This is a genomic window from Hymenobacter coalescens, from assembly GCF_054783195.1.
The window spans coordinates 1-57334 of the sequence record NZ_BAAGRA010000016.1 but is presented as its reverse complement, the minus strand read 5'-3'; the positions used below and the strand labels follow the sequence as shown (position 1 = coordinate 57334).

Sequence of the window (57334 nt, the reverse complement as noted above, 5' to 3'; positions counted from 1 at the left end):
ATACCCCACCACTGCCAAGACCAACAACAGCACGATGCCTTGGAGCACGCCCCCGGCGAACCGGCGCTGGCCGCGCACCAACTGCACCACGATGATCAAGGCGTTGGCGGCGGGAAATGCCCACAGCCACTGGACGTCGACGCCAGGCCGGTCTATCAGCAAGAACAGCAGCGCGTTGACAACCATGCCTGTGGCAATGCCACCGGCTTTGCCGTTCCAATCGTATCCCGTGCCGGTTTTGGGCTGCTCCATGCGGCGAAAATAGGCTTTATCGGGCAAGGGCTGGCTGGTTGCCCCTTCCCCTACTAGGTCGGCTATCTTTGCCGCGCCACTGCAGCTGCTTTCCGTGAAACCGTCAACTTCCTCCTTAGCCTACGATGAACGCCTCATGCGCCAGGCCCTGCGCGAAGCCGAGCTGGCCTACGCGGCCGGCGAAATTCCCATCGGGGCGGTGGTGGCCTTCAACGGCACCGGCCAGGTTATCGGGCGCGGCCACAACCAGACCGAGCAACTGCGCGACGTGACGGCCCACGCCGAAATGCTGGCCCTGACGGCGGCCGCCAACTTCCTCGGCAACAAGTATCTGCACGACTGCACGCTGTACGTGACCGTGGAGCCCTGCGTGATGTGCGCCGGGGCCGCGGCCTGGGCGCAGGTGCCACGGGTGGTGTACGGCGCGCCCGAGCCTAAAGTGGGTTATTCGCGCCACGGACAGCTGCTGCACCCGCGCTGCCAGGTGCTGACGGGCGTGCTGGCCACGGAGTGCGCGGCCCTGCTGCAGCGCTTCTTTGCCGAGCGCCGGAAATAGCTACTTTTGGCCGCCGCGCCGGATTTTTTGTAACCCGCGGCCCGCCTCGGCGGTTAGCTTTGCTAACACCCCTTACCCCGCCGCGGGCCGGTACCGGTGGCCCGCCGGTCTTTCCTTCCATCCAATCACCCTCCTTACCCAAACCGCTATGGCCTTCGAACTGCCCCAGCTGCCCTACGCTTACGATGCCCTGGAACCCCACATCGACGCCAAGACGATGGAAATCCACCACACCAAGCATCACCAGGCTTACGTCACCAACCTGAACAACGCCATTGCCGGCACGGACATGGAAAATCAGTCGTTGGAGGCCATCATGCACAACATCGCCAAGGCCCCGGCCGCGGTGCGTAACAACGGCGGCGGCCACTGGAACCACTCGCTGTTCTGGACCATCATGGGCCCCAACGGCGGCGGTGAGCCCACCGGCCCCATCGCCGAAGCCATCCAGAAGACCTTCGGCGGCTACGACAAGTTCAAGGAGGAATTCACCAAGGCCGCCACCACCCGCTTCGGCTCCGGCTGGGCCTGGCTCTGCCGCATGTCCGACGGCAACCTGCAGATCTGCTCCACCCCCAACCAGGACAACCCGCTGATGCCCGACGCGGGCTGCAAGGGCATCCCGGTGCTCGGCCTCGACGTGTGGGAGCACGCCTACTACCTGAACTACCAGAACCGCCGCCCCGACTACATTCAGGCGTTCTACAACGTGATTAACTGGGACGAGGTGAACCGCCGCTACCAGGAGGCCGCGCAGGCCTAGGCCCCCGCTATTATCCCCTTCTAGCTTCAGTAAAAGCCCCGTACGGCACCGTGCGGGGCTTTTTGTTGGCCCCGGAGGCGGCACGGGGCCGACGTTTGCCACTGCGGAAAACTTGTATCTTTATGGGCTTAATCATTCCCATTCCCCTCCCAACAACACCCGCATGAGTACTAAGCTTCGCCTCACCATCCTGAGCTTTCTCCAGTTTTTCATCTGGGGCTCGTGGCTGATAACCATCGGGGCGTACTGGTTTCAAACCAAGGAGTGGTCGGGGGCCCAGTTCGGGGCCATCTTCTCCACCATGGGCATTGCGTCCATTTTCATGCCCTCGCTCATGGGCATCGTGGCCGATAAATGGGTGAATGCCGAGAAGCTCTACGGCGTGCTGCACATCCTGGGCGGCCTGGTGCTGGTGACCATTCCCTTGGTCAATGACCCAGGCATGTTCTTCTGGGTGATTCTGCTGAACATGATTTTTTACATGCCCACGCTGGCGCTGAGCATTGCCGTATCGTACTCGGTGCTCAAGCGCGAGGGCCTCGACGTGGTGAAGGACTACCCGCCCATCCGCGTGTGGGGCACCGTGGGCTTCGTGGTGGCCATGTGGACGGTGAGCCTGCTGGGCTTCGAGAAGTCGGCCAACCAATTCTACGTCGCCGCCGGCGCGGCCCTGCTGCTGGGCGTGTACTCCTTTACCCTGCCCAAGTGCCCGCCGCCCTCCAAGGATACGCCGAGCCGCTCCCTGGTCGACGTGCTGGGCCTGAAGTCCTTCGCCCTGCTGCGCGACACGAAGATGCTCACGTTCTTCCTGTTCGCCATGCTGCTGGGTGCGGCCTTGCAGCTCACCAACGCCTACGGCGACACCTTCCTCCACGATTTTGACAAGGTGCCGGCTTACCAAGACACGTTCGCGGTGAAGTACCCGGCCATCATCATGTCCATCTCGCAGATTTCCGAAACGCTGTTCATCCTCGCCATTCCCTTTTTCCTGCGCCGCTTCGGCATCAAGCAGGTGATGCTGTTCAGCATGATTGCCTGGGTGCTGCGCTTCGGCCTGCTGGCCTACGGCACGCCCGACAGCCCCGGCATCTGGCTGATCATCCTCTCGTGCATCGTGTACGGCATGGCCTTCGACTTCTTCAACATCTCCGGCTCCCTGTTCGTGGAGACGCAGACGGCCCCGTCCATCCGCGCCTCGGCCCAGGGCCTGTTCATGATGATGACCAACGGCTTCGGCGCGGTGCTCGGCAGCCTGGTCAGCGGTATCGTCATCGAGCGGTACTTCACCCTGGCCGACCAGAGCAAGGACTGGCAGGGCATCTGGCTGGCCTTCGCGGGCTACGCGCTGGTTATTGCCGTGCTGTTCGTGGTGCTCTTCAAGCACAAGCACGACCCGCAGGCCGCGCGCGAAGACGCGCCGGCCGAGCCGCTGCTCAGCGTGGAACAAGCCTAGCAGCACGGCCCTTGGCCGCTTCCGCACCGCACCGCGCCGCCGGTCCCGCCAAAAAAGCGAGGGCCGGCGGCGCGACCGTTTTTTCTGGCTTACTTTATCGTCTATGCCCGACGCTCTACCCGCTGCTGCCCTGGCCGTGCCGCCCGCTCCTCCCGTGGCGGCCACCTTTGATCTGATGCACTACTTCGTGCCGGTGGCCTGGTTTTTCCAGACATTTGGCCGGCAGCCGCGCAAGCTGATGATTCAGCTCTCGGGCGCCGAGGCCCGCCAGCAGGTGCTCACCGCCCTGGCCGAACGCTACGACCTGGAAGCCGCCACGGTGGCCCACGCGGTGTACATCGAAAAGCCCGACCAGGAGCCCGAAATCAACGTGCTGGCCCTGTTGCTGGCCCCGCACCTGCTGCTGGTGTTTCAGGACCGCGGCCCCTACGGTGACCGGGGTGCCAACGTGTACTACTCCGCTCAGACCGACGCCACGGCCCTGGCGCAGGTGCGCGAGTTGCTGACCACCCACCTCGAAACCGGCACCCAGGAGCGGCAGCGCCTCCACGTGCTGCGCCTCGCCAGCAGCGACCTGGAATTCACCCCGCTCACCATCAAGGTTCCGACGCTGAACCTGGCCACGCATTACAACGACGACCTGCTGCCCGTGCACGACACCATCGTGCGCCGCCTGCAGCAGACCCAGGACAAGGGCATCGTCATCCTGCACGGCCCGCCCGGCACGGGCAAAACCAGCTACATCCGCCACCTCTGCGGCCTCACCGACAAGCCCAAGCTGTTTATCCCGCCCAACCTGGCGGCCCGCATCGCCGATCCGGAGTTTATCAACCTGCTCCACGACAACACCAACTCCATCCTCATCATTGAGGACGCGGAAGCGCTGCTGCTTAAGCGCGACGGCGGCCACGGTGGCCCCAGCGCCGTCAGCAACCTGCTGAATCTATCCGATGGGCTGCTGGCCGATTGCTTCCACATCCAGATTGTGTGTACCTTCAACACGGACCTCTCGCGCATCGACAGCGCGCTGCTGCGCAAGGGGCGCTTGATTGCGGCCTACCAGTTTCAGCCGCTCGCCGTGGCCAAAGCCCAAGCCTTAGCCGGCAGCCTCGGCCAAGCAAGCCCGCTGACCGAACCAACCTCTTTGGCCGACATCTACAACCGAGAGGAGTTGGCGTTTGAAGTAGGTGGAACCGGCAAACGGATCGGTTTCGGCGCCCACAGCTAAGCTCGTCGGTATAAAATCAGTATACATCAGGTATAAAATCAGCATAAACAAAAGCCGCTCTGCAGCATGCAGAGCGGCTTTTTAAATAATCCGGGGGATTCAGCAGCCTGCTTTTTGGCTATTGACCGCTTCGGGCTAGAACTGCTCGTCCGGGCCGAAAAAGAAATTGCCTTCGATCTGAGCGTTTTCATCGGAGTCCGAGCCGTGCACGGCGTTGGCTTCGATGCTCTTCGCGTACTTCTTGCGGATGGTGCCTTCCTCGGCCTGGGCCGGGTTGGTAGCACCGATCAGCGTGCGGAAATCCGCCACGGCGTTGTCCTTCTCCAGGATGGCCGCCACGATCGGGCCCGACGACATGTATTTCACCAGGTCGCCGTAGAAGGGGCGCTCCTTGTGCACGGCGTAGAATTCGCCGGCGCGCTCGGCCGTCAGCAGGGTTTTCTTCAGCGCGACGATGCGGAAGCCACCAGCCTCGATCATGCTCAGGATGCCACCGATGTGGTTTTCCTGGGTGGCGTCGGGCTTAATCATCGTGAACGTGCGGTTCGTTGCCATGTCTTTGCGGGGTGTAGTTAGCGCCCTTGGCCAGCGGGGCCAAACGGCGGCGAAGAATTTCTTTTTGCGGGCGCAAAAGTAGGAGTTTATGCGTGATTCGGAGTGGAAAAAGCCGGCGCGTGAGCGGGTGGGCCGGACGGCTGGTCCCGACCCGACCCGCCGTCGATCCGGGCAAATGCCGCTCCTCGGGGCCGCAGCCCGGCGCCGAACCGGCTTTGCCGGGCAAGCAGATGCGCTTTCCGGAAGGCCACCTGGCGCAGGTCCGATTCCTGAATCGACTACCTTCGAACCGAAAAGCCCCCGCTCAATGTTGGGGCCGAGAACAAGTTTGGGAATTGTTCCCGAAATTCGCCCCCTTGCAAGCCCTGTAAGGGCCGCAAAGTCAGTCACCTATCAGCCGGCAATGCACGACGTCACGGCGCTGAAAGAGCTTCTGCGGGAGCCTCGGCGCATTTTCATTACCACCCACCACAAACCCGACGCCGACGCCCTCGGCTCGTCGCTGGGTCTGGCGGGCTACCTGCGCAAAAAGGGCCACCACGTGACGGTGGTCACTCCATCCGACTACCCCGACTTCCTGAGCTGGATGCCCGGCAACGACACGGTAGTGGTGCACGAGCCCGGCCGCAACGACCGGCGCGTGCAGGAAATCATTCAACAGGCCGATGTGCTCTTCTGCCTGGATTTTTCGGCCCTGAGCCGCATTCACGAGTTGGGCGAGTACGTGCGCCGCTCCCCGGCCACCAAGGTGCTCATCGACCACCACGAGCAACCGGAGCCCTTCGCCGACCTGGCCTTTTCCTTTCCCTCGGCGGCGGCCACGGCCGAGCTGGTGTTTGAAATCATCCGCGACCTGGGCGACCAGGCGCTGATTACCCCGGAAATCGGCGAGTGCCTCTACGCGGGCATCATGACGGACACGGGCTCCTTCCGCCACCCCAGCACCTCGCGCAACGTGCACATGATCATTGCCGAGCTGCTCGACGCGGGCATCAACCTCTCGGCGGTGCACCGGCGCATCTACGACTCGCACTCCGAGGAGCGGTTGCGCTTCCTGGGCTTCGTGCTCAAGGACAAGCTGACGGTGCTGCGCGAGTACAACACGGCCTACATCGCCATTACGGCCGACGAGCTGAAGCAGTACCACTCCAAAACCGGCGACACCGAAGGCCTCGTGAACTTTGCCCTCAGCATCGAGGGCATCGTGTTTGCCGCCATCCTGATCGACCGCGTGCAATCCGTCAAAATCTCGTTCCGCTCGGTGGGCGACTTCTCGGTGAGCGAGTTTTCGCGCCGGCACTTCAACGGCGGCGGCCACCACAACGCGGCCGGCGGCATTAGCTACGAGTCGCTGGAGCCCACCGTGCAGAAGTTCCTGAGCCTGCTGCCCGACTACCAGGCCCAACTGGTGACGGCCCCGCTCACCGTCTGACGCCGCCCGGCGCTCCGCGGCTTGGGGCCGCCTCGTCGGTTAGCTCCGCCCACCTGGGGTTGTCTCACTCCTGCCGCTCTCCGTTATCTTGCCCTGCATTTTCTCTCTTTTTCTCTTTCATGCTCCGCAATTCCCTTCTTCTGTGGCCGGCCTTGGTGGCCAGTGCCGTCGGTCTGAACGCCTGCAACCAGGCCAACGCCAACTTTGCCAAGACCAAGTCGGGCATCGAATACAAAGTATTTAACAAGGAAGGCAAGGCGCGCGACGTCAAGCCCGAAACGGCCGCCACCGACTACAAGAAGTACGAAGGCCAGATCATCGCCCTGCACGTGGAGTACCGCACGGCCAAGGATTCGGTGCTGTTCCAGTCGCGCAAGCAGCAGATGGGCTACCCCGTACGCGTGCCGCTGCAGGCCGTGACCCGCAAGGGCGGCCTGGAAGAGGCTATTTCGCTGCTCCAGCCCGGCGACTCGGGCGTGTTCCGCTTCAACGCCGATACGCTCTCCATCAAGACCACCGGCCAGCCGGCCCCGCCGCAGATCAAGAAGCACGGCAACACGATGACGCTGTTCGTGAAGGTAGCCGCCATCCAGAGCCAGGCCGAAGCCCAGGCCGCCCAGCAGGCCGACCAGCAGGCTGCCATGGCCAAAATGAAGCAGCACGAGGACGCGCAAAAGCCCCTGGACGATAAAATCATTCAGGAGTACGTGCAGAAGAACAACCTGAAAGCGCAAAAAACGCCCACCGGCCTCTACTACGTGGTGACGCAGCCCGGCACCGGCCCCAAGCCCAAGCAGGGCGAGAGCGTGGCCGTGCAGTACCGCGGCACCACCCTCGACGGCAAGGAGTTCGACTCCTCGGCCAAGGGCAACGGCGGCAAGCCGATTGAATTCCCGCTGGGCGTAGGCGCCGTGATTCCCGGCTGGGACGAAGGCATCAGCCTGCTCAGCAAAGGCACCAAGGCCATCTTCCTGATTCCCTCGGGCATGGCCTACGGCCAGCGCGGTGCCGGCGCCGACATCAAGCCCGATGCTGTGCTGCGCTTCGACGTGGAGCTGGTCGACATCAAGCCGGCTCCCCCCGCACCGCCCGCAGGCATGATGCCGGGCGGCATGCCGCAGGGTGCGCCCCAAGGCCGCTAAACCCGTATCTTTACCTTCGGTTCTGATGCAACCCGCCGGCGGGCGGCCGGCTCTTCCAGTAGTCGGCCGCCCGCCGCTTTTTTTCTTCTTCTCTATGCGTACTGCTCCTGCCTTCGCCCGTTTTCGCCCTTTGCTGTGGGCTCTGCTGCCGCTGTTTTTGCTGCTCGGCGCCTGCAATGACGACTCTACCGACTCCCGCAAGCAGCTGGAAAAGCTCATCGCCGAGCAAAAGGTAAAGGATGATGCCGCCATCAAGGCCTACCTGCAAACCAACAACATCACGAACTTTGAGCAGAAGGAATCGGGCCTGTACATCATCCGCCTGAATACGCCCGGCACCGGCCCCATGCCCGTAGCCGGCAACCAGGTGGAGGCGCGCTACATCGGCCGCTTCCTGAGCACGGGCCTGCGCTTTGATGCGTCCATCGACAACGGTTCGCCCCGGGGCAGCGCCGTCTTCGTGGTGGGTGGCGTTATCGAGGGCTGGAACGAGGTGCTTAAGACCATGCACAAAGGCGACAAGGTGACCATTCTGGTACCCTCGCACCTGGGCTACGGCTACACCGGCACCCAGGACGGCCGCATTCCGGGCTTCACGCCGCTCATCTTCGATATCGAGCTGCTGGAAGTGCTGCCCTAGCGTCCCCAGGCTCCGCACGGGCCTTCGGATATTGCCAACGCGGGCCTTGCGCAAGGCCCGCGTTTTTTTGTGGGCCGCCATGCGGGTCTTGGGGCCCGGCCAGCCCGTTTATTTTCGCCTTGCTATGTTCGCTACCCTTCTTTTCGTTGCCCTGCTGGGCGGCCCGCCGTCCGAGGGCACCTTGTCCGTTGCAGCCGATACGCTGCGCACTGCCGGCGGCGTGCGCTACGTGCTGCGCGCGCCGGGGCAGGGGCCCGTGGCCGGGCCCAAGGGCGCCGTGCGCGTGCACTACACCGGTTTTTTGCCCAACGGCAAGTTCTTCGATTCCTCCGCCACCGATGGGCGTCCCCTGCGCGTGCGCCTGGGCCGCGGCGAGGTCATTCCGGGCTGGGAGGAGCTGCTACCGCTGCTGGCGCAGGGCGCCCGGGTGTGGGCGCGGGTGCCGGCGCAGCTGGCCTACGGCGCCAAGGGCGTGACTGACCCCATGGACGACACTAAGTACCGCATTCCGCCCGACACGGACCTGGTCTTCGAATTGGAAATGGTGAAGGTGAATTGATCGGCCGGCCGAAGCGTTAATAATCAGCGGCTTCGGCCGGTTTTCTTTCGGGGTAACGCTGCCTTCCGGGGCTAGGACTGAGGCACCGGCTTGAAAAAACCGCCCCCGGCGGCGTAACTTCGGATTTCTTATCTGCCCGCTTTTTCGCCTGCGCATGTTTATTGAACCCCGTGTCGGCAATGGCCGCGAGTTGCCCCGCCGGGGCTGGATTGAGGTGGTGGTCGGCTCGATGTTCTCGGGCAAAACCGAGGAGCTGATCCGGCGCCTGAACCGGGCCAAAATTGCCCGCCAGCGGGTCGAAATCTTCAAGCCGGCGCTCGATACGCGCTACCACGCCGAGGATGTGGTGTCGCACAACGCCACCAGCATCCGCTCCACGCCCATTGCCTTTCCCCAGGAAATGCTGCTGCCCGCCAGCAGCTGCGACGTGGTGGGCATCGACGAAGCCCAGTTCTTCGACGCCTCCCTGGTGGAGGTGTGCAACCAACTGGCCAACCACGGCGTGCGCGTCATCGTGGCCGGGCTCGACATGGATTACCTGGGCCAGCCCTTTGGCCCGATGCCGCAGCTGCTGGCCGTGGCCGAGTACGTGACCAAGGTGCACGCCGTGTGCGTGTGCTGCGGCGACATTGCCACGTACTCCTTCCGCAAGGCCGCCTCGGCCGAGCAGGTGCTGCTGGGCGAGACCGACTCGTACGAGGCCCGCTGCCGCCACTGCTTCCTCGAAGGCCAGCAGGAAAAGGCTATCCACGACGTGGCCCTGCCCCAGGCCGCCAAGCACTAATTGCTCCCGCGGCGCGTTATCAGCGCACTCTTACCTTGTGAATTCGTTTTCGTTCGTATGAAACAAGCGCTACGCACCGCGTTGCTTTCCGGCCTGGCCCTGGCGGCCATCATCCCGTCGGCCCGGGCCCAGCGCACCGCCGGCTACGGCGACTGGCAGCTGCACCTGCCCACCAACCGCGCCCGGGTGCTGGCCGACGCCGGCGAGCGGGTGTTTGCGGCGGCCGAAGATGCCTTTTTCGTCTTCGACAAGCAAAGCGCGAGCGTACAACGCCTCTCGCGCCGCGACGGCCTCTCGGACGTGGGCGTGCGGGAGCTGGCGTACGACTCGCTCACCCAGCAGGTGGTGGTGGCCTACCGCAGCGGCCAGGTGGATATCCTGAACCCGGCGGGCCGGGTGGTGGCCTCGCTCTCGGACATCAAGCGTAAGGCCATGGCGGGCGCCAAAATCATCTACAAGGTGAACGTGGCGCGCCGGCTGGCTTTTCTGAGCACCAACTTCGGCATCGTGGTGCTCGACCTGCAGCGCCGCGAAATCCGGGACACCTACGCCAGCTTCGGGCCCGGCGGCGTCGTGCCGCAGGTGTACGCCACCACCGTGCTCGGCGACAGCCTCTACGCGGCCACCAGCGCGGGCCTGCTGCGCGGCAGCCTCCGCACCAACCTGCTCGACTTCAACAACTGGCGCAGCACGCCCGGTTTCGGCGCCCGCCCCGGCGACCCGTACCGAACGCTCGTGACGCACCAGAACAAGGTGTACGCCGGCGTCAACCAGGACAACCTGTACCGGGCCGTGGGCGCAAATTGGGTCAGCTTGGGCTTCACCTGGGCCACGGCAGCGCGGGAGTGCCGCTCCTTACGCTCCTCGGCCGCCGGCCTGCTGGTGACGGAAGCCAACCGCGTGACGGCCCTGGACACGCGCACCAATCGCGCGCGTACGCAGGTGCGCAACGCCCGCATGGAAGCCGCCCTGGACGCGGTGCGCTCCAGCAGCGGCCCGCTGTACGTAGCCGACTACCAGAACGGGCTGCTGCAGGTGAACCTGGCCAGCCAGGAGGTGACCAGCTTCGTGGCCAACGGTCCGGCCTCCGCCAACGCGTTCAACATCCTCCCCGATCCGGCTAGCAAAACCGTGACGGTGTTTCCGGGCGGCTACAGCGAAGGCTACGTGCAGGGCAACAACGAGCAGGGCTTCTCGGTATTCGACGCCGACGGCCGCTGGAGCAACGTGCGCTACAACCCCGCCGACGCCGGCCGCTTCCCCAACATCCAGGACCTGAGCCGCGGCGCGCGCACCCCCGACGGCACGCTGTACGCGGCCAGCTTCGGCTACGGCCTGCTGGAATGGAAAGGCCCGGGCGAATGGCGCAATTTCGTGGAAGGCTCGCCCGGCTCGCCCCTGCTCAGCGCCCTGCCCGGCTCCTTCAACTACACCCGCCTGACCGACGTGGCCACCGACCCCGAAGGCAACGTGTGGGTGGTGAACCGCTCCTACCCCACGCAGGGCTCCGGCGTCTACCGGTTTACGCCCGCCACGGGCCAGTGGCAAGGCATCCCGAGCTTCACCGGCTCTGAGAACCTGGAGCGCATCACCTTCGACGACCTTGGCCAGCTCTGGCTAGGCCGGGCCCGCCGCGTGATGTCGGGCATGGTGGCCTACGACCCGAAAACCAACGCGCTGCGCTCCTTCACCGAAACCGACGGCCTGCCCAGCGGAACCGTCTGGGACATTGCGAAGGACCGCAGCGGCGCCATCTGGGTAGCTACCAGCGCCGGCGCCGCCGTGTACGACTCGCCCGCCGACGCCTTTGCGCCAAATGCGCCGGGCTTCCGGCGCCCTTCCGTGACGCGCGGCCTGGGCCGGGGCATGGACGTGCTGTTCTCGGAGGTGGTACGCAGCATTGCCGTCGACGGGGCCAACCGCAAGTGGTTCGGCACCGACAACGGCCTGTGGCTGTTCAGCGAGGGCGCCGACGAGGGCCTGCTGCACTTCACCACCGACAACAGCCCGCTGCCCTCGAACCGCGTGGTGGACGTGGCCGTGGACGACCGCACCGGCGAGGTGTGGGTGGGTACCGACGCAGGTCTGGTATCGTACCGCGGCTCGGCCACGGTGACCGAAGGCAAGCCCAGTTGCGCCAAGGTGTTTCCGAACCCCGTGCGCCAGGATTTCAGCGGGCAGGTGGGCATTACCGGCCTGGCCAACAACGCCGAAGTAAAAATCACGGACGTCACCGGCACGCTAGTGTACCAGACGCGCGCCACCGGCGGGGCCGTGGTCTGGAACCTGGCCGACTACAATGGCCGGCGCGTGCAGAGCGGGGTGTACCTGGTGCTCACCGCCGACGCCGACGGGCAGAACGGCTGCATTTCGAAAGTGGCGGTACTGACTAAGTAGAACGGCTAAATTGTCAAATGGCTAAATGGCTGGTCGTTCTACCGATTCGTGAACGACCAGCCATTTAGCCATTTGGCCATTCAACAATTCACTCCATGCTGATCAAGACCCGGGGCATTGTCCTGAACTACCTGAAATACCGCGAAACGAGCATCATCGCGCGCATTTACACCGAGGAGCGCGGGGTGCAGTCCTACATCGTCAACGGGGTGCGCAAGGCCAAGCCGCCCGGCCGCATCGCGCTGTTTCAGCCCTTCACCCTGCTCGACATGGTGGCCTACGTCTCGCCGCGCGGCGGGCTGACGCGCCTTTCCGAGTACCGCTGCCCGCGTCCCTTCCGCACGCTGCCCTACGATGTGCGCAAGAGCAGCGTCGTGCTATTTCTCTCCGAAGTGGTGAGCCGCACGCTGCGCGAGGAAGAGCCCAACCCGGCGCTGTTTGAGTTTTTGTACCAGGCCATCATTGCTTTCGACGAGCAGGAAGCAGGCTTCGAGAACTTCGCGCTGGTGTTCTTGCTGCACCTCTCGCACTACCTTGGCTTCGGGCCCGAATCCGGGCAGCAGATAACCGAGCAGGTCGCCTTTGCCACCGACGCCAGCCTGCCCGGCACCACGCGCCCCACGGTGCTGCGCTTCCAGGAGTTCGAGCATTTCTTCGACGAGCTGCTGCGCGCCGACGAAACCGCACCGGCCTCGGTGCCCAACGGCCGCGTGCGCCGCGAGCTGCTCACCATCCTGCTGCGCTACTACCAGCTGCATGTGGAAGGCCTCGGCGACATCCGCTCCCTCGACGTGCTGTCGGAGGTGCTGGCGGAGCTGTAGCTCGTCGTTACCGGCTTTCCAAACAGGAAGCACCGCCCGAAACTGCCGCAGGCACATTTCGGGCGGTGCCGTTTTGCTTGGCAATGAGTGAGTTGCTGTTGCTGGCAGAGACACGCTTGGCTACGCCTTCCGGCGGTTCTTTCGCCCTGTACACAATGCCAGGCAGCGTTCTGCCGTTCCCTACGGCGTGTACTGTACGTGCGGCAGCTTGGTGGCTTCGGGCACGCGCCCGACGACTTCGCCCTCAAGCACTTGGGCCTGGCAGGTGAGGCGGGCCGTGGGGGCCAGCCGGCCGGTGGTGAGGTAGCGCAGCTCGTGCGCGGTGGGCGGGGCCAGGTGCTCGGCCCCGCGCAGCAGCTCGATGCGGCAGGTGGTGCAGCGGCCGCGGCCGCCGCAGGCGTGCATCCAGTCGTGGCCGGCCGCGTGCAGGGCCCCAAGCAACGTCTGGCCCGGCCGCACGTTGATAGAGCCGCCGGGCAGGTTTTGCACGGTCAGTGTAGGCATTTTGGTTTAACTTGCCCGCTAGAAGCAGGCTTTTTTTGAGGATGCAAGATACGTATAGCAACGACCAGCTGCAGGTCTACGGCCGCCGGCTGGCCGCTCGCCTCTGCGACCAGTATTTCGCTGCCCAACCCGTGGGCACGACCTTGGACGGCCCCGCCGTGCTGCGGCTGGCCCCGGTTCGGCAACTGAATCTGTACGTGGTACAGCAACTCCTGACGCAGTGGACGCAGGAAATGGCGCGCCTGCGCAGCCCATACTTCGACTACGAGGACGCGGCCGTGCGCCAGGCCCTGACGCAGCTCATGAACCTGCTCTCGCGGCGCATCCGCCTCACGCGCGATGCCTACGAGCCGCTGCTGGCCCAGGCCGCCGCCGATACGCTGCTCACGGCCCTCGACCCGGGGGCAGCCTTCGCCGGCAAGCTGCTGCCCGCCGAGCAACCCTCGGCCTCCGCCGCCCAGCTGCGCGACGCGCTGCGCTACGTGGACGTGAACAAGGCGCTTTTCCAGGGCTTTATCGACAGCTTGCCGGCCGAGGTGCCGCAGGAGCGCGACTTTCTGCTCAGCCGTTTCCGCCTGTACCGCGACGCGCACTACAAGGAGCAACAACCGCTCAGCGACCTGTTGGCCGAGCTCGGAGCAGTGCTGCCCATCAACGAAGCCGACCTGCGCCCGCAGGCCTCGACGGCCGCTGCAGCCCCGGCGCCTGTTATTGCGCCGACGCCCGTTGTTGCGCCAGCCCCTGAGCCGGAGCCGCAGCCTGCCGAGGAGCCCCAGGCGCAGCCGGTAGCTGTGACGCCCCCGCTTCCCGAAGCCGCCCCGGCACCAGCTGCCCCTGTGGTGGTAGCTCCGCCTGCTGCTCCGGCACCAACGCCGGCCGCAGTGCCGGAACCCGCTCCGGCGCCAGTGATGGAAGCTGCCCCCGCCGAAGTACCGGTGCCTGCGCAGCCGCTGCCCATCTTACCGACGCCCGCACCAGCGGAGCCTGTGGTGGAGCGTGCGAAGCCGCTGGCGGCCGCCGTGCCCGCCGCCGGCACCCTGGCCGACAAGCTGGCCGCCGGCGCCCGCACCAGCACCCTGGCCGATAAGCTGGCCTCCTCTGCCCCGGCGGGCAGCCCCACGCTGGCGGAGGCCCAACCCAAGGTGGAGTCGTTGCGCAGTGCTATTTCCATCAACCAGCGCTTCAGCTTTATCAACGAGCTGTTCAACGGCGAAAACATGGAATACCACGCCGCCGTGGAACACCTGGATGCGATGCCCTCGGCCGATGCGGCGCGCCGCTACGTCACCGAAGACCTGGCGCAGCGCTACCAGTGGGTGCGCAAGGAGGAACACATCAACAAGCTGCTCCGCCTGATTGACCGCAAATTTGCCTAGTCGCGCCGCCTTGGCTACCGGGCCGGGGCGCTGGCGCCGCTGGCTGCTGGTGTACGTGCTGGCCGTCGGCATCATTGCCGGCAGCGCCTACACGATGTACGTGCACTTCGATTTCTCACACTCGTCCGACACGCGCAGCTACCTCAAGATGGCGCGCGGCGAGTTTCATGGGGTGCGCATCACCCACCGCTACCGCGTGCCGGTGCCGCTGCTGGCCCGGGCAGTGGCCTGGCCTGTGCAGCAGGTGTACGCCCGCGTCTGGCCCCACCGGGCCGCCGATGAGTGGCCGCTGCGCCTGGCCTATTACCTGGTAAACACCCTGCTGCTAGCCGCGGCCGGCCTGATTATCTTCCAGACTTGCCTGCTGTACGGCGCATCGCCGGGGGCGGCCGCGCTGGCCATGGTGGCGGTGCTGGTGAGCCGCTGGGCCGTGTACATTGCCGGCCTGCCGCTGGTCGACAGCCTCTACATGCTCGTGTTTGCGCTGGCCGTGTACGCCGCCCGCAGCGGCTCGGCGGCCGCGCTGCTGACGTGCATCCTGCTCGGGCCGCACGCCAAGGAGTCGTTTGTGTTTCTGGCGCCGTGGCTGCTGCTGTTCGGCGGGCGGGCCCTGCGCTGGCCCTGGCAACTGGCGGCCCTGCTGGTGTCCGCCGGCTTGGCTTACCTGGTTCGGCATTGGATTGATGCCCAACTGGGTGCTCCGCCCCAGGAGAGCGTGCAGAACGCCCTCTCGCACCTCGAAAACCTGGGCTACTCCGTGCGGCGGATGCTGTCGCCGAAGGGCGTGGGCGAGCTGTTCAGCATTTTCGGTTTTTTCTGGCTGGCGCTGCTGGTGGCCCTGCGCCGCCCGGCCAGCGGGCCGGTGCGCTGGTGGCAGGAGCTGGGCTGGCCGGCCGTTGGGCTGGGGCTGGTCGTGCTGGTCCACATGCTGCTTTCGGGCGACATCGGCCGCATGGGTTACCTGATGGCCCCCATGTTCGCCGTGGCCCTGGCCCGCGCCCTTACCCTGCACCCGGCCTTCGGTTGGCTGGGTCTTGGGCAGCAGTCGGCTAGTCAGCCGCCGGTGGCCTGACCACGGCCTACGCCAGCCAGGCGCGGTTTACCGCAAGTCCGTGAGGTAGCGCGGGCCGAAGAAAGTGGGAAACGAGTCGCGCGGCACCCACTCCAGGCCGTGCAGCAATGCCGCCTCATCGCCCTGCTGCGTGAGCCGGGCGCGGTCGAGCAGCTGCGGGCCGCCCACCACGTCGGTGCTGACGCGGCGGCCGGCCTGCTGTTGGCGGCGGACCCAGCGCTGAAACTCGGCCGGACTCCAATGGCGCTGCCGGGCCAGCAGGGCGGGCGCGGGCAGCACGTTGGCCTGGCCGTCGTGCCCGGTGAGGTAATGCAGGCGGTTGAGCACGAGGTTGTGGTTGTCGAGCAGAAACCAGGTGGTTGGCTCCCGCTGAATGCGCGCCAGCAGCGGCGGCAGGTTGGTGTAGTCGATCAGGTGACTGGGCAGCAGGCCAAAAGCCAGGTTCCAGGCCAGCAGCGCCGTGGCGGCGGCCGTTAGCGGGCGGGCCAGGAGCGGGCGTGACGCGGCGGCCAGCACCACCGCCAGCAGCACCGGCAGCATCACCATAAACTCGGCGTTGCCGGAGGCCCAGGCCGCAAACGCGAGGTGCAGCAGCAGAATCAGGCCGTGCGTGAAGCCTGCTGCGTGGCGCCGCGCCGCCGGAACGCCGGTGGCCCCTGCTTCTTCGGTAGCCGCTCCCCGGTGCCGGCTCAGCCAGGCCCGTGTGATGCCCGCCAGGCCCAGCGCCGGCAGCAGCAGCAAGGCCGGAAAGCGGCGCAGCAGGGCCAGGGTGGAGCCGTGCACCTGCGCAAACGTGCGCACCACGTTGGCCACCGTCAGCAGCGCTGCCCGCACCAGCGAAGTAGGCGCCCCGGCCGTGCCGCTGACGAAATCGTGCAGGGCGAAGCGCAGCAGCGCGGGCAGCGTGGCCGGCAGCTGCCAATACGCCAGCGCCAGCCCGTAGGCCAGCGGCACGAGCAGGGTCGGCACCCCAAACACCAGCACGCTCCCGCGTCGGGGCCCGTAGCGCCAGCTGCCCAGCAGCAGCCCCAGCCACCACCACACGTGCAGCTGGTGCAGCAGGCAGGCGGCGGCTGCCCAGGCGCCGGCGGCCAGCTGCGGCCCCCAGCGTTTCGACTCCCAGTGGCGCAGCCAGCTACGGCTGGCCAGCATTGAGAGCAGTAGGGGCAGAATGTAGGTTTCGTTTTCGGTGGCGAAGCGCAGCAGGCCAAAGCTGCCGCCGGCCAGCAGCAGCAAGGCCAAGCGCAGCCCCGGCGGGCACTGCAGTTGGTGCAGCAGCCCGCGCAGCGTCAGCAGCACGCCGCCGTAGGCCAGGGCATTCAGCGCCAGCAGGGCCCGCAGCGCATCGGGCTGCAACGGGCTGAGCAGGCGCAGCCACAGCCAGCCGACGGCGTTGTAGAGCAGGTGGTGGGGCAGCAGCAGGTCGTGGCCGTGGCGCACGCAGGCGGCGTAGTACCACGCGTCGAGGGTGCTGTTGCGGGTGGGCAGCAGCAGCGCGAGCAGCGTCAGCAGGCCGATCAGCGCCCATTCGCGGCCGGCGGTGGAGGGACGGGGTCGTGCGGTGGTGATGGTGGTAGGGGTTGCGGGGCCGAATCAGCGCGCTAAGCTACCGTTTCACCCTTTCACTACCGCACCAGGTCCTGCTTGCGGTAGGCATCGATGGCCAGCAGGATGAACAGCAGGATGGTAAAGGACCAGAGCGAGGAGCCGCCGTACGAAAAGAAGGGCAGCGGAATGCCCACCACCGGCGCCAGCCCGATGGTCATGCCGATGTTGACGCAGAAGTGAAAGAAGATGATGCTGGCCACGCAGTAGCCGTAGGTGCGCCCAAACACCGATTTCTGGCGCTCCGCCACAAAGATGACGCGGGCCAGCAGGGCCATAAACAGCACGATGACGGTCATCGTGCCGAGCCAGCCCCACTCCTCCCCCACGGTGCAGAAGATGAAGTCGGTGCTCTGCTCGGGCACGAAGTCGAAGCGCGTCTGGGTGCCTTCCAGAAAGCCCTTGCCGGTGAGCCCGCCCGAGCCGATGGCAATCTTGCTCTGCGTCACGTTCCAGCCCACGCCCAGCGGGTCGGCCGAGGGGTTCAGCAACACCTCGATGCGCTTCTGCTGGTGGGGCTGCAGCACGTTGTTGTAGAAGAAATCCACGCCGAACACCATGCTCAGCACGATGGCGTACACGCCCACGGCCAGCGGCAGGTGGTGGCGCAGCACCCGCGGGTTCAGGGCCAGCACCGCGGCCAGAATCACCGTGAAGGCGCCCACCAGCCAGAGCTTGGGCACCAGCAGCGAGAGGAGGAGCACCAGCCCTGCGGCGGCCAGAATCAGCAGAATCAGCGGCGACATGCCCTCGCGGAAGTAGGCCAGCAGGAAGGCCCCGAAGACCAGCGCCTGCCCCGTTTCGTTGGAGGCGATGATGAGCAGCGGCGGGAGCAGCGTGAGGCCGGCCAGCACCAGCTGCTGCTTGAAGCCCTGCTGGCGCAGGTTGATGCCGGCCATGAAGCGCGAGGCGGCCAGGGCCGTGGTGAACTTGGCAAACTCGGCCGGCTGCAGGCGCATCGGCCCCAGCTCCAGCCAGGAGCGGGAGCCGGCAATGGGCCGCGCAATAACCAGCGTGACCAACAGCAGCACAATCATGCCGCCGTAGAGCACGTAGGCGAAGGTGTCGTAGGCTTTGTAATCGATGACGAGCAGCACCATGATGAGGATGACGCTCACCCCGATCCAGACCAGCTGCTTAAACCAGTTGAAGGCCATCAGCCCGCTCCAGTCGGCCGAAAACACGCGCGAAAACGGTACCTCGGCCGAGTACGAGGCGGCGTACACGTTGAGCAGCCCCAGGCCCACCATTGCCAAGTAGATCAGCAAGGTGACCCAATCGATGCTGCGGCTGTAGCGGATCTGGTTCAAGGGGATGAGTTGAAAAGCGGCGGTTACAAAAGTACTGTCATCCAGAGGCGTTAGCCGAAGGATCTGGTCACATTCGGCAGAACCTTCTGGCGCCTGTCGTGCCAGCTTGGTAAGGTCCTTCCTTCGTCAGGATGACAGGCGAAGCGATGATTGACTTAATGCCGGTTGCGTTTGCTCACGAAGCGGTCGGCGGAGCCGGGCAGCCACTCCTCCCAGCGGTGGCGCCACGGGGCAATTTTGCCGCGCAGGTACTTTTCCATCATCAGGCCGGCCATGGGCGCGGCGGAGCTGCCGCCGAAGCCGGCGTTTTCGATGAACACCGAAATGGCAATCTTCGGGTCGTTGGCCGGGGCAAAGCCGCCGAAGGTGGCGTGGTCGACGCCGTGGTAGTTTTGCACGGTGCCGGTTTTGCCCGCCACCGAAATGCCCACGTCGAGCAGCGAGGCCAGGTTGCCGGTGCCGCCGCGGCCGTCCACCACCGCCACCATGCCCGGCACGATGGCGTTGAAGTGGCTGCTGTCGATGCTGGTGTAGTGGCGCTGCCGGAAGCGTGGCAGCGGCCCCTGGTTGCCAATGGAGCGCACGAAGTGCGGGGGGTAATAGTAGCCGCGATTGGCGAAAATGGCCATCAGGTTGGCCATCTGCAACGGCGTCACCTGGATTTCGCCCTGCCCGATGCTCAGCGAGTAGATGGTCTTGTAGGTCCAGCGGTTCTGGCCGTAGCGCTTGTCGTAGAAAGCGGGCGAGGGAATCAGGCCCATCCGCTCGCCGGGCAAATCCACGTCGAGGTGCTGCGCGAGGCCAAAGCTCACTACGTGCTTGCGCCAGTCGGCCAGGCCCAGGGCCACGTCCTTGAACTTGCTGGGCGAGCGGCCGCGGCGCACCGTGGCAAACATCACCTGGTAGAAGTAAGGGTTGCAGCTGTTCTTGGTGGCAATGGTCAGGTTGCTGGGGTGTTCGTGGCGGTGGGTGCAGCGCACCAGCTTCCAGTTGCACGGAAAGCCCGTGTAGGGCGTCACCACGCCTTCTTGCAGGGCAATGGCCTCGTTAACCAGCTTGAACACCGAGCCCGGCGAGTAGGCCGCCGCCAGCGGGCGGTTGAACAGCGGCCGGGCCGTGTCGCCGAGCAGCTGCATGTAGCGGTTGCCGGAGCCCTTGCCGGTGAGCATGGCCGGGTCGAAGGACGGGGCCGACACGAACGCCAGGATTTCGCCGGTTTTCGGGTCGATGGCCACGATGGAGCCCTTCTTGCCCTGCATCAGGTACTCGCCGTACTTCTGCAGCTCCGGGTCGATGCTCAGGTGCAGGTCCTGGCCGGCCACCGAGAGCGTGTCGAACTCTCCGTCGCGGAAGGCGCCTTTCTCCACGCCGCGCACGTTCACCATGCGGTACTGCACGCCGCGCCGCCCCATCAACTCTTTCTCGTAGTACGACTCCACCCCGCTGATGCCGAGGAAGTCGCCGGGCACGTACTTGGCGTACTTGGGCTTCTCCAGCATCACCGGCGACACCGGCCCCACGTAGCCTAGGGCGTGGGCCAGGTGCTGGGTGCGGTACGAGCGGGCCATGCGCGGCTTGATGCTGAAGCCGGGGAAGTCGATGAGGTTGTCCTGAATGGCGGCCAGCTCGGGGGTGGAAAGGTTCTGCACCAGCGGCGAGGCCTTGGCGCGGGAGTAAATCTTGGCGTCGCGCAGGCCGTCGCGCAGCTCCTGTACGGGCATCTGCAGCAACTGGCAGAGGCGCGCGGTGTCGAGGCGCTTCACCTCGCGCGGGATGACCATCAGGTCGTACACCGGGGTGTTCTGCACCAGGATCTGCCCGTTGCGGTCGTAAATAATGCCCCGGTACGGCACCTGCACGATGCGCTGGAGCGTGTTTTTGTCGGCGGCGAGCTTGTAGCTGCCGTCGAGCACCTGAATGTGGAAGAGCCGCACCGCAAATACCAACGCCACCGCCAGGAAAATGCCCAGCACGACAAATTTGCGGCCTTCTAAGTACTGCAAGACGCGTTACGAACTGAAAGTGAGTTGACTGCCGCCAGTGCAATCAGCCCGCAAAGATACTGCATAGAGTTGCCAGTTGTCCTCGGCGGGGTGCTACCGCTTTTCCACGGCTCAAAACCGAACCATTGCTGCCCATCAAACGAGCGGCGGCCGGCCCAAAGTTCAGCGCCGCCGCCGCGCCGGGAAAACCAGCAGTTGCAGAATCAGCATGGTCACGCCCGTAAACAGGGTGCTGGCCAGGATCTTGAGCAGCGTCAGGCCGATGGCCGAGAACGAGCCCAGCTCCAGGAAGAAAAACGTGAAGTGGTGGATGCTCACCAGCAGCGTTAGGTACACGCCGAACCACTGCCAGCCCATCTGGTGCAGGTTTACCGCGTCCTGCGCGTCGTAGCCGTCGCGCGGGGTGAGCAGGCGCAGCACCCAGGGGCGCAGGTAGCCCAGCAGCACGGCCGCCGCCGCGTGCACGCCACCCGTGTCGTAGAACAGGTCCATGGTGAAGCCCAGCGCGAAACTCACGCTCAGCATGACCACGATGGGCGTGGCAATGGGCAGGAACAGCAGGAAGCCGAGGTAGAAGAAGCACCAGCCCACGTCGAAAAGCTGCAGGCGGCTGATGAGCAGCACGTGGACGCCCGCGTAAAGCAGAAAGCGCAGGGCGTGCAGCAGCAGTTGCAAAGCGTTTCCCATTACGGCTGCCCCCCTTCCTCATCGGCCCCGGCCACGCGCATGCGCGAGCGGACCTCCAGCGTGTCGCGCTCGGCGGCCCGCGGCTGGGCGCCCACCACGTACACGTAGGTCAGTTTCGAGAAATCCACGGCCAGCTTCACGCGCACCGTCCAGAAGTTTTTGTCGGGTTCCTTAGCAAAGTAATCCACCGTACCCACCATCACCCCGTCCGGAAACACCGCGTTGAAGCCCGACGTGACCACCGTGTCGCCGCGCACCAGCTTGTTTTGGCGCGGAATGTAGTCGAGCATAGCGTGGGTGGGGTCTTCGCCCAGCCACTTGATGGTGCCGAAAGTGCCGTCGCGCTGCAGGCGGGCCGAGAGGTTGGTTTTGGAGTGCAGCACCGAGGTGACGGTGGCGTAATGCTCGCTGACCTGCCGCACCCGGCCCACCACGCCGGCCGTGGTGAGCACGCCCATGCCGGGCAGCACGCCCTGCTGAGTGCCCACGTTCAGGGTCAGGTAGTTATCCACACGGCGCAGGGTCTGGTTGATGACGCGGGCCGGGATGAGCGGGTAATCGGAGCCGCGCGTGGGCACGGGGCGCAGGCCCAGCAGCACGGTGTCAGGGCGCAGGCGCGTGCCGGTGGAGTCGCCCGCAGCGGCCAGGCTGTCGGGCATGCGCCCGGCCAGGTCGGAGCGGTACAGCTGCCGGCGCAGCTGGGCGTTTTCGGCCACCAGCGCCCGATTCACGTCCACGAGGCGGAAGTAGTCATAAATCTGCGTGCGCACCTCCAGCACCCGGCCCACGTAGGCGTTCGAGGAATTGAAGAAGGCCGCGCGCTGGTAGGCGCTGTTGCGAATCAGCAATACCAGGCTCACGATTTCCAGCAACACGAATACCAGGACGCCCCGGTAGCGGAAGAGGAAATCGAGCAGATTACGCATAGGAAGAAAGTGTCAAATGGCTGAATGGTTAAATGGCTGGTCGTTCTCGCGCGTCGGAACAATCAGCCATTTAACCATTCAGCCATTCAGCCATTTACGTCAGCAGGACGCTACGGAATCCGGTGATGTTCTTGATGGCGGCGCCGGTGCCGCGCACTACGGCGCGCAGCGGGTCTTCGGGCACGTGCACGGGCAGCTTGGTCTTGGCGGCCAGTCGCCGATCGAGGCCGCGCAGCAGGGCGCCGCCGCCGGTCAGGTGAATGCCGTTGTCGTAGATGTCGGCCGACAGCTCCGGCGGGGCAATTTCCAGGGCCTTGAGCACGGCTTCCTCGATCTTAGCCACCGACTTGTCGAGGGCAATGGCAATTTCGGCCGACGTCACCTTGATAACCTTCGGAATGCCGGTCATCAGGTCGCGGCCGCGCACCTCGTAGTCAGGCGGAGTCATTTCCAGCTCCGTCAGGGCCGCGCCCACCTCGATTTTGATGCGCTCGGCGCTACGCTCGCCGATGAGCAGGTTGTGCTGCCGGCGCATGTAGTCGAGAATGTCCTGGTTGAACACGTCGCCGGCCGTCTTGATGGACTGGTCGCAGACGATGCCCGAGAGGGCAATTACCGCAATTTCGGTGGTGCCGCCCCCGATGTCGATGATCATCGAGCCGACGGGCTGCTCCACGTCGATGCCGATGCCGATGGCGGCGGCCATGGGCTCCTGAATCATCCACACCTCCTTGGCGCCGGAGTGCTCGGCGGAGTCGCGCACGGCGCGCTTTTCCACCTCCGTGATGCCCGACGGAATGCAGATGACCATGCGGTGCGAGGGCTGAAACAGGCGCGTACCGGTGTTGACCATCCGGATCAGGCCCTTGAGCATTTCCTCGGCGGCGTGGAAGTCGGCGATAACGCCATCCTTCAGCGGACGAATGGTTTTGATGTTGTCGTGGGTCTTCTCGTGCATCTGCTGCGCTTGCCGGCCCACGGCAATGACTTTATTGGTGGTTCGGTCCTTGGCAATAATGCTGGGCTCGTCCACGACGATTTTGTCGTTGTGGATGATCAGCGTATTGGCCGTACCCAGATCAATGGCGATGTCGCTGGTGAAATTGAAAAATCCCATGGAGTAGCGGCTGAAAGCGAAAGCGCGGAGCGCGCCTGCAAAAAGGTGCGCAAAGGTAAGCATCCTTGGCCGAAGCCCAACCGATTCATTTACAGGCTGCGGGCAAGGGCCGCCCTAAACGCCGAAGGCCCGGCGGGTATTTTCCCGCCGGGCCTTTTTTCCGCTAAGTGACTCGCTGCTTAGTGCTTAAAATGCCGCACCCCGGTCAGCACCATGGCCATGCCGAGGCGGTTGCAGGCGTCGATGCTGTCCTGATCCTTGATGGAACCGCCGGGTTGCACCACGGCGCGAATGCCGGCCGCGCCGGCAATGTCCACGCAATCGGGGAAGGGGAAAAACGCGTCGGAGGCCATCACGGCCCCCTGCAGGTCGAAGCCGAAGGACTTGGCTTTCTCAATGGCCTGCTTCAGCGCGTCGACCCGCGAGGTCTGGCCGACGCCGGACGCGAGCAGCTGCCCGGCCCGGGCCAGCACGATGGTGTTGCTCTTGGTGTGCTTGCACACTTTCAGGGCAAATTCCAGCGCTTCGACTTCCTCGGCCGTGGGCGCGGTTTGCGTCACGGTGCGGAACTCGGCACGGCCCTCCACCACGCGGTCGAAATCCTGCTCCACGAAGCCGTTGAGCAGCGTTTTTACCTGCTTCGCGGGGAAAGCTACCGGCTTCTGACGCAGCAGGATGCGGTTTTTCTTGCTCTGCAGCACGGGCAGGGCTTCGGCGGCGAAGCCCGGGGCGATGAGCACCTCGAAGAACAGCTTGTTCAGCTCCTCGGCGGTAGCCAGGTCCACTTCCTTATTCACGATGATGACGCCGCCAAAGGCCGAAATCGGGTCGCAGGCCAGGGCGTTGACGTAGGCTTCGTGCAAAGTGCCGGCCTGGGCCACGCCGCAGGCGTTGGTGTGCTTGAGAATGGCCACGGCGGGCTGCCCGGCCTGAAACTCCTGCATGAGCAGCACGGCCGCATCCACGTCCACCAGGTTGTTGTAGCTGAGCTGCTTGCCGTGCAGCTGGTCGAACAGGGCCGTCAGGTCGCCGTAGAACGTGCCTTGCTGGTGGGGGTTTTCGCCGTAGCGCAGCGGCGTGGCCGGGCCCTGGCTGATTTTGAGCGCGGTGCCGGCCACCTCCGTGCCCTGAGCGAGGTAGTTGAAGATGTGCGTGTCGTAGTGCGAGGTTTGCTGGAAGGCGGCGGCGGCGTAGTGGCGGCGCTGCTCCAGGGTGGTGGCCCCGCCCTGCGCCTCGAGCAGCTCGGTGACGGCCGCGTACTGCTCGCGCGAGCTGACGACGAGCACGTCGCGGAAGTTTTTGGCGGCCGCGCGCAGCAGCGAGATGCCGCCGATGTCGATTTTCTCGATGACGTCGGCTTCCGGCGCGCCGCTGGCGACGGTTTCCTCAAAGGGGTAAAGGTCGACGACGACCAGGTCAATGGGCGGAATTTGGTGCTCCTCGGCCTGCTGCAGGTCGCCGGGCTCGTGGCGGCGGTGCAGAATACCACCAAACACTTTGGGATGCAGCGTCTTGACGCGCCCGCCAAACACCTCCGGGAAGCCCGTCAACGACTCAACGGCCGTCACCTCGGCGCCCAGCTCCTGGATGAACTTGAGCGTGCCGCCGGTGGAGTACAGCTGCACGCCGCGGGCGGCCAGCAGGCGCACGAGCGGCTCCAGCCGGTCTTTGTAGTACACGGAAACCAGCGCGGCGCGGATGGGCAGCGGCGCGACGGCGGCGGATTCCAGCGCGGCGGGTGAGGACGGGGACGAGCTCATGGCAAACAGAAAGGTTTGGGAGTGAAACGCGGGGCGAAGGTAGCCGCTCCCGCCGGGAGCCGGGCCGCCGGCCATGTTACCGAATTGTTACCGCCGGCCCGGGCGGGGTTGCCGGCCTCCTTCTTATGGGCGGTTTGGCGCATGCGACTCCAACAGGCGGCTTACACGCTTTTACAATAACAGCCCCGAACTTCCCCAATCTACCCACCTAGCGGCCACTGGATGTAGCCCTTTGTCCGCCGCCGCCGTACTGTCGAGAATCGGGGAGCCGCTTCCCCTGCGTTGCCGCCCTTGCATGTCCGTTTCTCTTGCCTACCCCGCTGCGCCCGTCGCGGCGCCGCTGCTGCCCGCTGCTGCCGTAGCGGCGGCGGCCCGCCTTACGACCCGCCTGTTTGCCCAGGCCCCCCACACCGACCACGAAGGCGCGTTTCCGCGCGAAGAGTTCGACTGGCTGCGCGCGGCTGGACTGCTGACGGCGCCCTTGTCCGCCGCGCACGGCGGCGCGGGCCTCGGCCAGCCGCAACACCTGGCCGAGCAGCTGCAGGTGCTCAAGCACATCGGCGCCGGCAACCTGGCCGTGGGCCGCGTGTACGAAGGCCACCTCAACGCACTGCAACTCATCGAGCGGCTGGGCACCGCGGCGCAGCAGCGCCGCTGGGCGGCCGATGCGCAAGCGGGTCACCTGTTCGGCGTCTGGAATACCGAGGCGCAGGACGGCGTGCACCTGGAGCCCCTGGCCGAGGGCCGTTACCGCCTGCGGGGCAGCAAGACGTTCGGCTCCGGCGCGGGGCACCTCACCCGGCCGCTGATTACCGGGGCCTTGCCCAGTGGCGGCTGGCAGCTGTTGGTGCTGCCCGCCGATGCCCAGCCGCCCGCCCTCGACCCGAGTTTCTGGCAGCCGCTGGGCATGCGCGCCACCGCCAGCTTCCGCGTCGACCTGACCGGCCTCGAAATCGGGCCCGAAGACCTGCTGGGCCAGCCCGGCGACTACTACCGCCAACCCTGGTTCAGCGGCGGGGCCGTGCGCTTCGCCGCCGTGCAGCTGGGCGGCGCCGAAGCCGTGCTCGACGCCACCCGCAGCTTTCTGCGTGGACAGGGCCGCACCGACGACCCCTACCAGCGCCAGCGCCTCGGCGAAATGACCCTGCTGCTGGAAAGCGGGCAGCTCTGGCTGACGGGTACGGCGGCCCGCTACCCTAGCCCCGACCAAGAGGGAACCCAGGCCGAAGCCGTGGTGGCCTACGCCAACATGGTCCGTTCGGCCATCGAAGAAATCTGCCTCCGCGTGCTGCAACTGGCCGAACGCAGCGTGGGGGCCCGCGGCCTGCTGCGGCCCCACCCGCTGGAGCGCCTGCACCGCGACCTGACGCACTACCTACGCCAACCGGCCCCCGATGCGGCCCTGGCCGATGTGGGCCGCTTCGCCCTCACCCGCTCCGAACCCATCGCCGACCTGTGGTAGGTGCTGCCCCCGCCCCGATGACCGCCCGCCCCGCCGCCCTGCTCGATCTGCCGCTGCGCCCGGCCCAGTACGCCGCCGCCCTTGGCCCCACTGCCATCCTTATTCCGCATCCCGACGATGAATCCTTGGGATGCGGGGGGCTGCTGGCGCTGCTGCGGCAGGCCGGCCTGCCCGTGGCCGCTGCCCTGGTCACCGACGGCAGCATGTCGCACCCGAACTCGCGGCGGTTTCCGGCGGCCGCCCGGCAGCAGCTGCGCGAGCAGGAGCTGCGCGCGGCCCTGCAGGAGCTGGGGGTGGCCCACGACGCATTGCTGACGCTGAGCCTGCCCGACGGCCAAGCCCCCAGCCAGCCGCACGAGCCCGGCTTTGCCGCGGCAGCCGAGCGCTTGGCGCAGTGGCTGCTACTGCGGCGCCCGGCCACGCTGCTGCTGCCCTGGCGCCGCGACCCGCACCCCGACCACCGCGCCACCTACGCCCTGGCCCAGGCCGCGCTGGCGGCGCTGCCCCAACGGCCGCGCCAGGTGGAGTACGTGGTGTGGGCCTGGCAGCGGGCCGCCCCCGCCGACCTTCCGCAGGCCCACGAAGCCCAGGGCTGGCGCCTCGACATCAGTTCGGTGCTACCGCAGAAGCAGCGGGCCATTCAGGCGCATCGTTCCCAGCTCACGGCGCTGATCGACGACGATCCGACCGGATTTCAGCTCAGCCCCGCTATGCTGGCGCACTTCGCGCAGCCGTTCGAAACCTACTTCGAAGCCCGCGGCGACAAGGCGGAGCTGGCATCGTAGGCACTGCTCTTTGGCCCACCAAGCTACTTGTCCCGCCGATTTTGGTGGGTTGCTTCTTCCCCCCCCCGATTCCGGATGAACCCCAACCAGCCCCACACCCTAGGTTCTGATTACTTCGATGCGGTATACCGCGCCAACGACGACCCCTGGCAGTTTGAAACCAGCGCGTATGAGCACGCCAAGTACGCTGATACGCTGGCCGCGCTACCGCTGGCCCACTACGCCCGGGCCTTCGAGATAGGCTGCTCACTGGGGGTGCTGACGGCCCAACTGGCTCCCCGCTGCGGGCACCTGCTGGCCGTGGATGTGGCCGAAGCGGCCCTGGCGCGCGCCCGGCAGCGCTGCGCCGGCCTGCCGCAGGTAGAGCTGCGGCGCCTGACGGTTCCGCAGGAGTTTCCGGCGGGGCAGTTTGAGCTGATCCTGGTGTCGGAAGTAGGGTATTACTGGGATATACCCACCCTACAGCAAGCCGCTGAGCGCATCGTGGCGGCCCTGGCGCCGGGCGGCCACCTGCTGCTGGTGCACTGGACGCCCGACGTACACGACTACCCGCTCACGGGCGACGAAGTGCACGCACATTTTCTGGGTCTCGCCACCGGCCCCCTACGCCACTTGCACGGCCACCGGGCAGAAACGTACCGCCTCGATCTGCTGGCCCGCCGCTGAGGCTTCGGCAGCGCGTAACTGCTGCTGCAACACGGCCGCGGCAGCGGCCAGCGGCAACGTAGGCCACTGCTCCTCCAGCGCCCGTTGAATCAGCTGCTGCACCCTTGCCCACAAGGCTCCGAAGGCCTCAGCCGCCAATACCCAGCTTAGCAGCTCGGCCGGCGCTACGCGCAGGTCCTGGGCCAGGGCCGTGACCTCGGCGGCCGCAGTCAGCCAGCAGCCGCTGCGGCGCTGCAACCAGGCGGCGCGCAGTTGCCGCCGCAGAATCCACTCGGCCGCCCGGCGCTGCGGGTGGTCCACCAGCGGCTCGCGGCCGGCCGCGGCGTCGTCGGCCCAGGTGCGCAGCTGCCACGAGAGGCCCACGGCCACGCGCCCCTGCTGCCGCGCGGAGGTGTACACCCGCACCGCCGGGCTATGGCGCAGGCGCAAATCGTGCAGGTGGAGCTGCTGGCACAGGGCTTCGTCTTCCAGGTAAGGCACCACGGGCAGCCCGCCCACCCGGCGGTAGGCCGCCACCGTCAGGGCAAGGCTGCCGCCGAAGTGCTGGTGGTGCCGCGGCCAAGGGTCGGCCGCGTTCGGGTCGAGCAGGTGCTCCAGGCGGGCCAAGCCCAGGCGGTAGGCCGCGTCGCGCAGGTGCAGGCGCCGCACCGAGCACCGGCGCGTCGGCGGGGCTTCGGGCAAAATGCGCCCGCCCACGGCATCGCTGCCGTGGGCAAACTCGGCTTCCAGGGCCGCCAACCAATCGGGGGCTACGCGGGTGTCGGCATCGGTGGAGACGATGAGGCCGCCGGGCTGGCCGGCGTGCTCCAGGCGGCGGGCGGCTTCGTCCATCAGCAGGCGGCGGGCCCGGCCCACGTGGGCTTCGGCGGCGGGCAGCGTGGCCTCCAGCACGTGCAGCCGCAGCTGCGGATGCCGACGGCCCCAAGCCCGCGCCACCGGGGCGGTGGCATCGGTGCAGTTGTTGGCCAGCACGATGACTTCGAAGCGCTGCGGCGGGAAAGGCCGGCCGTGCGCGTCGAGCTGCGCGGCCAGCGCCGCCAGCGTGCCGGGCAAGGCGTCGGCCTCGTTTTTGGCCGGGATAATCACGCAGATGGCCAGCTCGCGGGCGGGCGCCACCGCCACCTGCGGCCTGGATACGACAGAATCGGATGATTCGCTGACACCGTGGAATCGGGCGGGTACGGATAGCTTCATACTGCCGAGTACGCACGGCGGGCCGGGCAGGGTGCGTCGGCGGGCCCCTAAGTTGTCAGGCATTCGCTGTCAGGTTAATCACAATAACCTGACTGACAACTGACAACAAGCAATTAAAAGCCCGTTTGCCGTTGAACGACTAATTCATGGGCGCCTAGGCTTCCGATGCGGACCCTAGAACGCCTCGTTGAAGGCGAAGTACAGCCCGCTCGACTGCCCCGAGCCCACGGCGTAATCGATGCGGATGGCCAGCCGGTCGGCGCGGTTGACGGCGATGCGCAGCCCGGCGCCGCCGGCCACGTTGAACTGCGCGGGCCGGAACTGGCGGAGCCGGTCCTGCACCTGGCCTGCGGCGCCGAATACCACGCCGCCGAGGCGCCAGAACAGCTGCTGGCGCAGCTCCAGCTGCGCCGACAGGGCCTGCCGGTCGCGGAAGCGGCCCTCGTAGATGCCGCGCATCATTCGCTCACCGCCCAGGTTGGCCAATTCCCGAAACGGCACCCGCCCGGCGTGAAACTGCCCCAGCAGCTGCCCCGCCACGATGGTGCGGGTGCTGCCCCGGCGCAGCGGCCGAAAATGGCGGGCGTCGACGAGGAAGCGCGAGAAGCCGTAGTCGCTGCCGAGGTAGCGGCCCATAAACAGCGCGCTGGTTTCCAGGTAACTGCCCCGGTACGTGCTCAGCACGTTGTCGCGGCTGTCGTAGAGCAGGGTTGGCCCCAGCCCGGATGTGATGGTGGTCTGCCGTTCACGCGGGTCGCGCAGCAGCAGCAGGTTGGGCCGGCGGCGGTCGTCGGTGGAGTCGTCGTCGAGGCGGATGTGGTGCAGGTCGGTGAGGCGGAAGCCCAGGCCCGCGAAGGTGTGGGGGCGCACCTTGCGCAGCACCCGCTGCGTGACGATGACCACCTTGTAGGAAATGTCGCTCTTTTCGGCCTTGCGGGTGTCGTTGCCCACGCCGTAGTAGTAATACGGGAAGTTGAAGTAGAACGCCTCGCCGCCCAAAATGAACTTCTCGCCGGGCGAAAAGACGGTGTAGGTGAGCGACAGGCTGGACTGCTTGCGCTGGGTGTAGTAGCCCAGCAGGCGGGCGTTGGAGCTGCGCGTGGCCGTATCCGCCCCGAAGCGCCACACCGGCAGCACGGCCGCGCCGTAGGCGATGCCCGTTTCGGGCTGCGAAAACACAATGGGCAGCGCGGCGACCTTCACCCGCCTCGGCTTGCGCGCCGATTCCGCCGGCGGCACGGCCGCTGGGGTTTCGGGCGCGGGCGGTGGGGTGGTCTGAGCTTGGGAATGCGGCGTGGCCGCCAGCAGCAGCCCGGGAAATGCAAGGAGAAGAAACCGGCTAGGCATCGGTATACGGAAGCAGCCGCCCAACTTGGACGGCTGCTAAATGTACCCGATTACGGCACAGCTTATTCTATTTGGCCGCGCCAAATGCGGAGCAAATCAGACTTTTCAGAACGCCTCGTTGACCCCGAAATACAGGCCCTGGCTGCCGCCCGAGCCCACACCGTAGTCGAAGCGGATGTTGATCCGGTCGCGACGGTTGAACTGGAAGCGCACACCGGCGCCGCCCGCCACGTTGAAGTCGGTGCCAAACTCATCCAAGTGCGAGGCAACTTGGCCCGCGCCCACGAAGGCGGCCACATTGATGCGCCAGAACAGGTGGTGGCGCACTTCCGTCTGGGCCGAAATCAGCTGCCGGTCGCGGAAGCGGCCCTCGTAGATGCCGCGCAGCAGCGAAATGCCACCCAGGTTGGCCAGCTCGCGGAAGGGCACCGTGCCGTTGTGAAACTGCCCGTACACCTGCGAAGCCCAGATGGTGCGGTTCGAGCCCAGCGGCTGGTAGTGGCGTGCGTCGAGGGTGTAGCGCGTGAACGTGTAGTCGCTGCCGATGCCCTTGGCGTTGAACAAGGCCTGCAGATCGAGGTAGTTGCCGTGGTACGTGCTCAGGATGTTGTCGCGGCTGTCGTGGACCAGCACGGGGCCTAGGCCCGAAACGGTGGTGGGCTGGCGCTGCCGCTCGTCGAGCAGCAGCAGCTGGTTCGGCCCATCGTCGTTGTTGTCGAGCGGTTTGTCGGCCTTGATGCTGCGCGCGTCGGTGAGGCGGTAGCCCAAGCCGCCGAACCAATGCTGGCGGAAGCGCTTCAGCCCGCGCTGCTGCAGGATAAACAGCCGGTAGCTAATCTCGCTTTCGTCGTCGAGGTCGGTGTCGTTGCCGATGCCGTAAAAGAAAATCGGGTAATCGAAAAACAGGAGGTCGCCGCTGATCAGGTAGCGCTCCTGCCGGGTAAAAATGGTGTGCGAGACCTGCAGGTTGAGCTGCTTTTTCTGCGAGTACCACCCCCCGATGCGCCCGTTGGATTTGCGCACGGTGGTATCGCGGCCGTGGCGCCAGGTGGGCAGGAAGGTCACACCGGCGGCCACCCCGGTTTCGGGCTCGTAGAAGAGCACCGGCGCCGGAATAAAGCTGGGCTTGTCGTTGGGGTCTTTGGCCGGGCGGGTATCGAGGGTTACCGCTTCGGCGGCGCGGCCCGACGCAGTATCCTGAATTTGGGCACGAAGGGGGGAAACCAGCAGGCCTAAGGCCAGCAGCAGTAAGTAACGAAGGCTCATGGATAGAAGGTGCGGGTGCCGCAGGCGGTATACCACCCCGGCCACGGCTGGCCGGTGGTGAGCGGCAATGCTCCGCTAACGGCCCGCCCCGCCCCGCGGTTGCCGCCGCCCTACCCAACCGGCCGACTCAGCGCCCGAGCACCAGCATCGAGAGCACGCCGGCGAGCATGACGAGCTTGCACAGCAGGCTCAGCCGTGCAAAATCGCGGCGGCGGTCGGCGCGCAGCAGCTGCCGGCCCAGCAGCAGCGCGGGCGCCAGTACGGTGCCCAGCAGCCAGAGGGCCAGCCGCCATTGGCCCTGCCGAAAACCGGCGCCTACCCCTCCCCCCACCAAAGCAATCAGGCACAGCAGAAACAGCCCGGCCACCCACTTGCTGCGCGCCACGCCCACCACGATGGGCAGCGTGCGGCAGTCGTGCTCGGCGTCGCCGCGCATATCCTCAATGTCCTTGATGATTTCGCGCACCACCGTGAGCAGGAAGGCGGCCAGCGCGTAAGCCCACACGGCCCCGCCGCCGGTGCGGCGCAGCAACTCGGGCAGGAGCACGGAAGCTGCCGTCAGCGTGGCAATGCTCAGGTTGCCGACCAGCGCCAGGCGCTTGAAGCGGGCCGAATACCCCCACAGCAGCAGGGCCGCACCCACCGTTACCAGCCCCACCATCCGGCTCAGCGCCCCGGCTATTACGATGCCCTCGAACGACAAGACCAAATGCGCCATCATGGCGGCGCGGCGCCCCACGCTGTGGCCCACCACCAGTTGACCGGGCCGGTTGATGGCGTCGATCTTGACGTCGTAATAGTCGTTGATGATATAGCCGCCCACTGCTACGCAGAGGGTGGCCAGCACCAGCAGCAGAAAGCGCACCTCGAGCAGGGCTGCCAAGGGTTGTTCGGGCGCCAGCAGGCAAGCCTGCGTCAGCACGAGCGTCAAGGCCATGATGAGTAGGTTGGGCAGGCGCACCAGCCGGGCCAGATGGCGCCAGCGGGCCGCCGCCCCGGCGGGTGTCGGCGCAGAAACACTCACGGGAGTAGGCATAAGCAACGGCAAAGCGGAACCGGCCGCCCGGCCGCCCCGGCAAAGCTACGCGGCAGCTAGGCGGGGCCGCGGCCGCGACCGAAAAAAAGCCCCTGCCACGACGCGGCAGAGGCTTTTGCAATAGGAGTAGTTGCAGAGGAAAAGTGTAATCAGACTTTCTTCACGTTTACGGCGTTAACGCCCTTGCGGCCTTCGCGCGTCTCAAACTCGACGCGGTCGTGCTGCTGCACCTGCATGCCGTTCAGGCCGGTAATGTGCACGAAGAAGTCCTCTTTGGTGGCATCTTCTGTAATGAAGCCGTAGCCCTTCGACTCATTAAAGAATTTGACGGTTCCTGTTTTCATTGGTAAGCGAAAAGGAGAAAGGTGAACAATGTTCCGGTAAATGTACCGGAATATCGCACACTTGCAAGTCTCGTTTTAGCCGGCCGGCAGGAGCAAATGCTGAAGCCGAATTTACCAGCGCCCCTGTGCTTTCAGCACCGCCTCAATTAGTTCGCGGACGGCCCCGCGGCCGCCGGGCAGCTCGGCCACGTACTGGCAAATGGCGCGCACGTCGGCGGCGGCATCGGCGGGGCAGGCGGCTAAGCCGCATTGCTGCATGACCTCCAGATCGGGCATGTCGTCGCCCATGTACGCCACGCGGGCCGCGTCGAGCTGGCAATCGGCAAACACTTTCAGCTTGTCATCGACGCCGAGGTACATTTCCGTCACGTCCAGCGACTCCAGGCGCTTGCGCACGCCCTCTTCCTGCCGGCCCGAGATGATGACCACGCGGTAGCCGCGGCGCAGCGCGTGCCGGATGGCGTAGCCGTCGCGGATGTGGAAGGTGCGGGCTTGCTCGCCGGTGCTCAAGGCCAGCAGCGTGCCGTCGGTCAGCACCCCGTCCACGTCGAACACAAATGCCTCGATGGCGGAGAAATCAGGAATCATCCAGTGGTGAGTTTGTGAAGTGGTGAAAGGATAAACGAGGCCCGATGACCTTGTTCACAACTTCACTACCTCACTGATTGTCGCGCCACTCGTATACCCACTTGGCCTGAATTTGCTCCAAGTGGCCTTCGTTGGCCTGTTCGCGGGTGCCCTGGAAGTTAGGCAGGCTCAGCACCCACTCCAGCAGATCGGTGAAGCGGATGCGGTAGATTTTGGCTTCGGTGAAGTCGTTGCCGAACTTCTCGTAGAGCGCCATGGCAATGTCCTCGTGGTCTTGCCAGTGCATGGGCGGCTCAAAGTGGGTCATCTGACTGAATTGTTAAATGGTCAAATGGCTAAATGGCCGACCAGGTGGATAGCTTCGCCGAACGGCCAGCCATTTAACAGTTCAGCCATGTAGCCATCAAAAAATTAGTGGCCCAGGAAGTCCTGCTTGGGAATCTGGATGATGAGGTTCTCGGTGGCGCTCTGCACCACGCACTGGCACGCCAGGCGCGAATTCAGGCGCGGGTCGACGGCCCGGTCGATAAAGTCTTCTTCCTTGTCGCTGATTTCGGGCAGCTCGTCGCCGCCGGCCAGTACGTACACGTGGCAGGTGCTGCAGCCGCACACGCCGCCGCAGTTGTGCTGCAGCTGAATGCCGTTGTTCAGCGCCACGTCCAGCACCGATTCGCCTTCGGCCGCCACGTGGGTTTGCTCGGGCTGCCCGTCCGAAAACTTAAAGGTGATATTGACGGCTTTCACGTGAGGGGGTTCTGCTTGCGGGGGTTGAAAACAAGGCTGCAAAGGTACGCACGCCGCTGCATAAAGCCTGAACCCCGGCCGGATGTTTACCGGACGCCTGCCAATGCGCTTTTTGCGGCCCTCGTTGCGGCCGCGCCACGGGTGCTGCGCCTTAGTTGTTTCCTTCTGCGCGGGCTACGGCCTGAATGCTGGCCGTCAGTTGCGCGTACAGCTCCTGCCAGGCCGGGTGCGCGGCCAGCGCGGCCGTGTGGGCCGCGATGGTGGCCGCATCGTGGCGGATGGCCGGGCCGGTCTGCACCCGAAACGGCGGGTTGCGCAGGGCCTTGTCCACGGTTTCGCGCACGAGCGGGTGCAGCAAATTGGCGGGCAGGTGGGCGTCGGTCAGCAGCGCATCGGCCAGGCCGAGCAGGTGGTTGGTGAAATTGCTGGCAAACACGGCGGCCACGTGCAGTTGCTGCCGGGCGGGCGTGGCCACCGGCAGCACGCGCCGGCTCAGCGAGTCGGCCACGGCCTGCAGCACGGCCATGGCGGGGGTGTCAGCGGCTTCCAAGCATAGGGGCACCGCCGACCAGTCGATTTGGCGGCCGGGGCTGAAGGTCTGCAGCGGGTAGAACACGGCCCCGCGCACGGCGGGCTGGGCGGCAAACAGGCCGAGCGGCAGCGCCCCCGACGTATGCGCCACCAGTGCCCCGGCGGGCCAGCGGCTGGCGACCAGCAAGGGCCCCACGGCGTCGTCGGGCACGGTGAGCAAGTACAGGTCGGCGGGCGGCGCGGCGCGCAGGTCGGGCGCGCGCCCGCTCAGCACCGCGGCCCCCAGCGGTTCGGCTACGGCCGCCGCCGACGACGCGCTGCGGCTCCACACGGCTACCACTTGGTGGCCGGCCTGCGCCAGCGCGGGGGCCAGTTGAGCGCCTACGCGGCCGGCACCCAGCAGAATGATTCGGAAAGAAGGAGGCACAACCCGCGAAGCTTAGAGGAGAGAACAATGGGCGTGGCAAGGTCGCACTTTGTCCGCGCACTCGGGCCGGCTTCCTTACGGGCGCAACTGATGGCCCTCGAGCACAGGCGTAAGCAAGTATGTAGAGCGGAATTTGCACGCCGGCGGCTTCCCGTAAGCCCCGCGTCCCCCCGAGCGCGCCCGTCAGCGGGTGGCCCAACCCGGGCGCCGGCCCGGCGGCGCGGGCCTGATTCAGCGGATTTGCTGCTGCCGACTAATTTCTGCAAAGGCTATTTACCTTTCCGCCCCCACTCCCAAGTGGGCGACGCGTGCCGTATCCTGTTATCTTGGGCCCGCCTTACTCCGAATACAAACAACCGTTTTTCACCCTTTTACCCCTTTCCACCCATGAACCACCTGTACTCTGTGGGACGGCCAGCAATGACTTGGCGCAAGCTGGCGCTGGCCGCGTTGCTGGCCACCTGCGCCGGCAGCGGCAGCGCGCTGGCACAAGCCCTGAATTACAACTCGGCCAGTTCTACCAACGTGGCGGGCACCTTCGCCGACTTGGGCACCACCGGCTCGGCCGTGGCCCTCGATAACCTGGACGACGCCACGTCCACGCCGCAGCCCATCGGCTTCTCGTTCAACTTCAACGGGCAGACGTTCACGCAGCTGCAGGTAAACACCAACGGCTGGCTAAAGCTCGGCACCGTCGCCCCGAGCAACGACGTAGGTTCCATCGAGTACACCTCGCAGAACATCATCACCAGCACTGATACGGATGACCAGAACATCCTGTCGGTCTTCGGGGCTGACCTGCTGGGCACCGCGGCGGCCGGCTCGGAGGTGCGCATGGTCACCACCGGCACCGCGCCCAACCGCGTGTGCACCGTGCAGTGGAAGAACATGTCGGAATACCCGGTGCTGGCCAGTGGCGCCGCGCCGCAGTACGGCAGCTTCAGCTTCCAAGCCAAGCTGTACGAAACCAGCAACAACATCGAGTTCGTGTACGGCCCGGCCACGCCGGGCACCACGGGCGCCGCCGCCAACAAAAACGCCAACGTGGGCCTGAAGGGCTCCGGCCCGTCCAACAACCAGCTGGTGCTGGCCACCAAGGCGGCCACGGCGGCTTGGTCGGCCGCCACGTTTGTCAACGCGCCGTACGCTTCCGGCCAATCCTTCGGCTTTACCCGCACCGTGGTGCCCGATCTGGGCCGCACGCTGCGCTTCGCGCCGGGGCAGGCCATTGCCAACGACGCGGGCGTGCAGATCATCTACTCGATGGCCAAAGTGGCGCGCACCGCCGGCTCGCCGCACACCGTGCAGGCCATCATCCGCAACCAGGGTTCCAACGCGCAGTCGAACCTGGGCGTGCGCCTGACGGTATCGGGCGCCACCACCTACACCAACAACAAATCCATCCTCTCGCTGCCGGTGGGCGGCAGCGCCACGGTGACGTTTGACGCGTACCCGCTCGCCAACCTGGGCACGAACACGCTTACCGTGTCGCTGTTGCTCGGCGACGACGACCCTTCGAACGACTCCAAGACGTTTAGCCAGGAAGTGACGGACAACGCGATGAGCGTGGCGCCCGGCGGCCCGCCGGCCAGCGCCGTGGGCTTTGAGTCTGGCCCAACAGCTTCGGCCTCGGCCTTCGCCGTGAAATACACTACTACGGCTACCCGTACGGTAACGGGCATTACGACCTATATCTACAGCGACCCGCAGGCCAACGCCGTGGGCAAAACGGTGTACGCGGCCGTGCTCAGCCGCACGGGCGCCGTGCTGGGTCGCACCCCCGACTACGTGGTGACGGCGGCTGATGCCAACACCCGCAAAACCTTCACCTTTGCCTCGCCCGTCACGGTGCCGGCCGGCGACTTCCTGGCGGCTTTTGTGCAGATGAACGCGGCCAACGGCGACGACTACTTCCCGGTAGGCACGCAGGAAGAGGAACCGACGCGGCCGGGTACATTCTTCACCATCAGCTCCTTCAGCCCGACCTCCGGCGGCAACCCGACCGACGCGGCTTCCGGCAACTTTGGTCAGTACATGATCGAAGCGGTGCTGAACGTGACCACCGGCGTCTCGAAAGCCCTCGACAACGCCGTGGCGCTGTACCCGAACCCTTCGTCGAACGGCGAGGTGACCCTGCAAGTGAGCGGTGCCCAAGCCGCGGGCCTGCAGGTGGAAATCACCAACACGCTGGGCCAGCGCGTGTACACCGGCACGGCCCGCGACAACTTCCGCAACCAGCTGAACCTCTCGCACCTGGCCAACGGCATGTATGTGCTGAAGCTGAAGGCGGGCGACCAGTACATGCTGCGTAACCTCTCCATTCAGCGGTAAGCCTCGGAGCTTATTCGCCCGAACGCAAAAGAGCGGCCTGCTTCGCGCGGGCCGCTCTTTTGCGTTCGGGCCAAGCCCTGCGCACTGACGCCGCAATGGTTGACAGCCGCGTGTAGCTTGCTTTGGCTGCGTCAGCAGACCGACTCTTGCGGTTTGCTCAGGCGCTTTATCCGGTCAGCCCGCGCCTGGGCCAGACGTGCTGAAACGAGAACGGGCGACCTGCTTCCGCAGGTCGCCCGTTCTCGTTGGCCGGTGTAGCCCAATGGGATTAAGCCACCTGCGGGGCCCGCTTGGCAGCGCGGGGCGTCTTGGCAGCTGCCTGGGCCGGCTTGGGCTTGCGCCCGCGCTGCACCACGGCAATGCCGAAGCCCAGGCCCATAAGCAGCGTGCCGCTCCAGAGCAGGTTGATGAATGGTTTCTCCATGGCCTTCAGGATGATGTAATCCTTTTGGGTGGTGCTTACGCCGAAGGTAAACTTGCCCTTGGCCGGGTCGATGTTGTCGAGGGTAATGCGCAGGCCGAGGTCTTCGACTTCGTCGGCTACGCGGCCCACCATGCCGTTTTTCACCACGAAGACCGGGTGCACGTGGTACTGGCGGTCTTTCTCGCCGTACACGATGATGTCGCCCTGCACGGCAATGTCGTCTTTGCTCAAACCCAGGCCGGCGGTGTTGTGCGCGGGCTCGGCGTTCTTGAACACGGCGAAGTAGTCGTTCAGGAACAACGTATCGTTCATGCCCACGGTGAACTGCTTGGCTTCCGTCCAATCCTTTTCCTTGGTCGGGTCTGGCACCGAAGACACGTGCGAGTAGATGTCGTGGTCCCAGAACAGCTTGATGTCGGGCGAGGCGAGCAGGCCGCCCATTTCCTCGTTGGCCTGGGCCCGCGGGAAGAGCACGAATTCCTCGCCGGTCTTGGGCTGCTTGTACACCACGCGGTAGTAGGTGTCCTCGGGGCGCAGCTCCAGCGTATCGCCAGCCTTGTAGTAGGTCTTCTCCCCCACCTTGATTTCGCCCCGGGCAATGGCCTTGTACTCGTCGTTGGCGACGGGGAAGAGCAGCTCCTTGTTCACGTACTCGGGCACGCCGGGCACGTCGAAGTACTGCCCGGTGTACGTCAGCTCGTACTTCCCCATCTGGGCCGCGTCGTTGCGCCACAGCAGCACGTTGTCGCGGTTGAGCTCTTCGGAGAATTCACGCGAGTAGAGCAGGCCCGAGGTGTTCTGCGAAATAATCTTGGAGTAGCCGGCCGAAGCCAGGATGCCGATCAGCATCAGCGCAATGCCGATGTGCGAGACGGCCCCGCCCGAGAGGCGCACGCCGCGGCGCACCAGCTGCACCAGCATGCTCACGTTGGCCAGCAGCCCGAACAAGCCGGTGGTCAGCAGCGCGATGTAGGGCAAGGACATCTGTTGGTCGCCGTTCTGGCGCACGAGCAGGATGACGAGGCTGGCGCCGAGCAGCGTCAGGATGGCCGGAATGGTGAAGGTGGCGCTGACCGTCTCCTTGTCGTTTTTCTGCCACCACATCAGCTGCGCGATGCCCGAGAACAGGGCCACGAACACGCCCAGCCACAGCTGAATCTTGGTGTAGTGGCCGATCTGGTCGGCGGGCAGGGCCAGGTTCGATTTCACGCCGAAGAAGCCCACAATGGCGTTGTACACCGGAATGCTGGTGGTAACCAGCACCTGGAAGGCACCCAGGCAGAGCACCGTGGCCCCGATGAACACCCACAGCTCCGGGTGGTACATGGTCAGCTCCTTATCCGATACCGGAATCTGCTGCCAGCGCCATACCAGCAGCGCAATGCTCAGCACCAGGAAAGCACCCAGGTACACCAGCAGCTGGCCCGAGAGGCCCAGGTCGGTAAAGGAGTGTACCGACGCGTTGCCGAGCACGCCCGAACGCGTGAGGAAGGTGGCGTAGAGCACCAGCAGGAAGGTGGCCACCACCAGGGAGAAGGCCGTGCGCAGGCCGGTTTTGCCGCGCTGCCAGAGCACCAGAGCATGCAGGCCGGCCACCAGCACCAGCCACGGAATGTACACGGCGTTTTCCACCGGGTCCCAGTTCCAGTAGCCGCCGAAGTTCAGCGTTTCGTAGGCCCAGTAAGCACCCATCATGATGCCCACGCCCAGCACGCCGCCGCCCACCAGGCTCCAGCGGATAGCGGGCTGCACCCACTGCGTAAGCTGGTTTTTCCAGAGGCCGGCAATGGCGTAGGCGAAGGGCACCAGCGTCAGGGCAAAGCCCAAAAACAGCGTGGGCGGGTGAATCACCATCCAGTAGTTCTGCAGCAGCGCGTTCAGGCCCTTGCCGTCCTGGGGCACCCAGTCCGGGTTGAGCTTGTACACCGGCAGGTCGGGCATGAACTCGCGCATCAGGATAAACGGCGAGGAGCCCAGCTTGAGGCTGCCCAGCGTCACGCCCAGAATCATGGAGGTGAGGAAGAGCTGCACGAAGGCAAACACGGCCATCACCGGTGCTTCCCACTGCCGCGCGGCGCGCATCAGGAAGGCGCCGATAATCACGTGCCAGAAGATCCAAAGCAAGAACGAGCCTTCCTGCCCTTCCCAGAAACAGGAAATCATGTAGTACACCGGCAAGTGGTTGCTGGAGTGCGACCAAGCGTAGTAATACTCGTAGCGGTGCCCGTGAATGATGCCGAACAGCGCCACGATGACGCCCAGCACGGCCACCGCGTGCACCACGAAAGCGCCCCGGCCCAGCTGCAGCCAAGCCGCATCGGTGTCGCCGAGCGCCCGGCCCCGCGACGCCATGAAATACCCCAACGCGGACACTACCGCCGCCACGAAGGCCACGATAACGCCCAAATGTCCCCAGTCGCCGATGTTCATTGCTGTCAATTAAAAATGGAGAATTAAAAATTAAAAATTGAAGACTGTGCTCATGTCAGCCGCTTCCCAGCGCAGCCAGAGCACATTTTTAATTCTTCATTTTTAATTTTTAATTGATTTACCGCGCAGCGGTAGCGCCTTTCACTTCTTTGTCCACGTACTTCGACGGGCACTTGAGCAGGATCTTGTCGGCCACGAACACGTCGTTGCGCATGTTGCCGGTGATGACCACCTGCTCCGATTTGTCGAAGTCCTGCGGCTTCGGGTTGAAATACACCACCTGCTGCTGCACTTTGTTGGTATCAACCAACATAAAGGTGAAGTAGTTGGGGTCGAGCGTGGGATTGTACTGCATACCCACGATGTTTTTCTGCCCGTCCTGCGGCAAACGGCCCACCACGTGCACCTTGCGCATGTCGCCCTCGGCGGCCAGTTCCTTGGCTTCCTTGAACGAGACGTACACCGAAGCGTCGCCGGCGGTGGCCATCACGATGCCGATGGCAATGGCAATAACCACGAGGGCCAGTAAATGTGTTTTTTTCATGGTGCTTAAGGCAAAAGCAGCCGGAAAATTGGACCGACTGCCCGGCAGTCAGCCCTGTGAACAACCGCAAAGGGCGGAAAAAATCCGGCCCTTTGAAATGATTTTTATTAGTCGCGCAGCTCCCGCTCCAGGCGGCTCACTTTGCGGTCGATGCTGATCAGGTAGGCCAGCAGCCCAACGAGGATGACCACGATGACGGCCACCACCACGTAGATCTTGCCGTCCTGCCGCATCTGGTCGGCCATTTCGGGACCGGCTTCAGCGGTTTGCTGGGCCAGCGCGGGCAGCAGCGGCAGCAGCACGGCGCCGAGCACGAGCAGGGCGCGGCGCGAAAGCCGGTTAAGCCAGTTGTTTTTCATACAGCTTGTGTTTGACGAAGGTCAGGCGCGCCGCCACATTCGTAATCCAGACGCCGAGCAGCGTCCAGCCGATGACGGCCGGGTAGAATACCAGGCGCATGTTGTTGTCGAGGTCGTACTTGCTGAAGCCGGGGTTGCCGCCGGCACCGGGATGCAAGGAGTCCGTCATGCGCGGCAGAATGAACAGCAGCGGAATGGCGGCGCAGAAGGCGAAGATGTTGTAGACGGCCGAAATGCGGGCCCGCTGCTGCTCATCCACGATGGAAGAGCGCAGCACCAGGTAGGCCCCGTAAATGAGCACGGCAATGGCCGCCCCGTTCAGGCGCGGGTCGGCCGTCCACCAAGTACCCCAGGTGAAGCGGGCCCACACGCTGCCCGTGGCCAGCCCGAGCACGGCCATGATAACGCCGGTCTGCGCGGTCTGATGGGCCCACACGTCGAGGCGGTCGGAGGGGCGGCGCAGGTACAGCACCGAGTACACCACCGACGCGGCCAGGATGATGGTCATGCCGAACCACATCGGCACGTGGAAGTAGAGGTTGCGGATGGTTTCGTTCAGGATGGCCAGCCGGGGCGCGTGGCCCAGCAGGCCCATCACCACAGTGTACACCAACAGCACCATCGTCAGCACTTTCCACCAGTTTTTAGACATGAGATGTTAGAAGTTAGAACTGAGACCCAGATGCAGCTCCCGCCCAGGGAGCCATTGACGCGGAGGGCTTTTCTCGGTTCTAAGCTCTCCGCTTGAGCTTTATGCGGTCAGGTTCGCCACAGGAAAGGGTACAACAAATAAGAAACCGCCACCACCAACAGGCTCAGGCCGAGCAACATGTACACGGGCTGCGGGGAGGCGTCGAGGCCGTCCAGCGCGTTCTTGGCGGCCTTGATGAGCTGCAGCAGAATCGGGATGACCACCGGAAAGCCCAGCACCGGCATGAGCGTGTTGCTATTGGCGGCCTTGGCCGCAATGCCCGAAATCAGCGTCAGCGAAGTGGCAAAGCCCACGGCGCCGAGCGCTACCACCAGCCCGAAGCGGGGCACGTCCTGCACGGGGTTGCCGAGCACCACCGCGTAGGCCCCGAAGGCCACCAGGCTCAGGCCTAGCAGCAGCAGGGTATTGTAGGCGATTTTGGCCAGAATCACGGCCTCGGGCCGCGCCAGGGTGTAGTAGTACAGCAAGCGGCCGCGGCTTTCCTGCAGGAAGCTCTTGCCCACTGCGTTGATGGCCGCAAACAGCAGAATCACCCACAGCAGCGCGTTCCAGGCCGGGGCCGGCAGCTGCCCGCCGCGCACGAAGCTCAGGTAGCACACGTACACCGTGCTGCCCACGTAGAGCAGCATCCCGTTGAGGGCGGAGCGCTGCCGCCATTCCAGGCGGAAGTCCTTCTGCATCAGGTACCAAATCTCACGTAACAGCTGCACGGCCGGGCGGGTGGGTTGCGGGACGGCAAAGATACAACCCAATGGCCGGAAAGGGGGTGTTGCTACTTGAATATGTGACGTATGCCGACTATAAAAACGCCGCGAGCCGGCCCCCGCAGGGACCGGCTCGCCCGATCATGTCAGCATTCGGTGGCTGCTTACTCGACCACCAGACGCCCGGAAGCCGTGCGGCCGCCCTGCTCGGCGCGGTACTGGTAGAGTCCCTCCGCCAGACCCTGCAGTGGCAGGGCCGCCCGGCCATCGGCCGTTGCCGTGAGGGTACGCTGCCGCACCACGCGGCCCGCCGCATCGAGCAGTGACACGGTGACGCGGCCCGGGGCCGGCGTGCGCAGCGTGACGGTAGCGTGGGCTGGGTTCGGGTATACTTCCAGGGCCAGCGGCTGGGCCGCGCGCGCCGCCAGCGGCCCAGCGGCACGGAACGGGTTGTAGTCGACGAAGCCGAAGGTGGGCGTATCGTTTTTGTGCGTGATACGCGCTTCCACGTCGGCTGCCACGGCCGAGCCCCACCAGTTGTTTTCGGCGCGGATGGTGTCGGTGGTGATGTTGTTGTTGAACAACTCGTACACCGTGCCGCCGTTGCCGTTGCCGAGGAAAGCGTTGAAGCCGCGGTCGGTGGTGTCGGCCGAGGCCAGGTTGCCGAAGCTGATGCGCGGGCCGCCGGCGGCCGTGGTGCTCGACTTCACGATGGTCACGCCCCAGAGGTTGCCGCGGATGATGTTGCGCGACACCACACCGGTCTGCGACTGGGTGCCGGTGAAGTTCAGGCCGCTACCGCCGGTGTTGGCGTTGGCGTTGGTGTTGTTGTTCTCGACGAGGTTCTGGGTGATGTAGGCGTTGAAGTTGCCTCCGGTCACCGTCAGCCCGTAGCGGTTGTTGCGGACGATGTTGGCCCGCACCACGGCCTGCGATACGCCGCCGCCGCCCAGCAGGTTGGAGAGGCCGATGCCGCCGCCCATGTTGGTAGTAGCCCCGCCGCCCACAATTAGGTTGCGCTCAATCTGAATGGGTTGCGCGGAGTTGCCCGGCCCCAGGTTGATCTGCGGGTAGTTGCCGTTTTCGGTGTTGTTGATCAAAAAGCGGCTGTCCCGAATGATGGGCGACGTAGCCCCGTTGGCCGGCGAAATAATGGCCGAGCGGGCGTTGCGCACGAATCGGCAGCCCTGCACCAGCATCCGGTTGTTGGAGGTGCTCACGGCCCCGTTGCTGATGCTGCGCACGCCGGCCGGCGTGTTCAGCGTGGCCACGTTGTACCGCAGCGTGCAATCGATGAGCTGGATATCGGCGCCGATAACGCGCAGGCCGACCCCGTACTCCACCACCGTGCGCCGCAGGCGGGAGCCGCCGGCCGTGCTCGAAAACCACATGGTGTGCCAAGGGGCGGCCGTGTTCTGGGCCGTGAATTTCACCGAGTCAGGCGGGTTGATGAGCAGCGTGCCATCAATGTTCACCATGGCCAGCGCCGCCACCCGAATGGTTTCGTTGGTGGTGATGCTCAGCGTATCGGTGGCCGCCAGCCGGATCGTATCGTTGATGCGCCACTCGGCGCCGGCCTGGCTGACGTAGCCCCCCGAGGCGGCGCTGAGCTGCGCCAGGGTAAAGCGGCGGCCGGTGCCGGGCGTTTGGTACTGCGCCCAGCCGGGCGCGGCCACTACCAGCAGCAGCAGCAGAAGTAGGAGTCGTTTCATAGCAGCAGGTGTGTTTGTGTAGGGCAAATAAACGGTAGCCCAGCCAAATCTTCGGCGGCTAGCCCTCTAAACGCCAAACGCCCTGCCGGGGGCAGGGCGTTTGAAGCGGCGGGACTTATCGGCATTAGAAGTCGTAGCCCAGCGACAGATAGAATTTAGGACCTTTTTCCTGCCCGTTTTCGCGGGCCCAGGCCACGTCCAGCTTGGTGTAGAACCCGAGCATGGTGGTGCGCATGCCCGCGCCGTAGCCGATCAGGAAGGGGTTCTGGAAGTTGGTTACGGTACCCGTGAAGGCGTCGCCGTTGCCGCCGTAGGGCTGGGTGTTAAAGGAGTTGTTGACGTTGAAGGGGTTCGAGCCGCGGTAGGCCGTACCGGCGTCGGCAAAGCCCGTCAGTTGCAGGTTGCGGAAGAAGCCGGAGTAAATGGGCTTGCGCGAGAAGTACTGGATGATGGGCACCCGCAGCTCGGAGTTGAATAGCACATACTTCGGGCCGGAGCGGGCGTTGTAGTTGAAGCCGCGCAGGTTGGTTACGAACTGCTGGTAGAAGAAGTCGGCGGGCGAAGCCCCGGTCTGCGGCTGCACCTCGCGGGCGTCGTCGGTGCGCGCGTTCAACCAGTTGTCCATGCCGCCGAGGCGGAAAGTCTTGGGCGAATTGCCGAAGAACTGCCCGTAACTGGCGCGGTTGGCCCAAATGATCTGCCGGTGCACCTTCTGGTAATGGCGCAGGTCCACGTACACTTTCCCGAAGTCGTTGTTGCCACCGCGCAGCTGATCCAGCTTCAGCACGCCTACCTTCATGCGGGTGCCCTCGAGCATGTTCACGCCCGTGGCCACGGAGTTGTCGTACACAATTTCCCCGCTGCCGCCCAGGAAATGGTCACGGCGGTCGGAGGTGCCCACGTCGTCCAGGTTGGAGTACGAGCTGTTGACGTAGCGCAGGTTGGCGCGCACGCTCATGTTATGCGAAATCGGGTACGAAATGCCCGGCGTCAGCTCGTAGCGGCCCATGTACAGGCTCGGCGACGACTCATTCGACACGTAGTAGCTCTGCTTCTGGAAGCCAATGCTCCAATCGTAGCGGTGCTTCAGGTTCGTGTACTCGGCGAACATGTTGCTGGTGCGCAGGTCCGTCAGGGCAAAGATGCCCGCCCGGATGCGGTGGTCCTCAAACAGGTCCGACATGGTGGCCTGCCCGATGAAGCCAAAACCCAGCAGCGGGTCGGTGTAAATCGTGGATACCACGTTGTCGAGGCTGAAGCGCGTATCGTAGCGTATCGGGCCGGTAATGCCCGGGTTGGCTGCAAGTGCCGGCGCCTGCTGCACCACCGTAGGCGCGGCGCGGCGCGGCCGGGGGCGCGGCGCGTCTTCCTCAAACTGGTAGTCGCTCACGTTCACGTCCTGGCTCTGAGTGCGGGTTGGCGCGGTCGGCTGCACGGTGCCTTCGGTGGGCGTATTGCCGGTGGCAGGCACCGCCTGCGGCTTGGGGCGGGGGCGGCTGGCCGCGGCCGAACGGTCTTCCAGGATTTCCTGGCGGGCGGTCTTGCCCAGCTTCAGGTCCTGGGGCAGCTCGTATTTCGGGTACGCGTACACGAATTCCCGGGCCCGGTCGGCGGCCACGAAGCCCAGCGCCCCGCTCGTGGCGTTGTAGTCGAAGCTCTTCAGGTTGTTGAGGAAGCTCGTAACGGGCGTGCGCTGCTTGGTAGCGAAGTTGTAGCGAAACACGCTGCGCACCCCGCTTTCCTCGCTCAGAAACAGCACCTCGTCCTGCGACAGCACCCGGGGCCGCGTTTCGTTCGAGATGGTAGCCACCAGCTGCTCCACGGGCTGCGGCGTGCCGTCGAGGCGGTAACGGAACAGGTCGTAGTTGTTGACCACGGCCTTGAACGAGCCCCGCGCAGTACCGGCCGAATCCAGCCAGCGGTTCGAACTGAATACCACCGACTGGCCGTCGGGCATGAATACCGGCTGCACGTCGTCGAACACATCGTTGGTCAGCCGCTCGGGCTGGCGGCTGCCGGCGCGCAGCACGTACAGGTCGGCCTGCCCGTTGCGCACCCCGCTAAAGGCCAGCGCCTTGCCATCGGGCGAGTAGCCCATGCCCAGCACCTGGGCGTAAGGATTGAACACGCTGGAGCCCCGGTCGCCGATCAGCGGCAACGACTCCTTGATGCGCACCACGGCGCCAAACGGGCCTTTTTCGGCCGAGCGCAGCCGCAGCACCATTTTGCCGCGCGATTCTTCGGCAATGGCCAGCTGCGCGTTGTTGCGCCAGGCCAGCACCGGCAGGCGGCGGTCCACCTCCTGGTCCGGCGACTTGTAGCCGCCGCTGAACACGATGTGCTTGCCCGAGCCGTCCACGTTGGCCACGATGACGCGGTAGCGGCCGCGGTCGGTGGTGGTGTAGGCCAGCAGCTGCCCGTTGGAGCTGATGACGGGCTCGTTCAGGCTCAGGCCGCGGCGGTTGCGGCTCATGAGCTGGTGCTGCTCGTCGGGCAGCACGTAGGCCGTTTCGGGCTGGTCGTTGAGCTGCCGGTAGTAGCCCATCCAGTCGCGCAGAAACTGCTTATAGGGCACGTTCAGCGAGGAACTGATGCCCGTTTCCACGTCGCGGGTGATGCGCGTTAGATTCAGGATGTTCTGGATGCTGGTGTAGCCGTAGCGCTCCGCTATGTAGTTCCACACGCTCTGGCCGGCCAGCTCGGGGTTGCGCAGGAAAAACTGCGCGGCCTTGTCTTTGTCGACCTTCTGCGTCATGTCGCGCATGTAGTCGTCCATCTCCACGCTCCAGCCCTCGGCGGCGTAGGCTGAGGCCCCGCCCACAAACCAGTCGGGCAGTTGCAGCAGGTAGCTGCTCTGAATGACTTCCTTGAGCGAGCCGCCGTACATCATGTCGTTGAGCAGCACCCGGGTCACCTGGTAGCTCAGGTCGCGCTTGAACACCGTCTGCTGACCTTGAAACGCGAGCTGCACCTTGGTCATGCGCAGCAGCGAGGTTTCGCCGCCCATCTGGTACTTGTCGTCGTTCAGGCCCACGTTGCTCTGGCGCAGGTCGCCCACCGAGTTGTAGAGCATCACGGTGGTTTTCGAGTACGGGTAGTAGCCGATCAGCGAGGTAATGCGCTGCAGCTCCTGCTCGGCGTACTCAGCCGCGCGGCGCGCCATGGCCTGGCCCCCGGCGTAGTAGTACACGTTGAAGTTGGCCGTGCTCAGCAGTTGCCACTCAAACTTCTTGTATTGGATGCGGGTGCGGCCAAAGCTTTCCTGCGCCGTTTGGGCCTGCACCGCGCCGGCCGGAGCCAGCAAGGCCAGCCCCAGGGCCGGCAGGCTCAGCGCGCCCCAGCGCAGGCGGGGCGATAGTATGGACAAGTGCATCATAACAGCTGCAAAAAGGCAGGTCGGAAAGAAACTCAGGCGGGTGACACGGCCGGCGGCAAGGTAGCCGTATACAACGCCTGATAACGAATAATATTGACTTCCGGCCATAGTTCCTGGCCGGTTTCCAGCGCATCGGCCAGCAGCTCCGCCAGGCGGGGCGCCAGCAGCACGCCTTTCGAACCCAAACCGTTGAACACGGCCAGCGCCGGATGCGCCGGGTGCGTACCGAGCAAGGGCTTCCGGTCGCGCACGGCCGGCCGCACCCCCACCCGCTGGCCCGTCACGCGGAAGGGCACCGCGGTCAGGTCGCGCAGGCGCTGGCTGAGCTCCTGGCGGGCCTCCTCCGTGGGCTCCGGCGCAAACGGGGGCCAGCGGTACGTGGCTCCCACCCGCACGCGCCCGTCGCCGAGCGGCACCACATAGGCGCCGCGGTTGAGCACGTAATCAGTCGGGAGGTCGGGCGCTTCCACGTCCAGCACTTCACCTTGGTTGGGCGTCACCGGCAACCAGCCAAACCACGGATTGCGGGTGACGGCGGCGCCTTCGCAGAACACCACGCGGCTAGCCCGCAGCTCCGGGCCGTAGCTAACACCGGTTGCGTCCGGAACAAGCAGCTCCGGCACAAAAGTTTCGGCGCGCAGCCAGCCTTTTTCGCGCCCGTCCCGGACCAGCGCGTCGAGCAGGGCCGTGGTGTCGAGCCAGCCGCCGTGGCGCAGCTTTAGCCCGCCAAACGGCTGCTGCAGGCCGGGCACCTCGGGCAGGGCCTGGGCCGGGTCGGCCACGTAGTCGCCCCAGGGCCGGCCGGCCGAGCGGGCCAGCACGTCGTTTTGCTCGCGCACCGAGCCGAACAGCTTCAGAATGGGCATCTCGTAGTAGAAACGACGGCCAAAATCAGCCTCCAGCTCGCGGTAAAAGGTCCGGGCGGCCGGCAGCAGCTCGTCGATGCGCCAGGCCAGGGCGAAGCGCTTGCCCGCCACCGGGTTGATCAGGCCCGCGGCCACCCGCGTAGCCGAATCCGGTTGATACGAATCGAGCACCACCACGCGGCGGCCGCGCCGCAGCAGGGTGCGGGCCAGCGCGGCGCCGGCCAGGCCGTGGCCAATGATCAGGTAGTCGGCTTGTTCTTGCATTCCGGGCAAAATACGCACTTTCCGGGCCTGATTGCGTAACTTACCCTCCCGTTGTCTGCCCGCGTTCCGCGCGGGCTTTTTCCCTTTTGCATGACCGTTTCGGGCTTCACGTTCAACGCCTTTTCCGAAAACACCTACCTGCTGCACGACGCCACCGGCGCCTGCGCCATCGTCGACCCCGGCTGCTACGAGCGCCGCGAACAGCAGGCCCTCCAGCAGTTTATCACCGATAACAAGCTCCGCGTGGAGCTGCTGCTGAACACCCACTGCCACATCGACCACGTGTTCGGCAACCAGTTCGTGCTCGACACCTGGCCGGGCACGCCCTTCCTCATCCACGAAGCCGACCTGGCCACGCTGCGCGCCGTGCCGAGCTACGCCCCGAACTACGGCTTCCCGCTCTACTCGCCCGCTGAGCCCACGGGGTTTCTAACGCCCGGTGAGCCGTTGCGCTTCGGCGAGACCGAGCTGGAAGTGCGTTTTGCCCCCGGCCACGCCCCCGGCCACGTCGTGTTCTACCACGCCCCCACGCGGGTCGTTATCGGCGGCGACGTACTCTTCAGCGGCAGCATCGGCCGCACCGATCTGCCCGGCGGCGACCACGACACGCTGATCCACAGCATCCGGGAGCAGCTGCTCACCCTGCCCGACGATACCACGGTGTACCCCGGTCACGGGCCGGCTACCACCGTAGGCGCCGAGCGCGCCTCCAATCCTTTTCTCCGCTAGCCCTGTTTCCCCTGATGGCCATCAAAAACCACCTGCCCAACGCGCTGACGTGCCTGAACCTGCTGTGCGGCTGCGTGGCCCTGACGCTGATTCTGGGCTTTGACCCGGCGTTGGCTGCTTTCTCGCAGCTGCCATCTTTCACGCATTGGCAGCCCTTGGTGCACGCCGCTTTCCTCATCGGCATTGCCGCTATTGCTGATTTTTTCGACGGCTTGGTGGCGCGGGCGCTACGCGTGTCCTCCCCCATCGGCAAGGACCTGGATTCGCTGGCCGACATGGTATCGTTCGGCGTGGTGCCCGGGGCGATACTGTTCAAGCTGCTCCAGTACGTGTTGCTCGCCACGGAGCTGCCCAAAAGCATGGCCTACCTGGCCTTCACCGTCAGCATCTTCTCCGCCCTGCGCCTGGCGAAGTTCAACAACGATACCCGGCAGTCCGACTCCTTCATCGGCGTGCCGACGCCGGCCAACACCATGCTGATTGCCTCGCTGCCACTTATCCTGGCGAATGACAAGTTCGGCGTGGGTTTCTTCATCCTGAACCCGTGGGTGCTGCTGGGGCTCACGTTTCTGATGTCGAGGCTGCTGGTGGCCGAGCTGCCTTTGTTTGCGCTGAAGTTCAAAAACTTCAAGTGGCAAGACAATTCGTTGCGTTTCGTGTTTTTGCTGTTGTCGGTGCTGCTGCTGGTGCTGCTGCAGGCCGTGGCCGTGCCGCTCATCATCCTGCTGTACGTGCTGCTGTCGGTGGTGCGCCGGCCGGAGCTAGCTGCATAGCGGCTGTACAATATTTTGCTTTTCCAGCAGTTGTATGATCCGATAACTGAACGCCCCGCCTGAAACTGTTGTTGAGGGGGCCGCCGGGGCACACTCTACTGCGACACACCACACTGTTTATCTAGGCTTTATGCGGTTTTCTACCTCGTTGCTTTTGTGGGTACTGATGGGCTTATCCTGGCCTGCTTGGGCACAGGAACCGGGCCGGCAAGTCACTCTCAATTGGAAGGGCCACACGCTGGCGTTTCCGGAGCGCGGTCAGGGCATCCGGGTGCCCACGTTTGCCGGCGCCTTATTCGAGCCAGGCCAGCGCCTTCCAAGCACCAGCGTGCACCTCGACGGCTACGCCACCGACGTACAGCTGCAGGCCGCGCGCTACGAGGCTTTCACCACCCAGGAAGCCGCTGCTTTTGCCGGCGCCGAGGTGAGCACCACGCCCCAATTCAGCCTGCGCCACGGTTTGGAGAACCGTCGTTACGTGACACTGGCGGTGCTGCCCGCTGTGCGCCGCAACGCCCAAACCGGCCAACTGGAAAAGCTGCTCAGCTTCGAGTATACCTACCGCCGGGGCACGCCGCCCGCCAGCCGGACCACCGCCCGCAACTACGCCCCTAACTCGGCTCTGCGAGCAGGCGACTGGTACAAAGTTGGCGTAGCCAACAACGCTTTGGGCAACGGCGGCGTGTTCAAGCTTGATAAGGCCTTCCTGAGTCAACTGGGGCTGCCAGTACAGTCGCTCGACCCGCGCCGCCTGCAGCTGTTTGGCTACGGCATCGGCATGCTGCCCCAGGCCAACAGCGCCGACCGCCCCGACGACCTGCTGGAAAATGCCATCTATTTTGCCGACAACGGGAGCAACAACGCCACGTTTGACGACAACGAATACTTCCTCTTTTATTCCCGCGGTCCGCACACATGGTCGTACCGCGACCAGCGCTTCCGCCACGAGCTGAACATCTACGCCGACACCACCTATTACTTTATCACCGTCGGCAACACCAACGGCCGCCGCGTGGCGCCGCAGGCAGCCGTCAACGGTAACCCCACCGCCACCATCACCGAATACACCGACCACTTCTTCTACGAGCGGGAATTAATCAACCTGTTGAAGTCGGGACGCCAATGGCTGGGGGAGGGCTTTAATACCGTGACGCCGACCAACCAGGTGAAATCCTTCGAGTTTGCGGGCATTTCGAACATCGTCCCCGGCTCTCAGTTGCAGATTACCTCGGCCGTGGCAGCGTCGTCCCTGCCGGGGCGGTTTCGCACGCCCACTACCTTCAGCCTGAAGCTGAACGGCACCAGCCTGGGCACGCCCCAGTCGGTAGACCCGCTTACTTGCGACCCCAGCTTGTACGGCTGCTACCCGGAAGTCGCCAACAGCAACGTAACAGTGTACACGACGCCCGCTCCGGCCGGTGCCACCACCCTGCGCGTGGAAATGACCTACAGCGGCTCGGCTGTCGATCCGTCGGCCACTGGTTACCTGGACTATCTGGAAGTCCAGGCCCGGCGCCTGCTCACCTTGGGCAGTGAGCCGCTGGAGTTTCGCTCACTCGACAACGTAGCGCCGAACGCTTTCAGCACCTTTGCGCTGCAGAACGCCGGCAATGCCCTGATTTGGGACGTAACCGACCCGCGCGCCGCCCAAAGCATCGCGCATACGGGCGGCCGCTTTCTGGCCCGCACCAATACCCTGCGCGAGTACGTGGCGTTTACGCCCGGCAGCAGCTTTGCTACCCCGCGGTCCTTCGGGCGCGTGGCCAACCAGAACTTGCACGCCATCGGGGCCACCTCCCCCATTGACCTGATCATCGTGACGCCGCCGGTGTTTCTGGAGCAGGCCAGGATTCTTGCCGAGCACCGCCGCACCCGCAACGGCCTGAACCCTACGGTGGTCACCACCCACCAAATCTACAACGAGTTCAGCTCCGGTGGACAGGATCTGACGGCCATCCGGGATTTTGCCAAAATGATTTACGACCGGCCCAACGGCCGGGCCGGCCGCCTGTACATCTTGCTCTTCGGGGACGCGTCGTATGATTACAAAGGCGACCCTAGCAACGACGCCAGATTCCTGCCGACGTGGTGGGCCGACCGGCAGCTGCGCGACGCGGACAACCAGAACTTCGTGCCGACCTACGAGTCCTACTCCTCGTTTGAAAAAGTAGGCTTCCGCCCCTCATACTGCTCAGACGATTATTTCGGCTTCCTTGACGACAACGAGGGAGCTTGGGCAGAGGATTTTACTTCCCGCAACGATATGCTGGATGCGGCTGTAGGCCGCTTGCCTATCCGTTTTCCACAAGGTCAGCCCAATTCCACGGTCGAAGCCGTTACGATGGTCCGCAAGCTCATCGATTACGACGCCCCAAAGTCGCTGGGCAAATGGCGCAACCGCCTCACCTTCGTGGCCGATGACGGCGACCAGAATACTCACCTCGGCAACTCCGAATCCTCTGCCAATGAGTTGGTAAGGACGCAGCCGCCTTTCCAGGTGGGCAAGGTGTACCTGGATATGTATCCGCAGCAGAGCACTCCAGGTGGCCAAAGCTCGCCTGATGCCAACGCGGCCCTCGACGCAGCGCTGGAGCAGGGCTCTTTGTTCATGAGCTACGCGGGCCACGGCGGCCCCACGGGTTGGATGGACGAGAAAATTCTCACCAACACCTCCGTGCTTCGCTTGCAGAACACCAAGCGGTTGACGTTCATGTTTACGGGCACCTGTGACTTCGCGTGGTATGACGACCCCAACCCCGGGTTCGTTTCAGCCGGCGAGCAAGTGCTGACCGATACCCGCGCCGGCGCCATTGGCTTGCTTACCACCACCCGCTTGGTGTACGCCCAGAACAACCAACTACTGGCCGACCAGTTTTTCGCCGCTCTGTTTCGCCGCAACACCGCCACCGGCAACTGGCCGCGCGTCGGCGATGCGGTAGTAGCCGGCAAAAACCTCGACCCCACCGACATAGAGAATCGCAACTTCACGCTTCTGGGCGACCCGAGCATGCGCCTGGCCATGCCGCACTACGTAGCCCGGGCCACGCGCCTGAGCGACGCCAATGACCCTACGCACGCTCCTCTGGACACGATCCGCGCCCTGCAGCGCGTACAGCTGGAAGGCGAAATCGTACACCCCGTAACCTCGGCTCTGCAAAACTCCTTCAACGGCGAGGTGCAGGTGACAGTGTACGAGAAAATGTCCGTGGTTCGGACCTTGGGCAACGAACGTCTTGCCGATACCGCGCGGGTGAACGTGCAAAAGGATGTGGTGTATGACGGCAAAGCCACTGTGCGCAACGGCCGGTTTACGGCGCAGTTTGTGGTACCCAAGGACATCAATTACAGCTTCGGTTTTGGCAAAATCAGTCTGTATGCCTCCGATACAACCCAAAACATCGATGCTCACGGGGCCAACCCACGCCTGACCATCGGCGGGGCCAGTGCCTCTGCGCTCAACGACACCATTCCCCCGCTCATCCGGCTGGCCATGGATGATACCACGTTTGTGTTCGGCGGCATGACGCAGCCCAACACACGCCTGCTGGCCCGCCTTAGTGACGACAGCGGCATCAACACGGCTGGCACCGGCATCGGGCACGAGTTGACGGCTACGCTGGACAACAACCCCACTAAAGTGACCATCCTGAACGAGTATTATACGGCCGACCTGAACGTATTCACCAGGGGCCGCATTGACTACCCATTCAAGGACCTTGCGCTGGGGCCGCACGTGTTGCGCGTGAAGGCGTGGGACACGTTCAACAACTCAGCGGAAAAGGAAATTGAGTTCATTGTGGCCCGCGACGAAAAGCTGGCGCTCAACCATATTCTCAATTACCCCAACCCCTTTGCCGGCCACACCACCTTTCACTTCGACCACAACCGCGCTGGCCAGCCGCTGGATATTCAGGTGCAGATCTTCACGGTTTCGGGCAAACTAGTGCGCACCTTATCTGCGTATTTAGGCAGCAGTGATGCACATGTGAGTTCCATCACGTGGAACGGCCGTGACGAGTATAATGACCAGCTCGCCCGCGGCGTTTATGTATACCGCTTGAGCGTGCGTACGCCCGGCGGCCCCCAGGTAAGCAAGTTTGAGAAGCTGGTATTGCTTAATTAACTCCTTGCCGTTTTCCTTTTCCCGCTTTTTCCGACTTTTTTCACTGCATATGCTTCTTCCGAAACCCACGGCATCCCGCTTGTTACTGCCGGCTTTGCTGGGCTTGGTGGCTACGGCCCAGGCTCAGCAACGCACCAACACCATCACCACGGCAGTGCCTTTCGTCACCATCAGCCCTGATGCGCGCTCGGCAGCCTTGGGTGATGCCGGCGTGGCTACCTCGCCGGATTCCAACGCGCCGTTCTACAACGCAGGTAAGCTTGGGTTTCTGCAGAATCCCTACGGGTTATCCCCCTCCTACACCCCGTGGCTGCGCAATGTAACCGACGACATGAGCCTGATTTCGGCGGCCGGCTACAAAAAATTCGGGCAACGCTCGGCGCTGGCGGCTTCGCTGACCTACTTCGACTTGGGCGAAATACAGTTTCGCGACAACGATAACAACGAAACAGGCAGCTTCAACCCCAAGGAGTACTCCGTGGCCATTTCCTACGGTCAGAAGCTCAGCGACTACTTCGGCCTGGGTGCCACGGCGCGCTACATCCGTTCAAACCTGACTGGTAATCAAGGCCAGGATAGCCGCCCCGGCAATGCCTTGGCCGTCGACCTGGGCGCTTACTACTCCCGCGACGTTTCCATTGGCGCTTCCGATTACAATCTGTCCTTTGGGGCAGCCGTGGCCAACATCGGTAACAAAATCACATACACGCGGGCCAACCAAGCAGACTTTCTGCCGACCAACCTGAAGCTGGGTACCGCCATTACCCGGGAGTTGGACGCCTACAACAAGATTACGCTGACCGTTGACGCGGCCAAGCTGCTCGTGCCGACGCCTTACTACATCGAAGGCAAGGAACTCAACGACCCGGATGTAGTCGCTGAAAACGAGAAGCGGTCCAACCAATCGATTGTGAGCGGCATGCTGAACTCATTCAGCGACGCGCCGGGTGGCTTCAGCGAGGAGCTCAAGGAAATTAACATCTCTGCCGGTGCTGAATACTGGTACAACGACCTGCTGGCGGCGCGCGTAGGCTATTTTTACGAAAATCCAATGAAAGGCGACCGGCAATACCTATCCCTGGGCCTAGGACTGCGTTACCAGGTATTTGGGGTAGATGCCGCCTATCTGGTTCCGAACTCCAAGGCCAACCCGCTGGCCAACACGATTCGGGTGTCGCTGCACTTCAACTTCAACGGCAACGACGCGGGCGACGCCGCCCCCTCGGATTCTGCGCCCTCAAATTAAGCTGATGCTCAACCGCCTCGCTCCACCTCCGACCCGGCCACTTGGCCGGGTCGATTTGCCTACAGCTCAGGTATCAAATCTCCCCAATGGGGCGCGCCTGCACGTTATGGCGCATTCGGCTCAGCCGGTGGTTCGCTTGCAGGTCGTGCTGCCCGCTGGCCGCTGGTATGATCCTGCACCGGGGGTTTCGCTGCTGACGGCTCGCGCCCTGCTAGAAGGGACGACGACACGCTCCGCACGCCAAATCGCCGAAGAAGTAGCCTTCTTCGGTGCCTCCCTCGAATGCGAGCAGGGCTTTGATCGTGCAACGCTGACACTTTACTGTTTGGCGCGGCACTTTAGCCAGTTGCTGCCGCTGGTCCAGGATGTATTACTAAACGCCACTTTTCCTGAAGCTGAAATTGCGCAAATCAAAACTCGTACGATCCAAAATATTCGAGTAGAGCGGCAAAAAACTAGTTACCAAGCTGCCGAGCGGTTTGCGCGTAACTTGTATGGCCCACAACACCCATACGGCGTCGTATTTGACGAAGCTACATTTCAGGCGCTTACTGCCGACACCGTTCGTGACTTTTACCAGCAAGCATATAACCTGGCACGGGCAGAAGTCTTCATTTGCGGCGACGTCACGGCTGCGCACATTGCTCAATTAACCGATTTGCTGGCAATACCCGTGTCTGCGTACGGCTCTACCGTAGCGAAGATAGACAGCCCTTCCAGTTCACCTCTTACAGATTACGTCACCGTGACTGATAGCATGCAGGCAAGTCTGCGTATCGGTCGTCTATGGCCTTCCGCTAGTCATCCAGATACCCACCGCCTACAAATGCTAATTAAGGTATTAGGTGGATATTTCGGCTCGCGTTTGATGAAGAACATTCGCGAAGATAAAGGCCTCACTTATGGCATATATGCCAGTATATCCCATCGGGAACACGCAAGCTCATGCGTGATTGGCTCGGATGTCAATGCTAATAACGCGCCCATTGCTATTAGCGAGATTCATAAAGAGTTAATGACGCTACAGAATCAGCCTATCCCAGCGGAGGAGCTAAATACAGTGCGCAACTACATACTAGGCAAATTCTTAAATGAGCTTGGGACTATATTCGAACAAGCTGATAAGTACCGGTCTACAGTACTATTGGGCTTGCCAGCTGACTTTTATATTACATTCTTGACCGAGGTTGAGAATGTATCATCTGAACAACTTCAACTACTTGCACGAGAATATCTTTCTCCTGATTCTTTCTGCCAGGTAGTTGCAGGACCAGGCTAATAACTAACTTTTGATTCTTTGCGAAAGCCGCATTTCTTTCCACGGATGCGGCTTTTTTGCTGTTGTGTTATAGCGGATTCATGAACGGTGTACATGATAGCCACAATGGTTGAACCAAGCTTTGGCGTCC

Annotated in this window: 49 protein-coding genes (1 of these 49 cut by a window edge); 22 read left to right on the top strand and 27 right to left on the bottom strand. The window is 64.4% G+C overall.

Annotated elements, in window-relative coordinates; all coding sequences use genetic code 11:
- Nucleotides 1-279 carry the 5' portion of a hypothetical protein gene (locus ACYVKQ_RS11685; protein ID WP_460675514.1) on the bottom strand. It extends 60 nt beyond the left edge of the window, so only the first 279 of its 339 coding nucleotides appear in the window; its start codon is at nucleotides 277-279; the stop codon falls past the left edge of the window.
- Nucleotides 280-388: 109 nt separating this feature from the next.
- Here ACYVKQ_RS11685 and ACYVKQ_RS11680 point away from each other — a divergent pair, with 109 nt between their 5' ends.
- The 4 genes from ACYVKQ_RS11680 (at nucleotide 389) to ACYVKQ_RS11665 (ending at nucleotide 4252) form a co-directional block, all read left to right on the top strand.
- Nucleotides 389-808 (top strand): nucleoside deaminase, encoded by a 420-nt coding sequence (locus ACYVKQ_RS11680; protein WP_460676074.1) that lies wholly within the window; start codon nucleotides 389-391, stop codon nucleotides 806-808.
- 148 nt (nucleotides 809-956) lie between these two features.
- Nucleotides 957-1571: a superoxide dismutase gene (locus tag ACYVKQ_RS11675; protein ID WP_460675513.1), complete on the top strand. Its 615-nt coding sequence runs from the start codon at nucleotides 957-959 to the stop codon at nucleotides 1569-1571.
- A gap of 163 nt (nucleotides 1572-1734) precedes the next feature.
- Nucleotides 1735-3024: a nucleoside permease gene (locus tag ACYVKQ_RS11670; RefSeq protein WP_460675512.1), complete on the top strand. Its 1290-nt coding sequence runs from the start codon at nucleotides 1735-1737 to the stop codon at nucleotides 3022-3024.
- A gap of 103 nt (nucleotides 3025-3127) precedes the next feature.
- Nucleotides 3128-4252 carry an AAA family ATPase gene (locus tag ACYVKQ_RS11665; protein WP_460675511.1) on the top strand — a complete coding sequence of 375 codons (1125 nt, stop codon included), beginning with the start codon at nucleotides 3128-3130 and terminating at the stop codon, nucleotides 4250-4252.
- A 135-nt stretch (nucleotides 4253-4387) separates the two neighbouring features.
- On the opposite strand, the gene ACYVKQ_RS11660 is transcribed toward ACYVKQ_RS11665, so the two are convergent.
- Entirely contained in the window at nucleotides 4388-4807 is a 420-nt protein-coding gene (locus ACYVKQ_RS11660; protein WP_460675510.1) for a nucleoside-diphosphate kinase, read from the bottom strand.
- A gap of 403 nt (nucleotides 4808-5210) precedes the next feature.
- Between ACYVKQ_RS11660 and ACYVKQ_RS11655 the strand changes: the two genes are divergently transcribed.
- The 7 genes from ACYVKQ_RS11655 (at nucleotide 5211) to recO (ending at nucleotide 12582) form a co-directional block, all read left to right on the top strand.
- Complete coding sequence (locus tag ACYVKQ_RS11655) at nucleotides 5211-6239, top strand: DHH family phosphoesterase (protein WP_460675509.1); 1029 nt, start codon at nucleotides 5211-5213, stop codon at nucleotides 6237-6239.
- 119 nt (nucleotides 6240-6358) lie between these two features.
- On the top strand, nucleotides 6359-7381 hold the full coding sequence (locus tag ACYVKQ_RS11650) for an FKBP-type peptidyl-prolyl cis-trans isomerase (protein WP_460675508.1): 1023 nt from the start codon (nucleotides 6359-6361) through the stop codon (nucleotides 7379-7381).
- Nucleotides 7382-7475: 94 nt separating this feature from the next.
- Nucleotides 7476-8021, top strand: coding sequence for an FKBP-type peptidyl-prolyl cis-trans isomerase (locus ACYVKQ_RS11645; protein ID WP_460675507.1), 546 nt, complete (start codon nucleotides 7476-7478; stop codon nucleotides 8019-8021).
- A 124-nt stretch (nucleotides 8022-8145) separates the two neighbouring features.
- A complete protein-coding gene (locus ACYVKQ_RS11640; protein WP_460675506.1) occupies nucleotides 8146-8580 on the top strand; it encodes an FKBP-type peptidyl-prolyl cis-trans isomerase in 435 nt (144 codons plus the stop codon).
- A gap of 154 nt (nucleotides 8581-8734) precedes the next feature.
- Nucleotides 8735-9364 (top strand): thymidine kinase, encoded by a 630-nt coding sequence (locus ACYVKQ_RS11635; protein WP_460675505.1) that lies wholly within the window; start codon nucleotides 8735-8737, stop codon nucleotides 9362-9364.
- A 57-nt stretch (nucleotides 9365-9421) separates the two neighbouring features.
- The gene (porZ, locus tag ACYVKQ_RS11630) at nucleotides 9422-11761 is read left to right on the top strand and encodes a type IX secretion system anionic LPS delivery protein PorZ (RefSeq protein WP_460675504.1); all 2340 of its coding nucleotides are present in this window, start codon (nucleotides 9422-9424) and stop codon (nucleotides 11759-11761) included.
- 95 nt (nucleotides 11762-11856) lie between these two features.
- The gene (gene recO, locus ACYVKQ_RS11625; RefSeq protein ID WP_460675503.1) at nucleotides 11857-12582 is read left to right on the top strand and encodes a DNA repair protein RecO; all 726 of its coding nucleotides are present in this window, start codon (nucleotides 11857-11859) and stop codon (nucleotides 12580-12582) included.
- Between the two features lie 180 nt (nucleotides 12583-12762).
- Here the strand turns inward: recO and ACYVKQ_RS11620 are convergent, their stop codons facing one another.
- The gene (locus ACYVKQ_RS11620) at nucleotides 12763-13086 is read right to left on the bottom strand and encodes a 2Fe-2S iron-sulfur cluster-binding protein (protein ID WP_460675502.1); all 324 of its coding nucleotides are present in this window, start codon (nucleotides 13084-13086) and stop codon (nucleotides 12763-12765) included.
- Between the two features lie 41 nt (nucleotides 13087-13127).
- On the opposite strand from ACYVKQ_RS11620, the gene ACYVKQ_RS11615 reads away from it, so the two are divergent.
- On the top strand, nucleotides 13128-14462 hold the full coding sequence (locus tag ACYVKQ_RS11615; RefSeq protein ID WP_460675501.1) for a hypothetical protein: 1335 nt from the start codon (nucleotides 13128-13130) through the stop codon (nucleotides 14460-14462).
- Nucleotides 14455-15534: a hypothetical protein gene (locus tag ACYVKQ_RS11610; RefSeq protein ID WP_460675500.1), complete on the top strand. Its 1080-nt coding sequence runs from the start codon at nucleotides 14455-14457 to the stop codon at nucleotides 15532-15534. Before ACYVKQ_RS11615 ends, ACYVKQ_RS11610 begins: the two co-directional genes overlap by 8 nt.
- A gap of 27 nt (nucleotides 15535-15561) precedes the next feature.
- Here ACYVKQ_RS11610 and ACYVKQ_RS11605 read toward each other — a convergent pair whose 3' ends face one another.
- The 7 genes from ACYVKQ_RS11605 to purH form a co-directional block, all read right to left on the bottom strand.
- Entirely contained in the window at nucleotides 15562-16974 is a 1413-nt protein-coding gene (locus ACYVKQ_RS11605; protein WP_460675499.1) for a hypothetical protein, read from the bottom strand.
- Between the two features lie 185 nt (nucleotides 16975-17159).
- Complete coding sequence (gene rodA, locus ACYVKQ_RS11600) at nucleotides 17160-18449, bottom strand: rod shape-determining protein RodA (protein WP_460675498.1); 1290 nt, start codon at nucleotides 18447-18449, stop codon at nucleotides 17160-17162.
- A 155-nt stretch (nucleotides 18450-18604) separates the two neighbouring features.
- On the bottom strand, nucleotides 18605-20452 hold the full coding sequence (gene mrdA / locus ACYVKQ_RS11595) for a penicillin-binding protein 2 (RefSeq protein ID WP_460675497.1): 1848 nt from the start codon (nucleotides 20450-20452) through the stop codon (nucleotides 18605-18607).
- A gap of 162 nt (nucleotides 20453-20614) precedes the next feature.
- Nucleotides 20615-21139, bottom strand: a complete 525-nt coding sequence (locus ACYVKQ_RS11590) for a hypothetical protein (RefSeq protein ID WP_460675496.1) — start codon at nucleotides 21137-21139, stop codon at nucleotides 20615-20617.
- Nucleotides 21139-22065, bottom strand: a complete 927-nt coding sequence (mreC, locus tag ACYVKQ_RS11585) for a rod shape-determining protein MreC (RefSeq protein WP_460675495.1) — start codon at nucleotides 22063-22065, stop codon at nucleotides 21139-21141. The genes ACYVKQ_RS11590 and mreC overlap by 1 nt, the downstream gene beginning before the upstream one ends.
- Before the next feature lie 94 nt (nucleotides 22066-22159).
- Complete coding sequence (locus ACYVKQ_RS11580; protein ID WP_460675494.1) at nucleotides 22160-23182, bottom strand: rod shape-determining protein; 1023 nt, start codon at nucleotides 23180-23182, stop codon at nucleotides 22160-22162.
- Nucleotides 23183-23361: 179 nt separating this feature from the next.
- Nucleotides 23362-24942, bottom strand: coding sequence for a bifunctional phosphoribosylaminoimidazolecarboxamide formyltransferase/IMP cyclohydrolase (purH, locus tag ACYVKQ_RS11575; RefSeq protein ID WP_460675493.1), 1581 nt, complete (start codon nucleotides 24940-24942; stop codon nucleotides 23362-23364).
- 295 nt (nucleotides 24943-25237) lie between these two features.
- Between purH and ACYVKQ_RS11570 the strand changes: the two genes are divergently transcribed.
- The 3 genes from ACYVKQ_RS11570 to ACYVKQ_RS11560 all read left to right on the top strand — a co-directional run bounded on the left by ACYVKQ_RS11570 (nucleotide 25238) and on the right by ACYVKQ_RS11560 (nucleotide 27855).
- Complete coding sequence (locus ACYVKQ_RS11570) at nucleotides 25238-26404, top strand: acyl-CoA dehydrogenase family protein (RefSeq protein ID WP_460675492.1); 1167 nt, start codon at nucleotides 25238-25240, stop codon at nucleotides 26402-26404.
- A 17-nt stretch (nucleotides 26405-26421) separates the two neighbouring features.
- Nucleotides 26422-27189 carry a PIG-L deacetylase family protein gene (locus tag ACYVKQ_RS11565; RefSeq protein ID WP_460675491.1) on the top strand — a complete coding sequence of 256 codons (768 nt, stop codon included), beginning with the start codon at nucleotides 26422-26424 and terminating at the stop codon, nucleotides 27187-27189.
- Between the two features lie 75 nt (nucleotides 27190-27264).
- Nucleotides 27265-27855 carry an SAM-dependent methyltransferase gene (locus ACYVKQ_RS11560; protein ID WP_460675490.1) on the top strand — a complete coding sequence of 197 codons (591 nt, stop codon included), beginning with the start codon at nucleotides 27265-27267 and terminating at the stop codon, nucleotides 27853-27855.
- Here the strand turns inward: ACYVKQ_RS11560 and ACYVKQ_RS11555 are convergent.
- The 9 genes from ACYVKQ_RS11555 to ACYVKQ_RS11515 form a co-directional block, all read right to left on the bottom strand.
- On the bottom strand, nucleotides 27793-29049 hold the full coding sequence (locus tag ACYVKQ_RS11555) for a glycosyltransferase family 2 protein (protein WP_460675489.1): 1257 nt from the start codon (nucleotides 29047-29049) through the stop codon (nucleotides 27793-27795). The genes ACYVKQ_RS11560 and ACYVKQ_RS11555 overlap by 63 nt on opposite strands.
- Nucleotides 29050-29223: 174 nt before the next feature.
- The gene (locus tag ACYVKQ_RS11550) at nucleotides 29224-30396 is read right to left on the bottom strand and encodes a BamA/TamA family outer membrane protein (protein ID WP_460675488.1); all 1173 of its coding nucleotides are present in this window, start codon (nucleotides 30394-30396) and stop codon (nucleotides 29224-29226) included.
- A 105-nt stretch (nucleotides 30397-30501) separates the two neighbouring features.
- Nucleotides 30502-31662 (bottom strand): BamA/TamA family outer membrane protein, encoded by a 1161-nt coding sequence (locus ACYVKQ_RS11545; protein ID WP_460675487.1) that lies wholly within the window; start codon nucleotides 31660-31662, stop codon nucleotides 30502-30504.
- Between the two features lie 127 nt (nucleotides 31663-31789).
- A complete protein-coding gene (locus tag ACYVKQ_RS11540; RefSeq protein ID WP_460675486.1) occupies nucleotides 31790-32686 on the bottom strand; it encodes a geranylgeranylglycerol-phosphate geranylgeranyltransferase in 897 nt (298 codons plus the stop codon).
- A gap of 161 nt (nucleotides 32687-32847) precedes the next feature.
- Nucleotides 32848-33042 (bottom strand): cold-shock protein, encoded by a 195-nt coding sequence (locus ACYVKQ_RS11535; RefSeq protein ID WP_460675485.1) that lies wholly within the window; start codon nucleotides 33040-33042, stop codon nucleotides 32848-32850.
- A gap of 111 nt (nucleotides 33043-33153) precedes the next feature.
- The gene (locus ACYVKQ_RS11530) at nucleotides 33154-33630 is read right to left on the bottom strand and encodes a KdsC family phosphatase (protein WP_460675484.1); all 477 of its coding nucleotides are present in this window, start codon (nucleotides 33628-33630) and stop codon (nucleotides 33154-33156) included.
- 70 nt (nucleotides 33631-33700) lie between these two features.
- Nucleotides 33701-33937: a Fe-S cluster assembly protein IscX gene (gene iscX / locus ACYVKQ_RS11525; protein ID WP_460675483.1), complete on the bottom strand. Its 237-nt coding sequence runs from the start codon at nucleotides 33935-33937 to the stop codon at nucleotides 33701-33703.
- Nucleotides 33938-34041: 104 nt separating this feature from the next.
- Nucleotides 34042-34374, bottom strand: coding sequence for a 2Fe-2S iron-sulfur cluster-binding protein (locus ACYVKQ_RS11520; protein ID WP_460675482.1), 333 nt, complete (start codon nucleotides 34372-34374; stop codon nucleotides 34042-34044).
- 151 nt (nucleotides 34375-34525) lie between these two features.
- Nucleotides 34526-35332, bottom strand: coding sequence for a Rossmann-like and DUF2520 domain-containing protein (locus ACYVKQ_RS11515; RefSeq protein ID WP_460675481.1), 807 nt, complete (start codon nucleotides 35330-35332; stop codon nucleotides 34526-34528).
- A gap of 387 nt (nucleotides 35333-35719) precedes the next feature.
- On the opposite strand from ACYVKQ_RS11515, the gene ACYVKQ_RS11510 reads away from it, so the two are divergent.
- Nucleotides 35720-37663, top strand: a complete 1944-nt coding sequence (locus ACYVKQ_RS11510; RefSeq protein ID WP_460675480.1) for a T9SS type A sorting domain-containing protein — start codon at nucleotides 35720-35722, stop codon at nucleotides 37661-37663.
- Nucleotides 37664-37931: 268 nt separating this feature from the next.
- Here ACYVKQ_RS11510 and ccsA read toward each other — a convergent pair whose 3' ends face one another.
- From ccsA to ACYVKQ_RS11470, 8 genes are all read right to left on the bottom strand, one after another.
- On the bottom strand, nucleotides 37932-40517 hold the full coding sequence (gene ccsA / locus ACYVKQ_RS11505; RefSeq protein WP_460675479.1) for a cytochrome c biogenesis protein CcsA: 2586 nt from the start codon (nucleotides 40515-40517) through the stop codon (nucleotides 37932-37934).
- 118 nt (nucleotides 40518-40635) lie between these two features.
- On the bottom strand, nucleotides 40636-41061 hold the full coding sequence (locus ACYVKQ_RS11500; RefSeq protein WP_460675478.1) for a cytochrome c maturation protein CcmE domain-containing protein: 426 nt from the start codon (nucleotides 41059-41061) through the stop codon (nucleotides 40636-40638).
- Nucleotides 41062-41168: 107 nt separating this feature from the next.
- Nucleotides 41169-41420, bottom strand: a complete 252-nt coding sequence (locus ACYVKQ_RS11495) for a CcmD family protein (protein WP_460675477.1) — start codon at nucleotides 41418-41420, stop codon at nucleotides 41169-41171.
- Entirely contained in the window at nucleotides 41401-42072 is a 672-nt protein-coding gene (locus ACYVKQ_RS11490; RefSeq protein ID WP_460675476.1) for a cytochrome c biogenesis protein, read from the bottom strand. Before ACYVKQ_RS11490 ends, ACYVKQ_RS11495 begins: the two co-directional genes overlap by 20 nt.
- A gap of 107 nt (nucleotides 42073-42179) precedes the next feature.
- Nucleotides 42180-42812: a heme exporter protein CcmB gene (locus tag ACYVKQ_RS11485; protein WP_460676073.1), complete on the bottom strand. Its 633-nt coding sequence runs from the start codon at nucleotides 42810-42812 to the stop codon at nucleotides 42180-42182.
- 188 nt (nucleotides 42813-43000) lie between these two features.
- Nucleotides 43001-44548, bottom strand: coding sequence for a T9SS type A sorting domain-containing protein (locus ACYVKQ_RS11480; protein WP_460675475.1), 1548 nt, complete (start codon nucleotides 44546-44548; stop codon nucleotides 43001-43003).
- A 124-nt stretch (nucleotides 44549-44672) separates the two neighbouring features.
- Nucleotides 44673-47924, bottom strand: coding sequence for a hypothetical protein (locus ACYVKQ_RS11475; RefSeq protein ID WP_460675474.1), 3252 nt, complete (start codon nucleotides 47922-47924; stop codon nucleotides 44673-44675).
- A gap of 32 nt (nucleotides 47925-47956) precedes the next feature.
- Complete coding sequence (locus ACYVKQ_RS11470; RefSeq protein ID WP_460675473.1) at nucleotides 47957-49054, bottom strand: NAD(P)/FAD-dependent oxidoreductase; 1098 nt, start codon at nucleotides 49052-49054, stop codon at nucleotides 47957-47959.
- A gap of 90 nt (nucleotides 49055-49144) precedes the next feature.
- Between ACYVKQ_RS11470 and ACYVKQ_RS11465 the strand changes: the two genes are divergently transcribed.
- The 5 genes from ACYVKQ_RS11465 to ACYVKQ_RS11445 all read left to right on the top strand — a co-directional run bounded on the left by ACYVKQ_RS11465 (nucleotide 49145) and on the right by ACYVKQ_RS11445 (nucleotide 57204).
- Nucleotides 49145-49783 carry an MBL fold metallo-hydrolase gene (locus tag ACYVKQ_RS11465; protein ID WP_460675472.1) on the top strand — a complete coding sequence of 213 codons (639 nt, stop codon included), beginning with the start codon at nucleotides 49145-49147 and terminating at the stop codon, nucleotides 49781-49783.
- A gap of 14 nt (nucleotides 49784-49797) precedes the next feature.
- A complete protein-coding gene (locus tag ACYVKQ_RS11460; RefSeq protein WP_460675471.1) occupies nucleotides 49798-50556 on the top strand; it encodes a CDP-alcohol phosphatidyltransferase family protein in 759 nt (252 codons plus the stop codon).
- Nucleotides 50557-50686: 130 nt separating this feature from the next.
- On the top strand, nucleotides 50687-54679 hold the full coding sequence (porU, locus tag ACYVKQ_RS11455) for a type IX secretion system sortase PorU (RefSeq protein ID WP_460675470.1): 3993 nt from the start codon (nucleotides 50687-50689) through the stop codon (nucleotides 54677-54679).
- 49 nt (nucleotides 54680-54728) lie between these two features.
- The gene (gene porV, locus ACYVKQ_RS11450) at nucleotides 54729-55925 is read left to right on the top strand and encodes a type IX secretion system outer membrane channel protein PorV (protein WP_460675469.1); all 1197 of its coding nucleotides are present in this window, start codon (nucleotides 54729-54731) and stop codon (nucleotides 55923-55925) included.
- A gap of 4 nt (nucleotides 55926-55929) precedes the next feature.
- A complete protein-coding gene (locus ACYVKQ_RS11445) occupies nucleotides 55930-57204 on the top strand; it encodes a M16 family metallopeptidase (RefSeq protein ID WP_460675468.1) in 1275 nt (424 codons plus the stop codon).
- Nucleotides 57205-57334: the final 130 nt, after the last annotated feature.

Coding starts and splice junctions, on each gene's coding strand:
- ACYVKQ_RS11680 (WP_460676074.1), top strand. CDS start 389: ATGCGCCAGGCCCTGCGCGAAGCCGAGCTGGCCTACGCGGCCGGCGAA.
- ACYVKQ_RS11675 (WP_460675513.1), top strand. CDS start 957: ATGGCCTTCGAACTGCCCCAGCTGCCCTACGCTTACGATGCCCTGGAA.
- ACYVKQ_RS11670 (WP_460675512.1), top strand. CDS start 1,735: ATGAGTACTAAGCTTCGCCTCACCATCCTGAGCTTTCTCCAGTTTTTC.
- ACYVKQ_RS11665 (WP_460675511.1), top strand. CDS start 3,128: ATGCCCGACGCTCTACCCGCTGCTGCCCTGGCCGTGCCGCCCGCTCCT.
- ACYVKQ_RS11660 (WP_460675510.1), bottom strand. CDS start 4,807: ATGGCAACGAACCGCACGTTCACGATGATTAAGCCCGACGCCACCCAG.
- ACYVKQ_RS11655 (WP_460675509.1), top strand. CDS start 5,211: ATGCACGACGTCACGGCGCTGAAAGAGCTTCTGCGGGAGCCTCGGCGC.
- ACYVKQ_RS11650 (WP_460675508.1), top strand. CDS start 6,359: ATGCTCCGCAATTCCCTTCTTCTGTGGCCGGCCTTGGTGGCCAGTGCC.
- ACYVKQ_RS11645 (WP_460675507.1), top strand. CDS start 7,476: ATGCGTACTGCTCCTGCCTTCGCCCGTTTTCGCCCTTTGCTGTGGGCT.
- ACYVKQ_RS11640 (WP_460675506.1), top strand. CDS start 8,146: ATGTTCGCTACCCTTCTTTTCGTTGCCCTGCTGGGCGGCCCGCCGTCC.
- ACYVKQ_RS11635 (WP_460675505.1), top strand. CDS start 8,735: ATGTTTATTGAACCCCGTGTCGGCAATGGCCGCGAGTTGCCCCGCCGG.
- porZ (WP_460675504.1), top strand. CDS start 9,422: ATGAAACAAGCGCTACGCACCGCGTTGCTTTCCGGCCTGGCCCTGGCG.
- recO (WP_460675503.1), top strand. CDS start 11,857: ATGCTGATCAAGACCCGGGGCATTGTCCTGAACTACCTGAAATACCGC.
- ACYVKQ_RS11620 (WP_460675502.1), bottom strand. CDS start 13,086: ATGCCTACACTGACCGTGCAAAACCTGCCCGGCGGCTCTATCAACGTG.
- ACYVKQ_RS11615 (WP_460675501.1), top strand. CDS start 13,128: ATGCAAGATACGTATAGCAACGACCAGCTGCAGGTCTACGGCCGCCGG.
- ACYVKQ_RS11590 (WP_460675496.1), bottom strand. CDS start 21,139: ATGGGAAACGCTTTGCAACTGCTGCTGCACGCCCTGCGCTTTCTGCTT.
- mreC (WP_460675495.1), bottom strand. CDS start 22,065: ATGCGTAATCTGCTCGATTTCCTCTTCCGCTACCGGGGCGTCCTGGTA.
- ACYVKQ_RS11580 (WP_460675494.1), bottom strand. CDS start 23,182: ATGGGATTTTTCAATTTCACCAGCGACATCGCCATTGATCTGGGTACG.
- purH (WP_460675493.1), bottom strand. CDS start 24,942: ATGAGCTCGTCCCCGTCCTCACCCGCCGCGCTGGAATCCGCCGCCGTC.
- ACYVKQ_RS11570 (WP_460675492.1), top strand. CDS start 25,238: ATGTCCGTTTCTCTTGCCTACCCCGCTGCGCCCGTCGCGGCGCCGCTG.
- ACYVKQ_RS11565 (WP_460675491.1), top strand. CDS start 26,422: ATGACCGCCCGCCCCGCCGCCCTGCTCGATCTGCCGCTGCGCCCGGCC.
- ACYVKQ_RS11560 (WP_460675490.1), top strand. CDS start 27,265: ATGAACCCCAACCAGCCCCACACCCTAGGTTCTGATTACTTCGATGCG.
- ACYVKQ_RS11555 (WP_460675489.1), bottom strand. CDS start 29,049: ATGAAGCTATCCGTACCCGCCCGATTCCACGGTGTCAGCGAATCATCC.
- ACYVKQ_RS11550 (WP_460675488.1), bottom strand. CDS start 30,396: ATGCCTAGCCGGTTTCTTCTCCTTGCATTTCCCGGGCTGCTGCTGGCG.
- ACYVKQ_RS11545 (WP_460675487.1), bottom strand. CDS start 31,662: ATGAGCCTTCGTTACTTACTGCTGCTGGCCTTAGGCCTGCTGGTTTCC.
- ACYVKQ_RS11535 (WP_460675485.1), bottom strand. CDS start 33,042: ATGAAAACAGGAACCGTCAAATTCTTTAATGAGTCGAAGGGCTACGGC.
- ACYVKQ_RS11530 (WP_460675484.1), bottom strand. CDS start 33,630: ATGATTCCTGATTTCTCCGCCATCGAGGCATTTGTGTTCGACGTGGAC.
- iscX (WP_460675483.1), bottom strand. CDS start 33,937: ATGACCCACTTTGAGCCGCCCATGCACTGGCAAGACCACGAGGACATT.
- ACYVKQ_RS11510 (WP_460675480.1), top strand. CDS start 35,720: ATGAACCACCTGTACTCTGTGGGACGGCCAGCAATGACTTGGCGCAAG.
- ccsA (WP_460675479.1), bottom strand. CDS start 40,517: ATGAACATCGGCGACTGGGGACATTTGGGCGTTATCGTGGCCTTCGTG.
- ACYVKQ_RS11500 (WP_460675478.1), bottom strand. CDS start 41,061: ATGAAAAAAACACATTTACTGGCCCTCGTGGTTATTGCCATTGCCATC.
- ACYVKQ_RS11495 (WP_460675477.1), bottom strand. CDS start 41,420: ATGAAAAACAACTGGCTTAACCGGCTTTCGCGCCGCGCCCTGCTCGTG.
- ACYVKQ_RS11490 (WP_460675476.1), bottom strand. CDS start 42,072: ATGTCTAAAAACTGGTGGAAAGTGCTGACGATGGTGCTGTTGGTGTAC.
- ACYVKQ_RS11485 (WP_460676073.1), bottom strand. CDS start 42,812: ATGCAGAAGGACTTCCGCCTGGAATGGCGGCAGCGCTCCGCCCTCAAC.
- ACYVKQ_RS11480 (WP_460675475.1), bottom strand. CDS start 44,548: ATGAAACGACTCCTACTTCTGCTGCTGCTGCTGGTAGTGGCCGCGCCC.
- ACYVKQ_RS11475 (WP_460675474.1), bottom strand. CDS start 47,924: ATGATGCACTTGTCCATACTATCGCCCCGCCTGCGCTGGGGCGCGCTG.
- ACYVKQ_RS11470 (WP_460675473.1), bottom strand. CDS start 49,054: ATGCAAGAACAAGCCGACTACCTGATCATTGGCCACGGCCTGGCCGGC.
- ACYVKQ_RS11465 (WP_460675472.1), top strand. CDS start 49,145: ATGACCGTTTCGGGCTTCACGTTCAACGCCTTTTCCGAAAACACCTAC.
- ACYVKQ_RS11460 (WP_460675471.1), top strand. CDS start 49,798: ATGGCCATCAAAAACCACCTGCCCAACGCGCTGACGTGCCTGAACCTG.
- porU (WP_460675470.1), top strand. CDS start 50,687: ATGCGGTTTTCTACCTCGTTGCTTTTGTGGGTACTGATGGGCTTATCC.
- porV (WP_460675469.1), top strand. CDS start 54,729: ATGCTTCTTCCGAAACCCACGGCATCCCGCTTGTTACTGCCGGCTTTG.
- ACYVKQ_RS11445 (WP_460675468.1), top strand. CDS start 55,930: ATGCTCAACCGCCTCGCTCCACCTCCGACCCGGCCACTTGGCCGGGTC.